The sequence below is a fragment of the Croceicoccus gelatinilyticus genome (assembly GCF_018398395.1).
GTDB lineage: Bacteria > Pseudomonadota > Alphaproteobacteria > Sphingomonadales > Sphingomonadaceae > Croceicoccus > Croceicoccus gelatinilyticus.
Map to the genome: position 1 here is coordinate 222558 of NZ_JAHCBF010000006.1, position 57242 is coordinate 279799.

Consider the following 57242-nt stretch of genomic DNA (forward strand, 5'->3'; position numbering starts at 1 on the left):
TCTTGCGACGCTGGCCGAACGCGGCCTCTGTCACTGCTTCCAGCACCGGGCTTGATACGCCGGGTGGAGCGGGGACGGGTGTGACGTGGACGATCGCGCTCATCACCTTGGGCGGCGGGGTGAAGGCGCTGCGATGCACTTTCATCGCGATCTTGGCGGAAGAGCGCCACTGCGACAGCACGGCAAGCCGGCCATAGGCACCGGTGTTCGGTTCCGACACGATCCGCTGCGCGACTTCCAATTGGAACATCAGCGTCAGCGACGACCACTGCGGCGGCCACTCGGTCCCGCTCATCCAGCCGGTGTAGAGCGCGGTGCCGACATTATACGGCAGGTTCGCGACGACGGCGTAAGGACCGTCGAACAGGTCCGCCGGATCGTGACGCATGGCATCGCCCTGGATCACGGTCAGCTGGCCGGGGAAGTGTTCGTCAAGCTCAGCCAGCGCGGGCAGGCAGCGCTCGTCCATCTCGATCGCGGTGACATTGGCACCTGCGCGAAGCAGCGCCCGCGTGAGGCCGCCCGGACCGGGGCCGACTTCGAGCACGTTGCGGCCCTTGAGGTCGCCCGGAATGGCGGCGATGCGGTCCAGAAGCTGCTCGTCCAGCAGGAAGTTCTGTCCCAGCGCCTTCGATGCGGAAAGCCCATACTGGCGGATCGTCTCACGGATCGGGGGAAGGCTCATGCGGACTGCTCCGATCGGCGGTCGGCGCATTCGGCGGCCATGCGCAGCGCCGCGATCGTCGGTCCGGCATCGGCGCGACCCGTTCCGGCGAGCGAGAAGGCCGTGCCATGGTCGGGTGACGTGCGGATAATCGGCAGGCCCAGCGTCACGTTCACGCCGCGGTCGAAATCCAGCGCCTTGATCGGGATCAGCGCCTGGTCGTGGTACATGCAGACAGCGAGGTCGTAGTTCGCCCGCGCCGCGGCGTGGAACATCGTGTCGCCTGCCAGCGGCCCCACGACATCGAGCCCCTCGGCGCGTAGCGCCTCTACGGCAGGTGCGATTACTTCGATCTCCTCGCGACCCATTCGGCCTTGTTCTCCGGCATGGGGGTTAAGGCCCGCGACCGCGATGCGCGCCTTTGTGAATCCGAAGTCGCGCGCCAGCGCCTTTGCCGCGATGCGGATGCGGCTGGCGATCAGGTCCTGCGTCAGAAGCGCAGGGACGCTCGCCAGCGAGACGTGCACGGTCATCGGCACGACCTTGAGCGACGGCCCCGCAAGCATCATCACCGCGTCCTCGGCGGCGATGTCGCAAGCAGCGGCCACGAATTCGGTCTGTCCGGGATGCGCGAAGCCGACGTCCTGAAGTTCGGCTTTGGCGATCGGCCCGGTCACGAGCGCCGACGCCTCACCGGTAATGGCCAGTTCCGTCGCGCGGGTCAGAGAGGCGAGAGCGACCTCAGCGCCTTCGCGAGTGGGAGCGCCGGGCGTGTAGGCCAGTGGGCCGATATCCAGAACGGGTAGGGCATCGGCAAAGACCTCGCCCGCTTCGGCAAGGCTCTCGATCGCGCGCACCGAAGCCAGCGGCACGTTGTCCGCAATTTCCTGCATCAGCGAGAGGCTGCCCACGACCGCGAAAGGCGCGAGGCGTTCCTCCTCGCGCGCGGTCCAGGATTTCAGAAATAGTTCGGGGCCGACGCCCGCCGGATCGCCAAGCGAGGCGACGAGGGGAGGGCGGACGCGCGTCATCGGGTCCGCCCCCAAGCCTCTTAGTTGTAGTCGATGACCGCGTCGCGGCGCAGGTCGCGCAGATAGATCTGGGCGCGCTTGTTGATACGCTCATCCTCGATCTGCGCCATAAGTTCATCGAACGTCGGGCCGCCGGCCATGGCCGGATCGGTGCGACCACAAACCATCAGGACGCGCACGCCTTCAGCAGCGGAGCCGAAAGGCTGCGTGATACCGCCCTGCGGCAGCGCGAGCAGCGTTTCCTGAAGCTGCGGCGGCAGGTCCTTCACGCGCAAGTTGTCGTTCGACACGACTTGCGCGCCGATGGCAGCGGCGCCGCTTTCAGCCGCGCCGCAACCGTCGATCTGCTGGACGGCCTGTGCAAATTCGTTCGCGCGCTGTGACGCGGCGTCCGCCGACATGCCTTCGGGGAAGCTGATCGAGATCTGCTTGAGGCTCAGCACTGTTTCGCCCTTGTCGGCCATCAGGACCTTGCGGGTGTCGATGAGGTAGAGCAGCGAATAACCGCCGCGCAGCTCGACCGGGCCGACAAGCTGGCCGGCCTGCATCTGCGAAGCCGCTTCGGCGAGTTCGGGCGGAAGCTGGGCCAGACGCACCCAGCCAAGGTCGCCGCCGACCGCTGCGGTCGAGGCCTGGCTGAACTGGCGGGCATAAGCAACGAAGCTGCCGCCTTCGCGCAGCTGCTCCATAATCTGCTGGGCCTGACGCTGAACTTCGGGCTTGGTCTCGCTCGTAGCCGAGAGGAAAATCTCGCCAAGGCGATATTCCTCGGTGCCGCGATCGGCCTTCAAACGCTCCAGACGTTCATTCACTTCCTCTTCGGAAACGTTGATGAATGGCGCGATGTTCCGGCGCAGGATGCGCTGCCACGACAGTTCGCCGCGGATCTGCTGCTTCATCGACATCGGCGAAGAATTCACCTTGTAGAGGTAGGCATCCAGATCGCTCGGCGTCATGCCGAAGTTCTGCTGGGCGACGCGGTTGTAGGTCGCCTCGACCTCGGAATTCGAGACTTCGAGTTCCGAAGCGCGCGCTTCCTGGATCTGCAGCGTTTCGTCGATCAGGTTGCGCAGGACCTGCGCGCGCAGGCGCTGCTGGTCTTCTGCCGAAAGCTCGTTCTGGTTGGCCGCAAGGACAAGCGCGAGGCGCTGGTCGATGTCGGTGCCGGTGATGATCGTGCCGTTGACGATCGCGGTCGCGCCGCGGAACTGCGAAACCGGTTCTGCCCCGATAATGTCGGGGTTGGCGGGCAGATCGAGATTGGCGTTGGCGCCCGGATCATCGGCATTGGCGGCGTTCGCGGCCGGGGTCTGTGCAGCCAGCGGGCCGGCCGTCATGGCGGCGGCGCCCAGCATCAGACCCGCGCGGCCAACCGCACGGAAGATCGTTTCGCTCATGGTCGAAGTCTTGCCCATGGTCATAAGTCTAGAACCTGACATCCCTTTTGCCGCGCGGCGGGCGCGAACATTTGCATTAATCTGCGCCAATGGCCTGCCCCGGCTTAACCATAGATGAGCCGCCAAATGCCCCTGTATTCGGCCAAGGCGTTTAGGGTCATGGCCTTCGAAGGGCAACACAAGACCTCTCCAAGGCGGGGAAAAGCCTTAAAGGCCGAGGCCCTTGAGGCTGAAGCGGAACAGGAAAGTATTACCCTTGCGCGCATCGCCCGTGGTGAAGCTGTCGCGCCGCCACGTCAGCGCGATGGACATGCATTCATCTTCATAGGCAACGCCAAGGCGCGTGCGCAGCGGGTCGAAACCGTCCGATGTGAACGAGGGATCTTCCTCGCGGTCGGTAAGGTTCACGACGGTCGATCCGAACAGCGACCAGTAATTGGCAAAGGCGACACGGCCCGCAACGCGAAGCTCTTCGCGGTCGCCCAGGTCTTCCAGCGTGTCGGGGATATTGCGGTCGAGGCGCAGGTAACCTGCCTCGATGTACGTCTTGCGGCTGCCAACCGCGACGTCGAATTCGTTGCGGCGGACGGCCAGGTTATCCTTGTCCAGCCGGAAGCGGTGGGTGAACGACACGAAATCGCGGAAACGCACCTCGCTTCGGCCCACGACGTCGGAGGTACGCGAAGTCAGGCCGGTGCCGTCGGGCAGGATGTCTGACTGGTCCGACAGGCGATAGGACTGGCCCAGCGTTGTCTTGATGCGCCAGCCCGGCGCGGTCCAGCGCCAGTCGAAGCCGTACGTGACGCGTGCACCGTCCTCGACCCGGTCGTATCCGGGGAAGCGGTTCAGCGCGAAGAGGTTGGAATCTTCAAGGTCGACCGCGCGGGCATCCTCGTTCGGAATGGCGAGATTGCGGATCGCGGGGCTGGCAACGAATTGCACGCGCGGGGTCAGGACTTGCGTCCCGCCGAATACGCCGCCGACCAGCGGCCATTTCACGTCAACCGCACCGATCGCCATGGCGCGGGTCTCCCACCCCTCTCTGCCGCGATAGAAATCGACACTGGTGAGAGCGGTTTCGTCCGTATGATAGACATCGACGCGTGCCAGCGCGGTAAACGTCACTTCCTGACCCATGCCGGTCAGCTTGCGCAGGCTCCATTCCGCGCTGGTGAAGGCACGCTGCGTGTCCTGACCGTCGCTGCGTTCCAGCATCAGGGAATTGGCCTGCAGCATCACTTTTCCGCCCAGCACCGGATCGGACAGGCGGCGGCGATAGTCGATCAGCGGCATGGCGAAAGGCACCAGCCCCTGTTCCTCGCCCGTGCGCAGCGTCTGCGTCGCCCAACCCGCGATGGAGAGGTAGCTGTCGTCGTCGATCCGCTCGACATTGATCATCGAACGCAAGCGATCATCGCGGCTGATGTCATAGCGGCGCAGGAACGTGCGGTCGCTGGCAAGGCGGACCGATCCGGTCACGGACCAGTTTTCGTCCAGTTGAAAGCGCCCGTTGGCGTCGAAATAACCGCGCACCGATTCTTCGGCGCCCGGCAGGATGTCGCTGGCATCGCCGCCGATGGGAATGCGCGAACTGTTCGTCGCATAGCCGGTGACCTGATAGGCCCCGTCTTCCGTCAGCGCCGCATAGCTGGCCGACAACATCGGGGCGACGTCGGAATAGACACTGGCACCCAGCGTGACTTCGCGGTTCGGGGCAAGGCGCCAATAGTATTCGCCGATAACCTCGACGCCATTCGATTCCGAAAAACGCAGGTTCGGTGTCTTGAGACCGGAAACCGGCTGTCCGTCGGTGCGGATGGTAATGCCCATCAGCGGCAGGATCGGCGCGCCGAACAGTTCCAGCTTCGCGCCCTTGAACTTCACCGTCTGGCTGTCGGGATCGAAATTCACCTGCTTGGCAACGATGCGCCAGCTGGGATCACGCGGGCAGCCATCGGGCGTCGTGACACGGCACGGGCTATAGGCGGCGTAATCGAGGCGGACGGTCCCGTCCTCGTTCCGCGTGCCTTCGCGCGCGGCCAGCCGGGCACCTTCGTCGAGGACGAGCAGCAGGTTCTCCATCGCCCCGGCACGCAGTTCGTCGGTCAGCTCAAGCCGGTCGGTGTAGATCGTGTTCGCGGCTTCGTCGCGCAGGCGAACGTTGCCGCTCGCCACGATCAGCCCGCTGGTACGGTCCCAGCGAATCTCGTTGGCTTCCAGTTGCTGGTTGCCGCGGCGTAGGACAACGTCGCCACTGGCGATGACCGTCTCGGTGCCGTTTTCATAGCCGAGTTCGTTAGCCTCGAATGCGATCGCGCCCGCTTCGTCCGCTTCCTCGATGCGGAAGGGCGGGGCAGGATCGGGTTCGGGGTTTTCACCGCCGGTCCAGAAATAGTCGGGCTCGCGAGCAGTGTCTTCGCCCACTTCCTGTGCATGAGCAGGCGCGGTGAGCATGGCCACTACGGTCAGCGCACTGGCCGCGAACAGGCCATGGCGGCGCGGGAAAATCGCGCTGCGCAGCGAGTTGGCGGATTCCGAATCGGCAGTCGGAACGGTCATCTGGGCACTCTGCGATCCGGGCGGCATGGCTTGCCTATTGCACCGCTCATGCCTAACTGCAACGCCGATAGAGCGGCATATCCCGCGCCGTGACCCCCGCTCGGCGCGTCCCTCCCATTCGCTGCTCTCGATAAAAAGACAAAGCAGGAGCCTCCATGAACATCCGTTTCGCCTCCGAACTGCCCGCAGAAGTCCGCGTCGTCGCCAGGATTGTCGATCAGGACGCGATGCCCGCAGGCCTGCCCGCAACCGTGACCGAAGGCGCATCCGCCTCGCGCTTTTCGGGCAAGCCCGGCCAGCAGTTCGACGGTTTTGCAGAAGTCGACGGCAAGGTCCGCCGCATCGCGCTTTCGGGCGCTGGCCAGCCGACTTCGGCCGAACGTCTCGCCAATCTGGAAAAGGCAGGCGCAGGCCTCACCGCAAAGTTCATCACTTCGGGTGAAGGCGCGATTGCCATCGATTTCGCCGATAGCGGTCTCGACGCCGAAGGTGCCGCCGCCGTCCTTATGGGCGCACGCCTGCGTGCATGGCGCATCGATACTTATCGCACCCGCCTCAAGGACGAGCAAAAGCCGACCCTGAAGGAAGTGATTGCCGTCAACGCGCCCGAAGGCAGCGAAGCGGCATGGGACGATGCCGCTGCCCTCGCGCTCGGCGTCGAATTCACCCGCGAGCTCGTCTCGGAACCGGGCAACATCATCTACCCCGAGAGCTTCGTCGCCCGCTGCAAGGCGCGTCTTGAAGGCACCGGCGTCGAGATCACCGTGCTCGACGTTGCCGAGATGGAAAAGCTGGGCATGGGCGCTCTGCTGGGCGTCGGCCAGGGCTCTGCCCGCCCCAGTCGCATCCTTGCCATGCACTGGAACGGCGGCGGCAGCGACAAGCCGACCGCGTTCGTGGGCAAGGGCGTGACGTTCGACACCGGCGGTATCTCGATCAAGCCGGCCGGCGGCATGGAAGACATGAAGTGGGACATGGGCGGCGCTGGCGCCGTGGCCGGCGCCATGCTGGCGCTTGCCAGCCGCAAGGCCAAGGCGAACGTCGTGGGCATCTGCGGCCTTGCCGAAAACATGCCCGACGGCAACGCGCAGCGCCCCGGTGACGTCGTGACCTCGATGTCGGGTCAGACGATCGAGGTCATCAACACCGACGCCGAGGGGCGCCTTGTCCTGTGTGACGCGCTGACCTGGGTGCAGCAGACGTTCAAGCCGGAACGCATCGTCGATCTCGCCACGCTGACGGGCGCGATGGTCGTTGCTCTCGGCCATGAAAACGCCGGCATGTTCTCGAACGACGACGATCTGGCAAACGCGCTGTACAAGGCGGGCCAGACCAGCGGTGACAAGCTGTGGCGTTTCCCGCTGTCGCCGGCTTACGACAAGCTGATCGACAGCCAGATCGCCGACATGAAGAACGTCGGCCCGCGCTGGGGCGGTTCGATCACTGCGGCGCAGTTCCTGCAGCGCTTCATCGAGGATGGCACCCCCTGGGCGCACCTCGACATCGCGGGCATGGCATGGGCCGACAAGGCCGGTGCCACCTGGGACAAGGGCGCGACGGGTTTCGGCGTGCGCGTGCTCGACCGCTTCATCCGGGACACTTCCGAAGCCTGAAGCAGCTAGCCGGTGCGCGTCGACTTCTATCACCTGACCCGCGATCCCGCGCCGCAAGCGCTGGTGCTGATCGCGGGGAAGGCCTTGCAGGGCGGGCAGCGCATGCTCGTCGTCTGCGAGGACGAAGCGGCCCGCACCGCGCTTTCCGACGCCATGTGGGCGACGCCCGGTTTCCTCGCCAATGGCGAGACCGGGCAGCCCGGCGCGGACATGCAGCCCGTGCTGCTCTCCCCTGAAATGACGGTCCCGCTGAACGGTGCGCGGCTTGTCGCGCTCGCCGACGGAATCTGGCGCGACGATGCGCTGGAATTCGACCGGGCGTTCCTGTTCTTCGACGCAAGCACCATCGACGGCGCACGCGGGGCATGGCGTGCTTTGGGAGAGCGCGATAACGTCGAGCGGCGTTACTGGAAGCAGGCCGATGGCCGCTGGGTCGAAGGGCCCTGAACCTTCCCATTCTGGAGAACCCGATGCGTCTTGCCACCGTTCTGCTTGCCCCTGCTGCCGTCCTTGCCCTTTCCGCCTGCGGGTCGGAGCGTGAAGGAACGATGCAGACCGAGGATGGCGAGGTTGCTTACGAGATTTCCGAGAACGGCGACCAGACGAACGTGCGCCTCAATGGCGAGGACGGCGAAGTCACCGTCGACACCGGCGCGAACCTGAAGCCCGACCTGCCCGATGGCCTTGCGGTCTATCCGGGCGCCAAGGTCACCAGCGCCTCGAACGTCGGGATGGGCGATGCGGCAGGTGCGCTCGTGTCGATGGAAAGCAGCGATGCGCCTGAAAAGATCGTCGGCTGGTACAAGGACAAGGCCAAGGCCGCGGGCTACGAGATCGAGACCGAGGTTTCGACCGGCGCGCTGAAGATCGTGTCGGGAAAGACCGCAGACGGGCGCGAATTCAACGTCGTGGCCAATGGGGGCGCCAGCCCGACGACCGTGCAACTGACCGCCGGGCGCGGTCTCTAGACCCCACCTGACCCCCGCGAAGGGTTGTGCCGCGCGCCCAGCGGCGCTAGGGGCGCGCGCAACGCGCCTTCGCGCACGATTTTCCTGTTTCAATTTTATCCATACCGAGGATCAAGACCATGGCGGTTACCCGCACCTTTTCGATCATCAAGCCCGACGCCACCCGTCGCAACCTGACCGGCGCCGTCACCAAGATGCTGGAAGAAGCCGGCCTTCGCGTCGTCGCTTCCAAGCGCATCCACATGACCCGCGAGCAGGCTGAAGGCTTCTACGCCGTTCACTCCGAACGTCCCTTCTTCGGCGAACTGTGCGACTTCATGATGAGCGAACCCGTCGTCGTGCAGGTCCTCGAGGGCGAAGACGCCGTGAAGCGCAACCGTGACGTGATGGGCGCCACCAACCCGGCCGACGCCGACGAAGGCACGATCCGCAAGGCCTATGCCCTGTCGATCGGCGAGAACACCGTCCACGGTTCGGACAGCGAAGAAAATGCCAAGATCGAGATCGAATTCTTCTTCAAGCCGGAAGAAATCGTCGGCTGATCGCCACGGCAAACAGGTTTTCCTGACAAAAAGGGCCGTCCCCATCGCGGGGGCGGCCTTTTTTCTTGCATGATTCGCACAAATCGCGACCATTCGTGCCCGAGGGGGATCTGACATGATTGCGCGACTTGCCGTGCTCTATTTGCTCGTCGGACTGCTGGCCTGCGCCGCGCCGTGGTTCGATCAGGCATTTGCCTTTGGCCTGTCGGGCCTCTTGCGCTCCACTTTCGCGATGCTGCTCTCCCTGCCGTGGAGCCTGCTGGTGCCATATGTGCCGGACGGGCAGGTCATACTGGTGACGCTGCTGTGCGTGATGGGGATCCTCATCAATTACGGTGCGCTGCGCTGGCTCGCCGCCAGGGCCGCATAATCGCCGGGTAGGAGGACACGATGAATTTTCTGAGGTTCACCCCGATTGCCGCACTGGCGCTGGCTGCTTGTGGCGCTGAGACACAGGACGCAGCCGACACCGGCGATGACGCCCCTGTCGCCGCGGCGCCGGTAGATACGCCGACTTCGCCCAGTTTCGACTGCACCATGTCCGATGTCGAGGTTACCGACCTTATTTGCGAAACGCCGATGCTGGCGCGCATGGATAACGAGCTGCAGCGCGTGTACTCGCTGGCCGAGACCGGCACTTACGCCTCGGAAGAACGGCTGCAGGAGTTGACCGCGATGCAGCGCGACTGGATCGGAGGGCGCGACGATTGCTGGAAGGCGACCGACAAGCTGCAATGCGTGACGACCAGCTATGCCCAGCGTATCCACGAAATCAGGCAGGGTTTTTACGACAGCCGGCAAGAGGACGATAAGGGCATCTCCAACGGTCCGCTATCGCTTGCTTGCGACGGCGTCGACTTCGGCATCTCGGCCACCTTCATCCAGGCCGATCCGGGCGTCGTCTTCCTTCAGTGGCTCGACCGTTCACTGGCGCTGGTGCAAGTCCCCAGCGGATCGGGTGCGAAATACGAAGGCGCTTGGGACGGTGAAACCGCGACGCTGTTCACCAAGGGCGACGACGCGATGTTCACGCCGCCTGGCGAAGCGGAAATGACCTGCAAGATCGAGGAAATCGGCTGAGGCGATTTTTCGCCAATCACTTTTTTTCGCAGCCTGTTTGATCCCGCGCAAGGAGCGCAGGCGGCCATCGGCGCATCATCCTGACATCAACACTTGATGGATGGAGGACCGATGTCGAACACCCCGCATGAGCTCGCCGCAGAGTTTCCCGATGATCATGACATCCTGCACAAGCTGAAGCTGCACAATGCGCACTTCGCGAACCTTTCGGTGCGCTATCACACGGTCAATCGCGACATCCACCGCATCGAGGCGGAGGTCGAGGCAGCGTCGGACGAACGCGCCGAAGATCTGAAGAAAGAACGTTTGCGGCTTCTAGATGAAGTCGCGGCGCTGATCGCGCGGGAAAAGACTGCGGCCTGAGCGATCAGTGTTTGGCGCGGCCGATCAGAACTGCTCGGCCGCGTCGATCAGGCTGGTCAGGCGCTTGGGCGCAACGCTGCGCCAGCTGCGTTCAAGCCACGAACGCACGTGATCCCAGTCCACGCCCGGGCGGTTGAGGATGAGGCCCGCCCATCCGCTTGCCCCGTAATAGGCGGGACGGAACCAGACATCGGGATCACGCTCGACCAGGGCTGCCAGTTCGTCGGGCCCGTCGGTCTTCACAAGAACCGCGACATGCGGCTCGCCGTGATGCTGGTCGTTGAAATGGGCGAAAAACTTTCCGCTCTTGCCGCCGGTGTGCCAGCCGGGCGCGCCGTGGCTTTCGCGCGGCTCGGCCTCGGGCAAGGACAGCGCGAGTTCGGACACTTTCTCCAGCAGCCAGTCGGCGCGATAAGGGCGCGAGACCAGTTCCTCCAGCATTCGCGAATAGAGCTGGTGTTCGGCATAGAGCACGCGGCCTGCCAGCGTATCGGGCGTGTCGCCGGGCATGATCGCGACCGGCGTCTGGCCCAGGACCGGCCCGTCGTCGAGTTCCGCCGTCACGAGATGGACCGAGCAGCCCGCGTGGCTGTCGCCTGCCTCGATCGCGCGGGCATGAGTGTCGAGCCCCTTGTACTTCGGCAGCAGCGAGGGATGGATATTGAGCATCCGCCCCTCCCACCGCGAGACGAATTCGGGGCTGAGGATCCGCATGTAACCGGCCAGCGCGATATATTCCGCGCCCGATGCCAGCACCTGTTCTTCCATTGCCGCGTCGTGTTCGGCGCGCTTCATGCCCTTGTGCGGCAGGGCGAAAGTGGCAACGCCTTCGGCCTCGGCCAGCCGCAGGCCCTTTGCCTCGGGATCGTTCGATGCGACAAGCACGATTTCATAGGGGCAATCGTCGCGGCGGCTGGCATAAAGCAGCGCGGCCATGTTCGATCCGGTGCCCGAAATCAGGACGGCAACCTTCGCGCGGGGATGGCTGGCAGTTTGAGGCATCATCGCAGGCTGGCCCTTGCCGGTGTGGAACAGGGTGGCGGTATCAGGGGTTGAGACGAAGATGATCGCATTCCCCAACCGACGAAGCCGCAGTCCCTACGCGCCGGTGCGCTGGCAGGCAATGGCCTGATGAGCGCGCCTTTCCGCCCCCGTCCGGAAGACGCGCCCTACTTGCGTCGACTTGCTTACACGATCGCCATCGCGGCGGTCCTGATCGTCGCGTGGCGCGCGGCAGACCTGCTGCTGCTGGTGTTCGGCGCGATCCTTGCCGCCGTCGTGTTCCAGAGCGCAGGGGACCTGCTGCAAAAAGCGGGCCTGCGCAACAAGGACGTGGCGCTGGGCATCGGCATCGTCCTGTGCCTCGCGATAGTCGGGCTCATGGGCTACTTGCTGACCGTCCAGTTCGGAGTGCAGGTGGCGGGGCTGATCGACAACCTGCCTGAAACGGTCGCCGCCATCGAAAGGGCGGTGGGCGGCAATCCGGTGGGTGCCGCGGTCGTGAAGGCCGTGCGCGCAGCCGTTGGCGGCAGTGCCATTGCGGACCGGCTGGGCCTGCTCATCACCGGTACCGGCGAAGTCCTGCTGAATTTCCTGATCGTCCTGGTCGGCGGCATGTTCATCGCCGCCAATCCCGGGCCCTATCGCCGCGCAATCATCATGCTGACGCCGCATGGCGGGCGGGGCACTATGGGCCGCGCGCTCGATGAAATGGCGCTGGCCCTAAGGTTATGGCTCAAGGCGAAACTGATCTCGATGACCGTAATGGGCATACTGATCGGCGGCTCCCTGTATCTTGCCGGGGTCGAGCAATGGGCCGCACTGGGATTGTTGGGCGGGATTAGCGAATTCGTGCCCTATGTCGGGCCAGTCGTCGCCATGATGCCCGCCATCGCGATCGCGGCGGCGCAGGGCGGGGACGTGCTGACTTATACGCTGGTCGCCTTCGTCGCGATCCGCGTGATCGAGGCGTGGATGATCACTCCGCTCGTCAACCGACAAGTCGTGAACATCCCGCCAGCGCTAACGTTGTTCGTGATTCTTGGCGCAGGGGCCGTGTTCGGCATCTACGGCGTATTCTTTGCAGGCGCGCTACTGATCGTCACTTACGTTGGCGTGCGAGAATTATACCTGCGCGACACGCTGGGCGAGGACATCGACGGCGTCCCGGCCGAAGCGAAAGAGGACTGAGCCGGGGCCCAGTCCTTCGCGTTAGCCCCGGCCCCCTCCTGATTATCCGAGGTGCGTCGCGCTCCAGTTCTCACGCGCGGCCCATTCGCCTTCGCGGCCCGCCACGGTGCAGCCCTTGTCGCCGGCGCGGATCGCACCGATGACGTGGACTTCCTCACCCTCGGCCTCGAGATCGGCCTTCAGGCTCTCGACCTCGTCCGCCGCGACCGCCAGCACCATGCCGATGCCGCAGTTGAAGGTGCGGGCCATCTCTTCCGGCTCGATGTTCCCCTGCGCCTGCAGGAACGCCATCAGGCGCGGCTGGACCCAGCCGCCGACGTCTATATGCGCGTGGAGCCCTTCGGGAAGAACGCGCGGAACGTTTTCGAGAAGGCCGCCGCCGGTGATGTGGGCCAGCGCATGGATGCGCCCTTCGCGGATTGGCTTCAGCAACGGCTTCACGTAGATGCGGGTCGGCGCGATCAGAGCGTCGATCAGCAAGGTCTCGTTGTCGAAGAGGGCAGGGCGGTCGAGCTTCCAGCCCTTGTCCGCCGCCAGCCTGCGGACCAGCGAAAAGCCGTTGGAGTGCACGCCCGAAGACGACAGGCCGAGCAACACGTCGCCTTCGGCCACCTTGTCGCCGGTCAGCTGTTCGCCCCGCTCAACCGCGCCGACGCAGAAGCCGGCAAGGTCATAGTCGCCATCGGCGTACATGCCGGGCATTTCTGCCGTCTCGCCGCCGATCAGCGCGCAGCCCGCGATCTTGCAGCCTTCGGCGATGCCGGCAACGACTCGCTCTGCAATGCCAGTCTCAAGCTTTCCGGTCGCGAAATAGTCGAGGAAGAACAGCGGTTCCGCGCCCTGCACGATCAGGTCGTTCACGCACATGGCGACAAGGTCGATGCCGATATTGTCGTGCCGGTCGTGATCGATCGCCAGCTTGACCTTGGTGCCCACACCGTCATTCGCGGCGACAAGCAGCGGGTCCTTGTACCCTGCGGCCTTCGGATCGAAGAACCCGCCAAAGCCGCCAAGCTCACTCGTCGCGCCGGGGCGGGCGGTGCTCTTGGCCAGCGGACCGATGGCCTTCACCAGCGCGTTGCCCGCAGCGATGGAGACGCCGGCCTTGGCGTAAGTGTACGATTCGTCGTTCTGTTCGGGGGTGTCGGTCATGCAATCTCTCGTGGCTTGGGGGGCGATTATCGCTTTCCCGCTTGGATTTCCACGGCCATTTCGGCAAAGAGGCTCGTGATGGTTTTTCCCGCTTTCGAACTTCGCGGCTGACGCTCCTTCGTCCATGGCCTTTTCCCTTCCCGCAAACGCTGCCCTTTCGGGCGTTCGCGCATCGCGCTGGCGCGTGGCGATTGTCGCCATCGCACTGATTCTGGCGGTTTTCGCCGGTTGGCGGCTGGTCGCGCAGGTCGAAGGGGAACGCGGCATCGCACCGCTCGCCAACACTGGCGATTTCGAGGTTGGCGGGATCGAGGTGAACGTCACCGGCAAGACCGCGGCAGAAGCCCGTGAGAAGGGCTGGCGCGAGGCGCAGCGCAAGGCTTGGGAAGTTCTCTATGCCCGCACGCACGATGGTGAGGAAGCGCCCGAGCTTTCCGATTCGCGCCTGCAATCGATGGTTTCGGCGGTCGTGGTCGAACGCGAACAGATCGGCCCGCGCCGCTATGTTGCCACGCTGGGCGTGATCTTCGACCGCGCCCGCACCGGCGAAACGTTCGGCACTGCCAGCAGCCGGGCACGGTCCGCGCCGCAGCTCGTGATCCCGATCGTCTACCAGGGCGGCGTCGGACAGCTTTATGAAATGCGCACGCCGTGGCAGCGCGCTTGGGCGGAACACCGCGATTCCGAAAGCCCGATCGATTACGTGCGCCCCAATGGCGGCGGCGGCGAATCGCTTTTGCTGACCGCAGGCCAGATGGGTCGGCGCAGCCGCGCATGGTGGCGCACGATCCTTGACGAATTCGGAGCGGCCAACGTGATCTTCCCGGTTGCTCGCCTTGAACGCCAGTATCCCGGCGGTCCTGTCGAAGGGACTTTTACGGCTCGTTACGGCGCGGATAATCGCTTCCTTGGCACGTTCACCATGACGGCAGAGGGCGACGAGGACTTGCCGCGCATGCTGGCAGAGGCCGTGAAGCGGATGGACTCGATCTACACTGGCGCCTTTAACGAAGGAAAGTTGGGTGCGGACAAAACGCTCGACGTCGAGCAGGATACGATCGATCCCGAGCTGCTGGCCGCGCTAACTGGCGCTCTGGACGGTGACGACGCGGGCGACACGCCTGCTGCCCAGACTCCTGCCGACGACACGCCTGCCCCGCTGCAGACTGCACAGCCGCAAGGCATCAGCATCGCGGTGCAGATCGCGACGCCCGATCCGGCCTCGTTCGATGCGGCCCTGCGCGCGCTGAACGCGACGCCGGGCGTGACGGGTTCGACGACGTCCAGCCTCGCGATCGGCGGTACTTCGGTGCTGCAGGTGGCCTATTCGGGCGACATCTCGGCGCTGGCCGGGGCGCTTCGTGCGCGTGGCTGGCAAGTCACGCAGGGCGCGGACGCGCTTCGCATCAGCCGTTAAGGTCAGGGCATGGCCCGCCCCGTCCAGATCGTCCTGCCGCTGACCGGCGTCCTGCGCGAGCAGACGATCGTTGTCGGCAACGCCAACGAAAGCGTGCTGCGCGCCTGCGAGGATGCGTCGCACTGGCCGTTTCGCACCGCAATCCTGTCCGGCCCGCCGCGTTCGGGCAAATCGCTGCTTGCGCGCTGGTTCGGCGGGATCGGCACGGCCATCGACGATGCAGAGGACATGGCGGAGGACGAACTGTTCCACGCCTGGAACCGCGCACAGGAAAGCGGGCGGCCGCTGCTGCTGATCGGAAGGCCGGTCCCTTCGGAATGGAAGATCACGCTGCCCGACCTCGGATCGCGGCTTGGCGCGGCGCTTCACCTGTCGATCGATGCGCCTGACGACGACATGCTTGCCCGCCTGATCGAAGCACATGCCGCACAGCGCGGTCTTGCATTGGAGGAAGGGGCCACCACCTACCTCGTACCGCGGGTAGAGCGTAGCTTCGCCGCGGTAGAGGCGCTGGTGGCCGAAATCGACCGCCTGAGCCTTGAGCGAAAGGTCCCGGCACGGCAGGCGATCTGGCGCGAAGCGCTGGAAAGACTGGCCGGGCGGGGCGACGGTCCGGAACAGACTGACCTGTTCTGAAAAGGGCGAAAACTTGCCATTCGTCCGGCGAGATGGGATTATCCGCATTATGTTCGAGCAACTGACCGCATATCTGGACAGCGTTCGCGAACGCGATCCGGCACCGCGTTCGCGCTGGGAAATCCTGCTCTACCCGGGCGTGCTCGCGCTTGGCCTGCACCGTATTGCGCATTGGTTCTTTGAGGCGGAGATGTTCTTTGCCGCGCGTTTCGTGAACCACTTCTCGCGCTTCCTGACCGCGATCGACATTCACCCGGGCGCGAAGATCGGGCAGAACCTGTTCATCGACCACGGCTTTACCGTCATCGGCGAAACGGCGGAAATCGGTGACAATGTGACGATTTACCAGTGCGTCACGCTGGGCGGCACCAACCCCACCAACGGCATTGCCGGCAAACGTCACCCGACGCTTGAGGACGGTTCGATCATCGGATCGGGCGCACAGATCCTTGGCCCTGTTACCATTGGCAAGCGGGCCCGTATCGGCGCGGCAGCGGTCGTGACCGAGGACGTGCCCGACGGTGCGACGATGGTCGGCGTAAAGGCGCGTTCGACGCTGGTGTCGGCAGAGACCTATCAGCGCGAATTCATGCCCTACGGTACGCCGTGCAAGGACCCGTGTGAGCCTTCGCCGCGTCTGGACGACCTGGAGGCGCAGATCGCGATGCTGAAGAACGAGCTTGAGCGCCTTCGCGAGGATAGTCCCGAGCCTGCGCGCATCGCCGCACGTCAGGACAGCGACGGGACGACCGGCGCATGATGGCTGCCGCAAGCTGGGGCCATTTTGAATGAACAACGTCGTATCGCTTCCGCTTCAACCGATGCGCGGACAGCCGCAGCAGGTTGGCTTCGACCGTGATGAATTGACCCGTATTCTCGATCTTTATGGCCGAATGGTCGCCGCCGGACAGTGGCGCGACTACGCGATGGATTTCGAAAAGGACGCAGCGCACTTCGCCGCCTTCCGCCGCACGGCGGAGCGGCCCGAAGTGCGTATCGAAAAGCGCCCCTCGCTCCGCCAGAAGCAGGGCATGTACACGCTTTACGGCGAGGCCGGGCAGGTCCTGAAGCGCGGGCACGAACTGGCCGGGGTCCTCGCCCCGATCGAACGTCGTCTCCTCAAGCTGGTAGAGGACTAGGCGCGGTTTCCACCGGCGGAAGCTTGGCCGCGAGGCTGGCGGGAAGCAGTGACACGACAGCTGCGCGAATCTGCGACCATGCAGCCGACAGCAGCAGCAGGGCCGAACCGATGACCAGCATCGTGACGGCAAATCCTGCTTCGACCGCGCCGAAACTCTCGATTAGTTCACCCACAGCCGCCAGCACATAAGCGAGCGCCGAAACCAGCAGAGCGCGCCTGTCGATGGCCAGCGCGACGCAGCCCAGCGCCACGTAGATGACAAGGATCGCGATCGCACCGGCCGGACCAAGCGCGGCGCCGTCGAAAACCCCGAACCACGTGAACAAGGGATGCGCGATCAGCGGTGCGGCGAGCAGGTGCAGCCAGAAGGCGACATCGCTGCGCCGCGTCGTGCGCTGCGGGTCCTGCATGTCCCACCACATGGCAAATCCAAAAACGACGAGGCCGCCGATCGTGATCACCGGCAGCATGACGGCCTCTTCGGGGCGGCCGTTGTAACCCGTGGTAATCGCCATCACGGCAATTACGACGAGCAGCACCGCCGAAGCCGCACCGGCAGCAATCGCGATGGGCACCTTGAAGCGTCTCCAGTGAAGCCAGGCTGCCCCCGTTGCCAACAACCCACCCACGATGACGCCCCAAGCTTCGGCAGGGCCATGGGGAAGCGCAAGGTCGGCAAGGAATGCCGGAAGCGCCACGACCGCACCGATGAAGGCTATGGTCAAGACTACCGAGGGCAAAGCCATCCGGCGACGCAGGGCGAAGTATTCGCCAAGCCCCCATGCTGCCGCGCCAACGAACAGCGCGCCGAGCGGTTCAAAGATGAGCGTGCCAAGAGTCCCCACCGCGATCAGCAGGATCACGGCGGCGACGGTTACGAAGATGTCGTTGAAACTGGTGAGAAGCCGGAAGCTTTCCTCGTCACCGTGGGCGATCTGGCGAAGGTCGGCGACATGCGCGCGAAGCGCCTTTGCGGCATCGGCAGAGATGGCCCCTGCCGCTACTGCCGAATTGAGATCCTCGTCGCTATACATCCCTTGCCCCCGTTTTTCCCGTCGAAACAGGAGCCTATGCCTCGACGGCGGTGCGGGTCAAGAAAGGGGATCAGGCCGTCCGGGGGTCTTCATAGGCGGCCTGCTGGAAGATCGCGGTGCGGCGCTCGCTGCGATGGATAAGACCTTCCGCCACGCGTCCAGCGGCTGTGGTATAATGAAGCTCGCGGGCAATCGCCTCGTAATCTCGGTTGGCGATGGCCTGGTTCAGACGGGGGCTGCGGTCTTGGGATACGTTGCCTTCACCGACATTGAAGACAAGATCCACCAGCGCATCGAACTCATGCTGATGCAGCGGAGTCGCGCCAGCAAGGCGGATGACCGCTTTCTCTGCCTTGCGCAGATCCTTTTCATAAAGCTTCATCACGCGCTCACGTGAAATGGTCTGCCCCACGCGGAGCCGGTCGGATGGCGTGACGAGGTGGCCGATCCCTACTGTAGGATAGCCGGCAACGTCGCGGTAAACTGTGTAGCGGATGCCCTCTTCCTGTTTCATCGCATCGCGCAATTCGTCGCTGACGCGAAAAGTCGCAGCGTGTCGGCGGCCCTCGGACGTCTGTTCGAACAGGGATGCTGCAGCCTCGTCCTGCGGCAGTTCGGGCGGGACGACCATGCCGCCGGCACCAAAGCCCAGCGTGCTGACCGAAATGGCCAGCGCGGCCTTGCGCTTTTTCATGCGGATACGGCTGCGCGCCACGCGGCGTTCGTGCAGGTTACGCAGCTTCTGGCGGATACTCAGGCGGCGGCGCAGGCTCGGCAGGCTGTCGGCAAGCGGCTTGTACGGTGCGGCTGCGGGCAGCTCGCTTCGTCGTACGGCACTCGATTCTATGGTCTTTATCTGGTTCTGGGGCAAAATGGTTCCTTCGGGGTCTCTGCTTCATTGCGAATGACCCCGACGGTTACCGGCGCTGACCGCATGCAAGCGGCAACGCGTTTCCGTCCTACCCTCGGTAATAGAACGGATGGATGCGCCCGGCCGTTCCTCGGCCCAGCGCAAGCATGGTGCGATTCAGAGAGTGGCGAGCGCGCCGATCAGGTCGTCATAGTGATCGATGATCCGGTCAGCGCCCAATTCCTCGACCGGACCCTGCCTGTAACCGAAGCTCACCGCGACACACGGGTGTCCGGCGGCCTGTGCCGCGCGGGTATCGTAGATGGAATCGCCGACAAATGCAGTCGGTCCGCCGCCGCACTGGCGTTCCAGTTCAAACAACATGTCCGGTTCCGGCTTGGCGCGGTCGGTGCCCAGAGTATCTCCACCGATCACACAGGCAAACCGGTCCGCCAAGCCAAGCTGGGCCAGCAGTTCACGAGCAAGCGATTCCAGCTTGTTGGTCGCGACACCCACCGCGATCCCTGCATCAGCCAACTGGTCCAGCGCGGTGAGCAGACCGTTATAGGGGCGCGTCTCGACCGCGATGTTGCGGCGATAGTGGTCGAGCAGTTCGGTATATAGCGGGTCGAGCACGTCATCGGGCACTCGGCCGCCTTCGGGGCCTGCCAATGCGCGTGCCAGCAGGCGCTTGGCTCCGCCGCCGATCATCGGGCGCACTTCGTCATAGGAAAGCGCTGGCCGTCCTGCGATTTTCAGCGCGTGATTGAGCGCGGCCGCAATGTCCGGCGCCGTTTCCAGCAACGTTCCGTCAAGATCGAAGCCCACGGTGCGGAACCGGAGCGCCTTGGCGGGGTTGGCAGAATGGGACGCGGAAAGGGAACGGGGTTGGTCATCCATCGGCTGTGGACCTAGGCCCGATCCACTGGAAAGCGCAACCGAAAGCTGGCAAGGCTTGACCGGACCACCGGCGGCCTCGCCCGGACGGAAATGTAACCTTCGGGGAGTCGATGAAAGAAGTCGCCACCGTTATTCTTGCCGCCGGCAAGGGAACCCGCCTCAACAGCGCGCTGCACAAGGTGCTGCATCCGGTCGCCGGACGCGCGATGATCCACCACCTTCTCGACAGCGCGGCCAAGCTGGAGCCGGCCAAGACCGTCGTCGTCGTCGGCGAGTATCGCGAGCAGGTGCAGGACGCGCTTGGCGCGAATGTCGAATACGCGGTGCAGGAACCGCAGCTTGGCACCGGCCACGCGGTCCAGCAGGCCGAGCCGATGCTGAAGGATTTCACGGGTGACGTGCTGATCCTTTATGGCGACGTGCCTTTCGTGAAGCCGGAAACGATGGTCTCGATGCTCGACCGGTTGCACGCAGAGGATGCGCCCGCCGTCGTCGTGCTCGGCTTTCGCCCGCCAGACACACTGCGGTATGGCCGCGTGATTTCCGACAGGTTCGGCCGGATTGAGAAGATGGTCGAGCACAAGGACGCGAACGAGGCGGAGCGTGCCTGTACCCTGTGCAATTCGGGCGTGATGGCGGTGAAAGGAAGCGAGCTTTTTGAGTTGCTCTCCCGCGTCGGCAATACGAACGCCCAGCACGAATACTACCTCACCGATATCGTGAACCTTGCCAACGAGGACGGACGCAATTGCGCCGTTGTCGAGTGTGAGGACCACCGCGAAGTCACCGGCGTCAACAGCCGCGCCGAACTGGCCGAGGCCGAGGCGCAGTGGCAGGAATTCAAGCGCGCAGAGGCGATGGACGGCGGCGCGACGCTGAAGGCGCCGAAGACCGTGTTCTTCAGCTGGGACACCCAGATCGGCAAGGACGTGACGATCGAACAGAACGTCGTCTTCGGTCCGGGCGTGACCATTGGCGACAACGTGACGATCCGCTCGTTCAGTCACCTTGAGGGTGCAGAGGTCGAGGAAGGCTGCGAGATCGGCCCCTTCGCGCGCCTTCGCCCCGGTTCGGTGATGAAGGAAGGCTCCAAGGTCGGCAACTTCGTCGAAATGAAGAAGACGACACTTGGCGAAGGTGCCAAGGCCAATCACCTCACCTACCTTGGCGATACCACCGTGGGTGGCGGCGCAAATATCGGTGCGGGCACGATTACCTGCAATTATGACGGGTACTTCAAGCACCAGACCGTGATCGGCGAGCGTGCCTTCATCGGCTCGAACAGCGCGCTGATCGCCCCCTTAAAGATCGGGGCCGATGCCATCGTCGCCGCGGGCAGCGCGGTCAGCCGCGATGTTGGTGACGGCGAACTTCGCATGGTGCGGGCCGAACAACTGGTGAAGCCCGGTTGGGCCGACCGTTTCCACGACGCGATGAAGAAGAAAAAGGCCGCCGCGAAGAAGGACTGACCTTCCTCGCCCTTGCGCCAATCCTGACGGGACAGACACCTTATGTGCGGAATTATCGGTATCGTCGGCTCGGAACCGGTTGCGGACCGGCTGGTCGATGGCCTCAAGCGGATGGAGTACCGCGGCTATGACAGCGCGGGGATCTGCACGATCGACGATGGCAAGCTGGTGCGCCGCCGCGCAGAGGGCAAGCTGTCGAACCTCGTCAACGAACTGAAGGGTAATCCGGCCGAAGGCGTAGTAGGCATTGCGCACACCCGTTGGGCCACGCACGGCGCTCCGACCGAGGCGAATGCCCACCCGCATGCCACGGCCGAAGTCGCGCTGGTCCACAACGGGATCATCGAGAACTTCAAGCAGCTTCGCGATGAACTGCTCGCCGACGGCCGCAAGTTCGAGAGCGAGACCGATACCGAAGTCGTCGTCCACCTGATCTCGCGCCGCATCGAGCAGGGGATGAGCCCCGAAGAGGCGATGCAGACAGTTCTGCCCCGCCTGCGCGGTGCATTCGCGCTTGCCGTCACGTTCCGTAGCCATCCCGACATGCTGATCGGCGCACGGCTGGGTTCGCCGCTCGTCGTTGGTTACGGGGAAGGGGAGACCTATCTCGGCTCCGACGCGCTGGCGCTTGCCCCGCTGACGCAGCGTATCAGCTATCTGGAGGAAGGCGACTGGGTCGTCATCACCCGCGATGGCGCAGCGATCTACGACAAGGACAACAACCGTGTCGATCGCCCGGTCGTCCACTCCGGCGCGACCGCCGCCGCGACCGAGAAGGGCAACTACCACCACTTCATGCAGAAGGAGATCTTCGAGCAGCCGACCGTGGTGGCGCAGACCCTGCGCAGCTATGTCCGCCAGCTCGAAAGGCAGGTCGCCCTGCCGCAGATAGATTTCGACATCACCGCGATCGACCGCATCACCATCGTCGCCTGCGGCACCAGCTATTACGCCGGCATGGTCGCGAAATACTGGTTTGAAAAGTTCGCCCGTGTGCCGGTCGACATCGATGTGGCGTCTGAATTCCGCTACCGCGATCCGGTCCTCCCTTATGGTGGTCTGTCGCTGTTCATCTCGCAGAGCGGCGAGACTGCCGACACGCTGGCGGCCCTGCGCCATTGCCGTGAGGCGGGGCAGACCATCGCGGTGGTCGTCAACGTGCCGACCAGTTCGATGGCGCGCGAGGCGGACCTGCTGCTGCCCACCCACGCCGGTCCTGAGATCGGCGTCGCCTCGACCAAGGCGTTCACCTGCCAGCTCGCGGTCCTTGCCGCGCTCGCCGCGCACATGGCGGTGAAGAAGGGCATGATGGACGCGGCCGAGGAACGGCAGGTCGTCGATCACCTGCTCGAAGCTCCGGCCTGCCTCAACGCCGCGCTCGACCATGACGAGGATATCAAGGCCATGGCGCACCTCATCGCGCCGGCCCGCGACGTGCTCTACCTTGGCCGCGGCCCCGACTTCCCGCTGGCTTTGGAAGGGGCGCTGAAGCTGAAGGAAATCAGCTACATCCATGCCGAAGGCTATGCCAGCGGCGAGATGAAGCACGGGCCCATTGCGCTGATCGACGACAAGGTGCCGGTTATCGTGCTGGCTCCGTCAGGCCCGCTGTTCGAAAAGACCGTCTCCAACATGCAGGAAGTCCGCGCCCGCGGCGGCAAGATCGTCCTTATTTCCGATGCCGAAGGCATCGAGGAAGCGGGAGAGGGCTGCATGGCGACGATCGAGATGCCCAAGGTCCACCCGCTCATTGCGCCGCTCGTCTACGCGGTGCCGGTGCAGTTGCTGGCCTACCACGTGGCCTGCGTCAAAGGCACCGACGTCGACCAGCCCAGGAACCTGGCGAAATCCGTTACGGTAGAATAAATCCAAATTAATCAGCCCTTTTTGTTGTGAGACAATAAAGTTTTTCCAGATACAATAAAGTTTTTCCACTTTGCCGTTTCTGACAAAAAAGATTTTCCATTCAAATTCTTGATTTTTGGCGGAGTTCTGCCGTTTTCTGAGGTCGCCGGATTTTTTCGCGTTTTTCGGCCCATGCGCAAAACGGCTTTTTTTAGGTTCCGGTAGAATGCTGAACCGGGAAGATGCATCGCGATGTCAGCCATATGCCCCGCCCCTGGTCATCTTCCTTGAGGGGGGGGCCAAGAGCGGACGTTGCCTTCGAGTGGACGCCTTTAGGGCTTTGCCGCCGTTCCATAACGTTATGCCGGACGGCAGGTCTCGCCAGAAGCCGACATTCTGCGGACTAAAAGACTATCTCCGAGTAAGGCAAAGATTGGGCCGGGAAGAGACAGTCCGGTTCCGGTGGTCAGACGGCACAAAGCCGCCATTCGGCTTTCTATACTATTCTAGGCTCGGAGCCGTCGAACGGCTTGGGCGCGCCCCTCATGGTCTTTTATCGGATAGCCACGGTAAGCTCGATGGCAACGAGACGCCAACTGAGCCCATCCCGCTCGAAGCGATAGCTGTTGCCGCTTGCTTCGTTGCGACCCGACGGCGTGGCGACGATTGTATTCAGTCCAGACCAATCGAACGACCAGCTATCGGTAGTTTCCATCATGCGGGGCATGGGGCCCGCGGATTCTCCATCAGGAAAATCTGCGGGCAGTCCGGCGGCGGCGGCGAACTGCCATTCGCCGTAAGGTTCGTTAACGAACATCCGCACTGCTCGCGGGTCTGACATCGCATCCAGAACGGCGTCCTTCGTGTAGGGCGGTTGGTAAGTATCGACCTGTGGCAACATTTGCCGCTCGAATGCGGCCCGCACATCTTGCCGGTTGTAGAGGGAGAGTAGTTCTTCGGGGTCAGCGTCCCAATTGCTAAGTGCTGCAATCGCCAGTCGCGGCGAGAAAGCATACCAGCTACCTGCAGCCACAATCACGAGTGCGACAAAGGCCGTGGCTAGCCAGAAGAAGCGAGAGTACCTCATTCCCAAACGCATAGCAGTGCAAGGCTTGTTACGCTCTATGGTTTATCGTGAGTGCTGATTTCTGTTTTGAGACGGGTCGTCATTTGCTCGTCAGCTATTGAATGCCCGGCACGATCAACATGAGATTATAACAAAAAAAAGCGCTTCGTTTCAGTGCCGTTCAGCGAGAATTCTCCATGATACACCATCACATTTGGGAGGTGGTGTATTGATTCGGCTTGCTGTTGCCCTGTGCGCCAGTCTGACGGCTTGCTCTACTCAAGGCTCAAGCGATGATCGCGGATCCGCGTCTTCAGGCGACTATACCACCATTCTGGAAGCGCCGCCCTATCCACCGATAGAGCGGCTCGGCCCCGAACCCTATACGCCGACGTTGCAGGACCGACGCTCCATCTTCGCCGACCGGATCGAACAACAAAACTTGCCCATGCTGCGTCGCCTCAAGAAAGACGAAATGGGCAATTTTGGCGGGGTTGAGTGGCGCTGGAGCGATGGACCTGCGAACGATGGCTTCGGCTCCCTTACCGGAATTGCCTACTTCCTGCGCGCACCCGAACGAAGCCTCAGTCGGTACACATCCGACCCTTTGTTCTCTGCAGCGCAAGGCGATTTCTCACGCGTGGAGCAAGACGCGGTAGCACGTGGATGGGCAGACAAGATCGGTCGGGATATCGCCTCGGAAGGCTTTGGCAATATGAGTACGCCGTGGCTCAGCATCGCAATCCCGCGCGACCGGTTCGAGACGCTGCGCCAGGAGGAGGATTGGGACATTCCGGTCAACCTCACCTTGCGTTTCAGCATCTACCTCGAGACCGACCTGCCTCCGATCGCGGATGATGTGAAAGCGGACATCCGCCACTTTCCCGCAGCTGACCGGATGGCCAGGCCGACACCTGACCTTGCTACCTATGATACTATCGTACTTCGCGACGGCTGCTTCTTCATCGATGAGGAGGGTGACGCCGATCCGCTTGTGATGTTCCCTTTCGGCACCGGGGTCTATCGCGATGCCGAAGGCCACATGGCATTCCGATCACGTAATTCCCACTATCAGCCCCGGCTCTCGCGGGTCGGCACCCGGATGCAGCTGGGTTACCGCGCAGAGGTGACCGATCCGCCTGCTGAACTCATCGAGGCCTGCGGCAAGCACCCGGTCGTGCTCGTCAAATCGCTCGATCAGGCGGCAGGATATGGCAATGACTGGTTTGCCGTGCGCGAATATCGGGACCGCCAAGGTATCAGCAGCGCCGAGGCCATGCGCCGAGCAAACGAATGCCTGCAGGCGCAGGAGCAGACGATGGCCGATAACCGACTGCGTGGTGGGCGCGAACATCCCACGCAATGCGCCCGAATGCTTGGCATCGGTGGCAATCCGGTCGTCCCGCCTCCTCCGCCGGCCCTGCTGCCCGGTATGCAGACGCAATCCGCCACCGAACCGCTTTTCCCGCCATCGCCGCCCAAGAAGCTGGTGCCGACGCGCAATGGCGTGTGCCGGTTCGAGGAACGCGACCCTGCCGAGCGGCCCAGCGAGCTCATCGCGACCAATCGCGATTCCAACATGATCTTCTGGGCCGATGAAGGCGCGGCGCTGTGGGATCGTCCTAACGGCTTCATCGACGAAGGCATGGTCATCCCCGGTAAGCGCATCGTCGCGGCGCGCGAAGGATGAAGGATCGAGACGGCCCTATCTACCTCCATTCCGGCCCGGAGATTTTCGCATGCAGCCAGCCCGAAGATTGGTGAGGATTGCGGCGCTCGCCTTGGTCATACCGCTGACCGCTTGCCAAGGCGCGCCATCATCGCCGCACCTGATTACCATCGCGAAGCCTGCACGTGCGGGAGAGGCGCTGATCCGGGACGAAGTGGCGGTGGTGCGCGGCTGTGTCGTGGCGAAGGGCCACCGCGGCAATGCGACCGTCCTGTTCGATCCGGGTGTCACCTTGCTGCCATCTGGCGACGGGCTCCACGATCGACTTTCCGGCAACAACATTTCCTTCGGCCAGCGCATCAGCGGAGGAGGCGGCAATTTTCGCGAGAACGGCAAGGGATGGCCGATTTCCGATATCGAGCGTTTCTATGGGGTTACGATCCCAACGGTCTGTCCGAAAGATAACGTGATGCGGCTGCGGAATATGGAGGTTCTGGACGGATGACCGAGCGAAGGTTCATCAATACCGCAGTGGCCGGATTGCTGGCCGCCAGTCTTGCCGGTTGCGCTTCGCAAGATGCAGCATCGCCGCGCTTGTCCGATGGCTTGTCGTTTCGCGCGAAGATCAGCGAAAGCGGCTTTGCGACGATCCTGTCCGCCCCGCCTGCCTCGTTCGATCCGGTCGAACCGCCGCCGCCCGTACCGCGCACGGCAGAGCAGGATGCCGCTGACGCGGAATTCATGAGGGTCGCCGATTACCAGAACAGCGTGCGCGACGAAGTGCAGGCTCTGGCCGAGCAGCTGCGCCGGGAAGAGCAAGGAAACTTCCAGACTCTGCATTATGACAATAAAGGCGAGTTGGGGGTCGTCTTCGAATTTCTGCGCAATGGCCGGGCCACGCTTCGCAAATACAGCAAGAACCCCACCTTTCGCGGCGAAACCGTGCGCTGGTCACAGGAGGAGCTGAGGGCCGCAGCAGATTTCATGTGGGAGACGTTCCGTGAAGATCGCGTGCTGCAGTCGACGGGCATTGCAACGCAGGTCGTCACCGCCCAGATCAGCGTTTCGAAAGAAGAATTCCGGGCGCTGGTGAAACGCAAGGGCGTGACCATTCCCGAACCGGTTGAGCTGGTCTTCCACGCAGCGCCGGTGGTGCCTCTAGTCAATCCGCCGCGCCCACCCGCACAGGATCGGGCGGTGCCGGAGAACGTTGCGCCCTTTCTGCGTATATTCCCGAGGCACGACCGCCCAGCAGGCGCGCTCAATGCAGTCAACAGCCGTGTGACCGTGGTTCTTAAAGATGGCTGTTTCCGCGCCGCTGATAGGGACGATGCGCTGGTGCTGTTCCCCTTCGGGGCAAACCTGTTTGTCGACAGCAACAATTACCTTGCTTTCGGCAGCGGCGAGCGGCCCGGATACGCGCGCGTAGGCGAAGCGGTGGAGTTTATGGGATCGGTTCAGGAAGTGACCACCCCAGAGCTTGTCGATCCGATCCACGCCGCCTGCGGGCCGGGCAAGGTCATCAAGATCGAAGGAATGGAAAGCGCGGCTGCGGGCGATACGCAGAGGGCGGTGACCGACCGCGCCAATGCCATGCGCCGCTTCCAGGCCGAATACGGCCTCGATGCGCGGCAGGCCGAGCGTGCGCTCGACTGGCTCGACGCGCGCGGGGAGGCCAATCGACAGACCACGCAGGACGGTATCCTGGAGCCGCCGATAACAGGCGCGATGATGGTTGAAATGCCGCCCCGCCCAGTGATGGACGCCTCCGAATGCCCTCCCGGCAGCAGCCTCAGCGCCGGACTGTGTCGAACATCGGAAGGCCATTTGCGTCCACTGCCGGATTGGCTGGTCGAATTTCTGGAGCAGAATCGATGAAACGCCTCATTCTTTCGCTTGCCCCGATGGCAGCTGCTCTGCTGGCCGGGTGCGATCAGGAACCGCAGGCAATCGATGCTCCGTCGCTGTCTTTCGACACAAGACCTGCCTCACCGAACGAGGTACCCTATGCGGAAGGCGTCGGCGGCACGCTCGGTTACATGGACGGCTGCCTGTTCGTTACGTCGCCGGGGGGCGGGGAAACGGGTCTGGTGATGCCCCACAGTTTCGAACTGAACGCAGATACCCTGTCGAACGGGCATGTTTCCTACAAGCTGGGCGAGCACGTGAGCTTCAGCGCCGGGTTCCTGTCGCGCGAGCAGGCTGCCGCTTTGAACTGCAAGACACCCACCGTCGCGATGGTGGTCAACAGCTTCCCGACCGAACCACCTCCCGATCCCTATTCAGAAGAGGAACAGGATCGATGAAAAGAATTCTCCTCACACTGGCGCCGCTGGCGCTTTCAGCCGGCTGTACGACCGTGCCAGCGCAGACCGGGCCGACTGCATCTTCCAAGGCTATCCCGCATGACATCACGGCAGGACAGGCTCGGCTCGCCGCGCGGCTCTATCCGAAGCTGGCCGAGGCAGCAGAGCCGAACGACAACCTATTTATCTCACCGCTGTCGCTCAGCGAGGGGCTAGGCCTCGCGCTGCCTGGTGCGTGCGGGCAGACCGAAGCGGAGATGCGCGAACTGCTGGGCTGGGATGCGGCAAGCCGGCCCGAACTGCTGGTGAAGGATTATGACCGCTTCCTGACGCGCATCGGCGATGACAAGGTTTCGCTGTCGGTCGCCAATGCGCTTTGGTTGTCGGACGAACTCACCTTCGCCCCGGACTATCTGCGCGCGGCGAAGAACGGCTTCAGTGCCACAGCCCGGCAGGTCGATTTCGGCGGCGATCCGGCTGCCTCTGCCGACACGATCAATGGCTGGGTCAGCGAACAGACCCGCGAGCGGATCACGAAAATCGTCGAGGCCAGCGGGTTCAACGATCTGACCGCTGCCGTGCTGACCAATGCGGTGTGGTTCAAGGCCGACTGGTCGGTGCCGTTCGAGGATGGCTCTACCGGCGAATTCACACGCGGCGATGGGACGAAAATGCCGATCTACATGATGGAGCGGATTGCGCCGATCGCCTATCGCGAAACGCGCGAGGGGCAGGCCGTGCAATTGCCCTATGGCAAGGACGGGCGCTTCACGATGGAAGTGTTCCTGCCGCGCGACATGGCTACCCTGCGCCGGTGGGAGCGGGATCTGAATGCTGGATCGTTTGGTCTTTCGATGCAGGGCAGCGATGCGAAGTTCGATCTCGGCGCGATTGAAGAACGCAATATCCTGCTACGCCTGCCGCGGTTCGAGGCGCGCTTCGACAGCAGCGTGAAATCCGCGCTGATTGCGGCGGGTATGCCCTGCGCCTTTGAAGGAAGCTGCGCCAATTTTAGCGCGATGGCCAATGCTCCGCTCGCGATCGATGATGTAGCCCACGCCACTTTCCTGCGGGTGGACGAAAAAGGCACCGAAGCAGCCGCTGTTACCGCGGTGAAAATCGTCGTTACCGGCTCCCGCCGCCTGCCGGATGATCTGCCGCGCATGATTGTCGACAGGCCCTTCCTCCTGACCATCCGCGACCGTGCGAGCGGCGCTCTCATCTTCTTCGGCCGCATTGCCGACCCAACCCCCGTGGAGCAAGCGCAATGATTCGTCGTCTCTTTGGCGCGAGCGCTATGGCGCTTGCCCTGTCATCAGCTGCTTTCGCGCAGGAGCAAAAACCTCTCTCCGAAACCTGCCCGAACCTGACGGCGGAAGAGATCGAGGCGATCGAAAACTACAAAGGCCAGTATGCGGAAAACGCCTGGTATGCGCGCGCCTATTGCGTCAGCGTGGAAGAGGCGGAGCGGCGGATGGAAATCCAGAACCGCGGTGCCATCGGCCCGCGCACCGAGCCGGGACCGCGCCCCGATACCGCACCCGATGCCGATCCGGGATCCTTGCAGGTCTTGCTGCATGAAAAAGAGCCTGCGACATTCGCCGGGCTGTGGATCCAGCATCAGCCGACCTATGGCGTGGCGGTGGCGTTCACCCGCGATGCGGCGGCTACGCTGGCGAAATACACCAGCGATCCGATTTACATTCCCGTGGAGCGACCTGGCCCGACGCTGATCGAGCTGCGCACGACCCAGGATCGCATGGTCGAGCTTCTTCAGCAGATGGGAATCAACTGGTACGGTGCCGGGTCCGACATCACCAAGGGGACTGTCGAGATCGAGCTTGGCCAGAGCGCCGATCCGATCCGCGAGGCTGCGGCGCGCGGCGAGTTCGACCTGCCCGATTACGTCGTGTTCAAGGAACCTGCGCCCTTTCCGCTTCCCGCGCCGCCCATTCCGGCAGGTGACACACGGGTGAAGAGCTTCCCGCAATTCGCCAATCGCACCGATGGGGGCATTAGCACCCTTGTCGGCGTGCCCGATGTGCCGGCGCGCCTTGCGCTGCGTGATAGGTGCTTGTGGCTCTATCCCGAAGGCGAAGAACCGAAAATCGCTGTCTGGGAACAGCATGAGGCACTCGACCTGACCGACCCCGACCGGGTGGCCGTGATGAACCGCTTTTCCGGCGCAAAGGTCTATGCGGACAGCGATGTGGTGCTGATGGGCCTGCAACCAAGCGAGGTAGAGCCGCCGAAGAACATTGTCGGCAACGAGGGCTGCCCCGGCCCCTATCGCGTGGTGCGGGGGATCGTCCCGCGCCAGGTGTGGGACCAGCAGCAGCGCGAGGAAGGCATTGCTCGCAGGCAGGCCGAGCTGGGCAGTAAATCCGCGGCGCAAGCAGATTACGAGGCCGATATGGCGCGGCTTGCCGATCTGCAGGCGTGGCGATCCGGTTTGCTGGCCAAGCGCGGCGATGTGGTCGCGGCGATCTGGATCGATGAGAGTCAGGGCACGGCACATCTCTTCCACACCGAGGCCGTGACGAAAGAGGCACTGGTTCCTGCGAAGCTGCGCAATTTCGTGACCACGCAGGTCGTGCCGCAGGGGGCCAATGCGCTGGAAGAAGCGCGGGCCGATATCGCCGCGCAGCTTGAGAATGCCGGGATCGAAGCGCAAGTCGTTGTCGAGCCGCTTGGCGGAACGATCGAGGTGCGCCCGGCGGATATCGCTGCACTGTCGCAGGCGGCAGTTGAGAACAAGCTGCGCTTCCCCGCGCTGGTCCGCATCGTAATGGAGAATCAGAGCGCGATTTACCAGCAGGATATTCCGATCCGCAGCGATCCAGAGGCGATCTGGTATCCGCTGGAAGCGCATCCCGATTTCGCCGCTATCCGCGCGCTGGTGGAGGATACGCCGGTCCCCTATTTCGAACCGCCAGCGCCCGGGAAGACTGTATCTCGGCAGGAAATGCGCAAGCCGTCGAAGGCCGGATCGCTCCAGCAGACGCATTTCCTGATCGCTTACGGACTGACACTGGATGAGATCGTGGCGCTGCGCGCTGCAGGCTTCGACCCGATCGAGGCGCTCGAAGCGATGAACGGTCGCCAGACCATCGAGAAGCGCGCCATGACAGCAACCGATATCGTGGTTGCCGAGCCGGCGGGGATCGACATCGCCGACGAGGGACCGGACGGCTTTTCTTCCAGCGTCCGCTGGCGCGTGGTCGAGGTGTTGAAAGGTGGCGCGCAACCGGGCGACGAGCTGCGGCAGCGCCTTGCCTCCGGTATGCGCACCGATGAGGCAGGCGTGACCCGCTACGGGCAGGGGATGGACGATCCGATGCTGCTGCCCGGCCTGCCGAACTCGCTGGCGCCGAGTTCGCGCTGGGTCCTACATCTCAGCGACGCGCTCTATCGCCATTCCTCCTATTTGCAGGGCGGCGATGGCGCGGCGCGCACCGAAGGCAAGTGGTACGTCAACGTGCCGTGGATGGCGCCATCCCTAGTGGACGAGGACGGCATGGCTCGCCCCGTATCCAGTTACCCCGAGCCTGTTGCGCTCGAAGAACTGCGCGAGAGGATCGCCCCGATCCAGCGCGCATTGGGCTTCGTACAATCAGGAGAAAAACAATGATCCGTCGCATCCTCGCATCCGCGGCGCTTGCTGCGCTGACTCTGCCGCACGCAACACTGGCTTGTTCCTATGCGCAGCGACCGGAAGAGGTCGGCCACACCAGTGCCGAATATTTCGCGAAGGAGATGTTGGCCGCTGCAACCTATGCCGATCTGGTACTCGTCGAGGATGACGGAACCCGGGCAATGGATGCGCGGCCCATCGGCATCATTACCCTGCGCACCATCGCCCGCTTCAAGGGCAACAGCGCCGACCGCTTCACCGTGTTCGGAAGCCCACTGACCTTCTCGCCTGACAAACAGCGGATTTTCAACGCCCCCTTGCAGCATTTTACCAGCGAGACCGGGCAGGTCACGCCGTTCAGCTATATGGAGGAACGGCCTACCTTACTCTTCCCGAAGGCAACCGCTCCCGGTAGTCCCCCGCCACCACCGCCGGCTATGACTAGTTGCAGCCCGCCTGCGCTCATGGCCGAAACAGGGCGCTTCTACCTCGTCCTGCGCGATGCCGAGGGGCGGGTGCTCAACCGCCTAACGATGAGCAACGGCAAGACAGCGTCACCCAACTACCCTGTCTTTGGTTTCGTGCCAGTGACAATGTCGGATGAGGATTTCTGGCTCTATTCGGTCCGACTTGCGGCTTATGGAGAAGTGCCGGACTCTGCACCTCAGTTGCTGCGTATCACGCCCAGTACCGACCCGGCCCGCGTGGAACGCGACTTGCGCGCCGTCGGGGCGACGATCCGTGCGGCCTATTATGCACGCGGCGATTTCATCGAGGAGGTCCGCCCCTCGCCCCACGAGCAGACCATGCCGTGGATGGCCAAGGCAGCTGATTATCTCGCGCAGAGCCAGCGTGGGCGGATCGGCGATCCGCATCACGGCGCGGCGGAATTTCTGCGCGAGAAGCTCTCGCCGATGGGGCGCTACGGCACTGGCCTCGGCTATGAAGTCGCGCAGGCTTTCACACGTTCGGTGCGCGATGTGCAGCAGGCGACGGGCACTCCGCGCCTGATCGCGGTCGAAGTGACGGGTGATCCACACGCTCTGGCCGGCCAGTCCTTCGTGTCGCGCGTCGCCCCGCTCGACCAGCCACTCGACCGCCTGCCGCAATTGAGCGGCGCGGATGAAGCAGAGACGTTCGCCACGATGCAGCGGATCGAGCGCGATATCTGGCTGCTCAATGGTGGTGCAGGTAACAGGCAAGGAACGCTGCCGTGAGACGAACAACGGCAGTCTCGATCGTGTTGTGTGCCGTCCTGACCGCATGCGGCGAGCCGAGCGACATTATCGTTCCAGAGCCGGAAGTCAGGCCGTCCCGCGGAATTTCACTTGGCGCAATGAGCTTCTTTTTCCCGCTCGGTCTGGAGTTCGAGGGTGACACGGAAACCTGCCCCAACCGTGCCAGTGAATGCCCATTGGGTGACGATAGCGTGCATGCGGTATGGCGATCAGGCACCCTGCGCTTCGATTACGTCCTCGACCATTTTGGCAAGGCAATGTGGGACGACGAGTGGGGCGAACCCATTACCATCAACGGCAGGCCCGCCTTTCGCAAGATGCTGGACGATGGCGGCAGGCGCTATCTCATCACCAACCATTATGGTGGAACGGAAAGTGCGGCAGTGGCGATCTGGCGGGAAGAGGAAGAGCCGATCTTCTGGGGCACCTGCTATGCCGACGAGGATTGCGATGCGGTGTTGCAGACCCTCGCCAGTGTGACGATGCGCCAGGCAAGCCAAGAATGCGCGCTGATGTTTCCGCCGCCGCCGCCGGAATTTGTGCCGCCGCCCGGCTATCGCCCCGATAGCTCGATCATTCCGCCACCGCCCGCTCCGCTGCCTGGTCCGGAACAGTTGCGACCGGCGGCGCCACCCCCTCCACCGGCTCCCAGACCACCCGGGGCGGAGGAGCTCTGCAAGGAATATGCCGATGAGGTATAAAATTGCTTTGCTTGTTTTTTCAGCGCCACTGTTACTGATCGGTTGCGCGACTTCCGCTCCTTCGCGCGAACCGGCAAATATGCCTTTACCTCCTGCGCCACCTCCTCCCGGACCGGGGGCGCTTGCACCCATGACCGATGCGGTGAAAGCGCTATATGGCGAGTGGCGGCCGGTGTCGGGCCCAGGTTTCTCGCCGAAAGACCGGCTCACCATCTGGAGCCCGATGTTTTCCTTTGGCAGCGGCTGCGAGCTGACACAGGGCCAGCTGCGCGATCTGGGCGATGGGCGATACGCGCTGGACGATTACACCCGACTTGCCTCGAATTGCCAAACACACGCGCGGCTCGCCCCTTTCGATACGGGCGAAGTGCGCATCGTGGCGGTTGATGACGACACCATCCGGATCGAACGCGGCGGTGAGGCATGGATGTTCGAGAAGGTCGATGTGGCTGCGACTATCCCGCGCGACGATTTCGTTCGCGGCGATTGGCTGCTCGCGGACAGGCGTGGCAGGCCTTATCGCGGTGAGGAGCTGACCCGCGTCACCTTTGGGCCAGAATACAAAGTCGATGCGGAAAACTGCGATTTTGCGTCTAACAGCTGGTTCACCGACCGCGACGGGGAAGTGCGCACGGGTGGCTCATACTACCGGATGAGTGAGCCCTGCCGTGTCCAGACGCTGGGCGACGAGCTGGCGAAGCTCGGTGCCGAAGTCAATTACCGCGCTAATCCGGTGGAGACCCGCATGACGGTGAGGATCGGGAGAGAGTGGGCGACGCTCGTGCCTGCCGCGCGTTACCCGGAACTTGCCGAGGATGCCGAGGCCTTCATGCCGCATCCCTGGGCGGCTGAGCTTGCCGAAAAGGCAGCAGCGATGCCTGCCGAACAGCGCGTCGGACTGGCGTTGAGGGCCATCGGGTTCGGCGGCGAGGGAATGCCCGGCACGGAAAACCCCGCCGATCCGCGCGCTCTCGCTTTTGTCGGAATGACCACGTGGCATTACGCACAGGCGCAGCAGGCAGGGCTGGTGCCCGAGCCCGGCACAGAGGCGCGCAGTCTTGCCGAACACTTCGCCATTGCTCCCATCGTCGTGCGCGCGGTGCTCGAAGGCATCCGCCCCGTCGATCGCGGCGATGGCCTGTCACTCGATTACCTTTATCGCGTGCGCGAGGGCTGGCGAGGCGGGAACCAGACCGGCGACCTGCTGATCGTGCGGATGCCGCCGCTCGAGGGCAAGAGCCGCTCGCCCGTTATCACGCCCGAACCTGGCGAGGAGGTGCTGCTGCTGGCGAGCCGTACCGGTTATCTGGCGGGACGCCTGACCGAAGGCGATCCGCCCTCTTTCGATACGCGCTTGGTACAGATGACACTGCCACTGATGCGGATCGTCGACGGCAAACTCGCCGAAGCGGTCGAAGGCGCGAATGTGCTGGGCGCGGCAAGCTATGTCGGGACGAAAGTAGAGGACGCACGCGCTTTGGCGGTGCAGGTCGATCAGCGCATTGCGCAGATCGCGCCGCCCCGGCCGACCGACAATTTCGGGAATCCGATAGTGCGGCGCTATTTCATATCCCGCGTTGGCGACCGCGTGCTGGCCGACCCCACCCGCCTCTGGATCGACTACGACGGCAGGACGAAATTCGGCAATCCCAATGGTTACGGCGGTGTGACGGCGTTCTACGATGGCTGTGCCCCGGTCGGTCTGATCAGGGAAGGCGGCAGGACCATGGCTTTCGCAAACGCGATTGCCTGCCCCGGCAACTTGCCCGACGGAAATCCGATCACGGAGCGCGCGGTGGACAGAGCAGCGCAGTGGATCAACGCCAACCACTTCCCCGATGTAATTTGTGTGAGCACCTGCCCGACTGACCCGGAGTATACCGTTCCGCTTCCGGAAGGAGACGTGATACTGAAAGCGATGCTGCGATGAGACTTCCTGTCGTTCTGCTGTGTATGGCGCTCGCCGCCTGCAACCCGCAGGCCGGCGAGCAGACCGGCAATGCCGCTGCAGAAGCTGACAGGGAGACAGTACCTGCGCCGGAGGATATCACCGGCAGGTGGCGCATCACCAGCATCGATGGCGAAACCCTGCCGGTTTCGGGCAACGAACCCTACCTTGCCTTCTCCACAGACGCGGCCGGTGGATCGGTGGGCTGCAATCACTTTGGCGGCACCACGCTCTACGCACAAGGACGCATCGCAGCGCACAGTTGGGGCGGCGATGCGATGGCTTGTATGGAGCCGCTGGGTAAATGGGAAAACGCGATTGCCGAACTGTTCCGGGCCCATCCGCAGGTCAAGCTCACCGGTGACAGATTGCGCCTAAAAGCCGGAGATCATGAGATCGAACTGACGCGCGAGGACGGCGCGCAGCCGCTGGATCGCTCACCCGATCCGATGCGTATCCCGGTCGCTGATCCGGTTGCCCAAGACCTTGCCAATACGGAATGGACCATCCGCGCACTCGATGGCGACACGGCGAGTTCCAGCCCTATAGACCGGCATTTGAGAGTCTATGAGGAAACCTGGCAGGGGCTGGCATCCTGCGCGACCCTCTTTGGCACGTACCGAAGGCAGGGCAACCGATTGATCGTCGAAGGCGACATTGCCGGTACGGAGCAGAATTGCCCGCCCGAATATGCCACCCAAGATGACGCCTTCGCCGCACTCATGCGCGCCGATCCGCACTATCTCGTTGGCCCCAACGGCGAACTGATTATTGCAGGCGACGAGCATGTCCTGACGGGAGACAGGGTGCGATGATGCGGTGTTGCCTACTACTCTCCCTCGTCGCGCTCGCCGCTGCTTGTTCGCAATCCGGGCCCGAGCAGCCGCTTTGCACCTTTGACGATCAGGGCCGTATCGTCATGCAATCCGGCGATGCCGAGGCTGCCTGCGTAGAGCCTGCGCCGATCCCGACAGGTGCAAAACAGGAAAAGAGCGGCCGCCTCACGATTCTCGAAGCGCCCCTGCCGCCGCCATTTTCGGATCTCGACGGGAAATGGCCGCCCGATCCGGTCAACGATAAACCCGTCCTTACCCGACCGGCTGTTCCACCCGAACTGTCCTATTACATCCGCGCCTTCCCGCAAGCTACAGAGCCCGCAGGTGATGTGCTCAGCATGGGTAGCGAGCACACGATCGTGCTGCGCGATGGGTGCTTCTTCTTAGACCGCGAAGGAGAGGATGATCCGCTGGTCTTTTTTCCTTTCGGCGTAGCTCTCGTGATCGACGACGAAGGCTATCTCGCGTTCGGATCGCGCTACGAACCCAATACGATGGGCAGCGTGCGCGTGGGGCTGACCGCCCAAACAGGGTGGTACAGCGAACCTTCCGATCCCGATCCGGCGTTGGTTGACGCCTGCGGGAACCACAAAGTCGTGAGTGTGGCCCATGTCACCAATCCCTTTGCTACTCCGGAGAGATTCAATCCTGCCCTGCGTCGTTACGGCGAACGTAGCGGTGCGACCGAAAAGCAGATCGTGGACCGCGCCAACACATGCGCGGTCGAGCAAGCGCAGCGAGAAGCGGATCGTCGGTTACGCAATCCGTCGCTTGACCCGTTGGATTGCAATCGCTTCTGGGCATTTTAACGGAGAGGTTCTGACAGAATGAGTTCGCAACCCACCTTGGTAAATCACACGGCGAGACACCCCCGTCAAAGACGCAGTGCTCTAGTAACATGTATGCTGCTTGCAGTGGCATCCCCCGCATGCGCTCCGGTGGATGAATCCGACACCGGCGAACAGCCTGGCGCGGTGGAGTCTCCGCTCCCGGTGATCCTGAAGGATCGCAGTACCATTCGCATGGAGGCGCTTGTTTCCGGTCGGATCACACGCGCCGGATCATGCCTTTATCTGGAACATTCGCCTGGGCACCTTGCGCTGATCCTTTGGGCCGATGAGGATGTGCAGGTCGCGCGCCTCGAGGAGAGCGACTGGCTGGTGAACAACTACACCTCGGGGCTGCGAATCCGCGAAGGCGAGATGGTTCGCGGCGGAGGCGGGTTCTATCCACGCAATGCCGACCTGGAGGTTTTGACAGGCAAGGAGGTGTCTGCCGATTGCACGGGGCCTGCTGTGCAGCTCTATGAAGTAACGAAATATGATCCGGAGAAACCCGGAGGCATTCCCGATCCGCCACCACCTCCACCGCCTGGCCCATCTACTGATGATATGCTGCTCTCACAGGCATTCGACGAGCATTGGGACGGGCAGCGCTTGCCCAAACGAATGATCAGGGGAATTGTCGATCCGCGGGAAGCGATGTTCGCCTATGTCCTGCAGAACTACAAGGGTCGCGAGGGCGATATGCATGCACATTTCTGTTTGCGCGGCGCAGACGAAAACCTGCTTGCCAGCCTGTCCCGGAAATTCGGGCGGCTTTTTCCAGGCGATGCTTGTTCATGGAATGGTCCCGGCGTAGTCGTCACCGCGACAGGTGAGAAAGCCATGTTCATCGATGCTCGGATCGATTGTTCGGGCGATCGTGGATTTTGCGCCGGCTCGGGTGGTGCAACCTACGGCAATCTTGGCGCAGAGCATGGCTCCTATCGCCTGCGCCGCAAGGGCGATGGATGGCAAATCGAAAAGCTGGGATTGAGCGTGGTATCATAACAACAATGTCATGTGAGCGCCTGCAAGCGGGGCGGTTCCCACTAGTCACACAGACTTGTTTGATGTCCGCTTTCGGGACATCGACGATTGACAGCGAATGGCCGAAATTAGGGCGCTTAGCTGCCTGTCCGGTATTAGGGTCTGAACCGCGCAAAGCGGACATTCAGCTAGCGACCCTAATTCCCGACGCGAAATTGTGATGCACTTGCATTTGCATCCAGCCCCTCCGTCAACAACCTATTGACGGAAATCCGTCAAGGCCATATTGACGAGTCGTCAGGAAATCATTGACGGAGAGTCACAGTGAATCTCGCAGAGCAGCAAGCCATCAGAAAAAGCACGGCAGCAGTAATGGTTGAGTGGGCAACCAACCGCCAACCGCCTTTCACAGGCGAGAGCACCGACGAGTTCAGAGACGCTATCACGGCAGCTCATCTGGTCGCCGATGAGGGACGGCTTGACTTACAGCGCTGGGTCGATGCCGCCCGACGATCAGGGCTGAGCTGGACAGACATCGGAGACGCGCTTGGTATATCGAAACAGGCGGCACAGCAGCGTTTCAAGCTCGACATTGACGATAATGACGCCACTCAAGCTGAAGGCGAAAAGGTGGTTAGGCTTGGAGCGCACGCCTTCAACGAGATGCGCATTCTCGGGCAAGAAGGCGAAAACGGTCATGAGTTGATTGATGCGGGCTTGCTCAAACTCATCTTTCGCAAAACTGACAAGCAGTGGGAATACAAGCGGCGGATCGGAGGAGTTTGGATGGCCGACGAGATGCGAGCAGAAATGAAGAAAGCTGGTTGGACCTATGTGTCGAGCTGGCCGCCATTCCATTACTTCAAGCGACCCTTAGCGGCGCAATGAGGCCAAAGAGATCTGCTCCGACGCTAGCCTCGTGAAAGCAGACAGTCGCAAAACCACCCCATTCCGGTCATAAGCGGGCGCGATAGCTTTGTCCGAAAGCGGACTGGCAGCTTTGCGACATTTCTGGCCATAAGCGGAATGTCGGCAAACGACCCGATTGCGGACACAAAATTTCTAGCTGTCACGCCGTAGATCAAACTCTAGAAGGTTCGCATGAACGCCGAGCAGATTGATCCGCCAACAGTCCTAAGCAGGAGTTCACGCCTGAAATCGCTAATCCTGCTCATTCTCTGCATCATAATCACACTGGGCTGCCTGTGGTTGGTTACCGCAGCCGCACCTACACGCTATCCTACGTTGGTCACCGATCTCGTTGGCTGGGTTGGCTCGCTGTTTTTTGGCGTCGGATCATTAATTCCATTGGCCGACCTTTTGGTTCCAGCGCACCTTCGGATCAATCGCGATGGCTTCAGCTACAACTCTCTATGGCGGCACTGGCATGTTCGCTGGGATGACATCGAGCTAATTGACGTCCGAACCCAATTCGGAACTCGCAATGTAATCTGGAGAAGAAAGACACGGGGGCAAACCACGAGAATCTTCGATCACGATGGGGTTCTTCCCGGAGGCTGGACACACACCGCTGACGAACTTTGCGACGAGCTGATCAATGCGAAAGTGCGATACGACAAGCATCAGTTGGCCTGACCGCTTTCCACCCCATTGCTGACGTAGGGCTATCAATCCACGTAGCCTTAAGCCGACTGTCTGTTTCGGGATTTCAACATGCCAAAACAGAAACGTGTGAAAGGCAAGATACGAGGAATTCTGCGGGTCGCGATGGTCGAAACTGGAATATCTTTTTTGTCACAAACGCGACCGTTCAGGCATTGCTTTGGCGAAATGATCCTACTCTGTTCTAGTTTTTGGAAAAACTATTTTGTCAAAGCTGGTGCCGAAACCCGCAGTTTTACGTGTGCAAATGGAAGAACTCTATTGTCTCGCAACATTTTGTTGTGAGACAATAAAGTTTTTCCAGATACAATAAAGTTTTTCCACTTTGTCGTTTTTGACAAAAAAGATTTTCCATTCAAATTTGTGATTTTTGTCGGAGTTCTGCCGTTTTCTGAGGTCCCCGGTTTTTTTCGCGTTTTTCGGCCCATGCGCAAACCGGCTTTTTTGGCTCCGGTAGAATGCTGAACTGGGCAGATGCATCGCGACGTCAGCCATATGCCCCGCCCCTGGTCATCTTCCGTGCCGAGGCGCCAAGAGCGGACGTTGCCATCGAGTGGTGGCCTTGGGGCTTTGCCACCATTACATAACGTTATGCCGGACGGCAGGTCTCGCCAGAAGCCGACATTCTGCGCACTAAAAGACTATCTCCGAGTAAGGCAAAGAATGGGCCGATTGTAGACAGTCCGCTCCGAGCAAGAATGCATAGGAAAGGAGACGCCGCGGTAATTCTATGTTCAATTCGCACTGATGACGATCTGTTTGACTAGATCACTGAGAGATTTTGCCGAGAAGGCAGGCTCGTCGGCCAGGGGATACCAAGCGGGACCCGGCCTCTGCACAAACCCGGTCGTCATCCCAGCGCATCGCGCCCCGATCAGGTCCGGAGGATGACATGCTATCATTAGAGATCGATCGGGAGCGATGCCCATCTTTTCCAGGCCGTAGCGACAGCTGCGTGCTTCGGGCTTGAATGCGCCACTCGGCCTTACGATCAGCATCGCTTCGAAATTCTTCGCTAGGCTTGAGTCTTCCATTCGCGCCGCAAGACCGCTTTCGTCGGAATTCGTAAGCGCAACCGTCTTTAGGCCCGATTTCTGCAGTCGCTTTCTGCATTCCGTGCTTCAAGGGTATGAATCTTGCGGTATCTTGAACCGGTCAATTGTTTGATCTGTAGTGCCGCGGCGAAATTTGTTAGTTTTAACAGATGGTTATAAGGTTTGGGTGGGGCTAAGGATCCTGCCCGCCCCAACCATTCGGACTTTCCGGTCAGTACCAGAGACGCAGGCCTGCGACGAAGGCGGTCGATGATGTCGCTTCGCCGTCCGCACGGGCGTAGTCGGCGCTCTTGCCCAGTTTCCAGTGCTGTTCCACGCCGATGTAGGGCGCGAATTCGCGGGTGAAGTGGTAGCGCAGGCGCAGGCCCGCCTCGATCGCATCGATGCCCGCCCCCACGCTCAGTTCGGGGATGTCCTGAGCGGATAGCGACACCTCCGCCCGAGGCTGGAGGATCACGCGCTGCGTTACGCGCTGGTCGAGTTCGGCCTCGACCTTCGCGGTGAGGTCGCCCTTGTTCGACAGGAAGGCGGCGGCGTCGACTTCGAACATGAAGGGGGCAACGCCCTGCACGCCGATCACGGCATGGGTGCGCGACGGACCGGTAAGGTCCTGCCTCACGCCTGCCTGAAGGTCGAACCAGGGCCCGATGGCGCGGCTGTAGAGCGCCTGGATTTCGGCATCTTCCACGCCTTCACCGAATGCGCCTTCGCCTTCGGACTTGATCCAGAACTTGTCGAGATCGCCGCCGTAGTAGCCCTGCACGTCCCACAGGTAACCGTCGGGGCCGTCCTTTGCCTGATACTCGAGCCTGTCGGCCTGCAGCCACAGGACCGGCATTCCGCTGGTTTCGTGCACGAGCGCGGTGCGGCTGGCGGCCATGGCATCGGTGCCCCAGATGGCGTCGGCGGCATTGGCCGGGCCGGTGGCGGTCGACGGAGCAACGGTGCCACCCATCGGCATTGCGCCGTGGTCCATGGTCGAGTGATCCATCTCGCCGTGGTTCATCGTGGAGTGGTCCATCTCGCCATGGTCCATGGTGGAGTGATCCATCTCGCCGTGGTTCATGGTCGAGTGGTCCATCGAACCGTGATCCATGGTCGAGTGGTCCATCTCGCCGTGATTCATGGTCGAGTGATCCATCTCGCCATGGTCCATTGTCGAGTGATCCATCGCGCCGTGGTCCATGGTCGAGTGATCCATCGACCCGTGATCCATGGTTGGGTGGTCCATCTCGCCGTGATCCATCGAGCCATGATCCATCACCGGCTCTTCGCCATCGGCCTCCTGCGCCGATGCCGCTGCGGGAAGGGCGAGGACTGCGAGGACGAGCGGCAGCATGCTCACGGCGCGGTTCATTCGCCGTTCTCCGGGAAATCGACCGAGACGATCTGAAACATCCCCGAATGCATGTGGTAGAGCAGGTGGCAGTGGAAGGCCCAGTCGCCCGGCTCGTTCGCGGTGAGGTCGAAGCGGGCGCTACCGCCGGGTTGTACGATCACGGTATGCTTCAACGGCTGGTACATCGCATTCGCGCCGTTGACCAGTTCGAAGAAGTGGCCGTGCAGGTGGATCGGGTGCGCCATCATCGTGTCGTTGACGAGCTTCACGCGCACCCGTTCGTTGAAGCCGAAGCGGATCGGTTCGTCGCTGACGGCGCTGAACTTCTTGCCGTCGAACGACCACATGTAGCGTTCCATGTTGCCGGTCAGATGGATCTCCATCTCGCGCGAGGGGGCGCGATGGTCGGGGTTCATCTTGAGCGCAACGAGATCGCGGTAATTCAGCACGCGGTGGCCAACGTCCGACAGGCCGATGCCCGGATCGCCCATCCGGTCGACAGGGTTCATAGCGACCATGTCGATGCCGGGGCCGACCTTGACGTCATCGGGCAGAAGCGAGGTGTCGCGCATCGAGTGACCCGACATATCCATCGCGCCGCCAGCCGTGGCGCCCATATCCATTGAGCCGTGATCCATCGATCCGTGGTTCATCGATCCGTGGTTCATCGAACCATGGTCCATCTCGCCGTGATCCATCCCCGACATGTCGCCGCCCGATCCGTGGTCCATACCCCCGTGATCCATGCCGCCCATGCCCATGTCGGCCATCGTCAGCAGCGGCGGGTCGCGTAGCGCGGGGACTTCTGCCCGCGCACCTGGGCGGCTGGCCAGCGTTGCCACGGCCATGCCCGAACGGTCCATCGCTTCGGCCACGATCGTGTGCGCCTCGCCCGTCGGTTCGACCACGATGTCATAAGTCTCTGCCGTGCCGATCTGGAATTCGTCGACCTCGACCGGGCGCACGTTCTGGCCGTCTGCGGCCACGACCCACATCTTCACGCCCGGAATACGGATGTTGAAGAAGCTCATCGCGCTGCCGTTGATGACGCGAAGGCGCACCCGCTCACCCTTGTTGAACGCGTATTCCAGCCCTTCTTCCGGCCCGTGGCCGTTGGCGAGATAGGTATAAGTCGAACCCGTCACGTCGAGGATGTCGGTCGCCATCATCCGCATACGCGCCCACATCCGGCGGTCTGCACCGTCCAGCGGATAGTCGTCGGTCCAGCTGGTCTGCTGATAATTGAAGTAGCCTTCGCCCTTCTTCAGCTTGTCCATGATCGTATGCGGGTGAAGCGGTGTGAACTCGCTCAACAGCAGGACATAGTCGCGGTCCGCCTGAACCGGATCGGGACCCGCCGGTTCCACGACGATCGGGCCGTAATGACCGGCCTGTTCCTGCAGGTTGGAGTGGCTGTGCCACCAGTAGGTGCCCGACTGGCGCACGGTGAAATCGGCGACGAACGTCTGGCCGGGCGCAATGCCGGGAAAGCTGACGCCGGGGACGCCGTCGTACTGGAACGGCACCAAGAGCCCGTGCCAGTGGATCGAGGTATCCTCTGCCAGCGTGTTGGTGACGGCCAGCTGGACGTGCTGCCCTTCCTTCAATCGCACCAGCGGGCCCGGAACGCTGCCGTTGACGGCAAAGGCATGGCCCTGCCGCCCCTGCACCATCTGAATGCCTTCACCCACGGTCAGGTCGATGCGGTGGCCCGACACCTCGTCGAAGCCCTTGCGGATGTGCGCGCCGTGCATGTCCGCCCCGCGCGCCCATGCTGGCAGGGCCAAGGCGCCTGCACCAAGTGCACCAACTTCTAATAGTTGGCGACGTGAAACCAGCAAATCGGACATCTTTTCTGCAACTCCGTGGGTATCTTTAACTTTGGTGCGGTCGAGCGTCAGAGCGAAGGCAGGTCGAGCCCTTTCTCACGCGCGCAGTCGATTGCGATCTCATAGCCTGCGTCTGCGTGGCGCATCACGCCGGTCGCCGGGTCGTTCCAGAGTACGCGCTCAAGCCGCTTGGCAGCGGCTTCGGTGCCGTCGGCGACGATGACCATGCCCGAGTGCTGCGAATAGCCCATGCCGACGCCGCCGCCGTGGTGTAGCGACACCCACGTTGCGCCGCTGGCGGTGTTCAGCAGGGCATTGAGCAGCGGCCAGTCGCTGACCGCGTCGGATCCGTCCATCATCGCCTCGGTCTCTCGGTTGGGGCTGGCGACCGATCCGCTGTCGAGGTGATCGCGCCCGATCACGACAGGGGCTTTCAGTTCGCCATTTGCCACCATTTCGTTGAACGCCATGCCCAGCCGGTGACGGTCGCCGAGGCCGACCCAGCAGATGCGGGCGGGCAGGCCCTGGAAGTGGATTTTCTCTCGCGCCATGTCGAGCCAGCGGTGAAGATGCTCGTCATCGGGCATCATCTCCTTCACCTTCTGGTCGGTGCGGTAGATGTCCTCAGGGTCGCCAGACAGCGCGGCCCAGCGGAACGGGCCGATCCCGCGGCAGAACAGCGGGCGGATATAGGCGGGGACGAAGCCGGGGAAGTCGAAGGCATTGTCAACGCCCTCGTCCTTGGCGACCTGCCGGATGTTGTTGCCGTAATCGACCGTGTGGACACCCGCGGACTGGAAATCGAGCATCGCGCGCACGTGGACTGCCATTGACGCTTTCGCCGCCTTGGCGACGGCTTCGGGTTCACGCTCGCGCCGTTCGATCCATTCGGCGACGGTCCAGCCTGCGGGTAGGTAGCCGTTGACGGGATCGTGCGCGCTGGTCTGGTCGGTGAGCAGGTCCGGGCGGATGTCGCGGCGGTACATTTCGGGCAGGAGTTCGGCGGCGTTGCCGAGCAGGCCTACAGACACAGGGGTCTTTGCCGCATTCGCCTCCTCGATGATTGCCATGGCCTCCTCGATCGTCGTCGCGCTGCGGTCGAGATAGCCGGTGCGAAGGCGCATTTCGATGCGGCTCGGCTGACACTCGATCGCAAGGCACGACGCGCCCGCCATGACTGCCGCCAAGGGCTGCGCGCCGCCCATGCCGCCAAGGCCCGCCGTCAGCAGCCAGCGCCCCGCCAGATCGCCGCCGTAATGCTGGCGGCCCATCTCGGCGAAGGTCTCGTACGTGCCCTGAACGATGCCCTGCGTGCCGATGTAGATCCACGAACCGGCAGTCATCTGCCCGTACATGGCGAGGCCCTTCTTATCGAGCTCGCCGAAATGGTCCCAGTCCGCCCATTTGGGCACGAGGTTGGAATTGGCGATCAGGACGCGCGGCGCATCGGGATGCGTGCGGAAGACGCCGACGGGCTTGCCGGACTGCACCAGCAGCGTCTCGTCATCGTTCAGGCGCTGCAGCGTTTCGACGATGCGGTCATAGCTTTCCCAGTCGCGGGCGGCGCGGCCTATGCCGCCATAAACGACCAGTTCCTCGGGCCGTTCTGCCACGTCGGGATGCAGGTTGTTCATCAGCATCCGCATCGGGGCCTCGGTCAGCCAGCTCCTGGCCGTGATCTCGCTGCCCGTCGCGGGGCGGATCGTGCGGGTGTTGTCGATGCGGGTCATTGGTCAATCTTCCCGGTATTGTTCTGGGCGAAGGCGATGCAGGCCTTCAGGATGTCGGACAGGCTGGCGGCAAGCGGCGCCGCATAGTCGGGCTCGAACGGAGGGGGCCAGTTCGAGGGGGAGGGCACGTCAGGCTCGGGCGAATAGCCGCGAATGGCCAGTTCCATCTGGATGGCGTGAATGCCGTCTGCGGGCCGGCCATAGAGCCGCGTGGTCCACCCCCCGCGGAACCGGCCGTCGAGGACGTGGCTGCGCCCGCTTGCCGCGCAGATCGTGGTTACCGCGTCGGACAGCGCCTTGTCGCAAGTCTCGCCGCCGTTGGTGCCGATGTTGAACTGGGGGAGCTCGCCATCGAACAGGCGGGGGACATGGCTGCGGATCGAGTGCGCATCGTAGAGCACGACCGCGGGGTGACCTGCGCGCAGGCGGGCAAGCTCGCTTTCGATCGCGGCGTGGTAAGGCGCAAACCAGTTGTCGCGGCGGCGGGCGATCTCGGCCTTGTCGGGTTCGCTGCCCGAATAGAGTGGCTCGCCGTCGAACGTGGTGGTCGGGCACAGTTCGGTGGTGGCCTGTCCCGGATAGAGCGACGCGCCAGAGGGATCGCGGTTCACGTCGATCACGCTGCGCGAAATGGCGGTGCGGATCGTCGTTGCGCCCAGATCGCGGGCAAAGGCATAGAGCCGGTCCACCCACCAGTCGGCATCGCGGCGAGCGAGCCACGGCGACGCAAATTCGCCTTCGACATTGGCAAGGTCGGTACCCGTGTGCGGGAAGGCGACGACAAGCGGCGCAGTGCCCCGATGTATGTACAGCCAGTCGCTCATCAGCCGATCGCCGGAAGGTCAGTCCCCGCCGTGGCGGCAAGTTTGCCGGAAAGGACGAGCGATGCGGCCTTTTCCATGTCGGGATGGAAATAGCGGTCGTCCGACAGCGAGGGGACAAGCCCGCGGATCAAGGCGCGTGCCGCCTCCAGCGGCTTGCTGGACGAAAGCGGGGCGTGGAAATCGATCCCTTGCGCCGCCGCCAAAGCCTCGATCGCGATGACACCGGCGGCGTTGCGCGCCATGTCGGCAAGTCGCCGCGCGCCGTGTGCTGCCATCGAGACATGGTCTTCCTGGTTCGCCGATGTCGGAATGGAATCGACGCTGGCCGGAAAGGCGCGCTGCTTGTTTTCCGAAACAAGCGCGGCGGCAGTGACTTGCGGGATCATGAAGCCCGAATTGAGCCCTGGCTTGGGCGTAAGGAACGCGGGCAGGCCCGACAGAGCCGGATCGACCAGCATGGCGACGCGGCGCTCCGACAGCGATCCGATCTCGCAGATCGCCATGGCAATCATGTCGGCAGCGAAGGCCACCGGCTCTGCATGGAAGTTGCCGCCCGACAGCGCCTCGTCGGTATCGGCGAAGATCAGCGGATTGTCCGAAACGCCGTTCGCTTCGACCGAAAGCGTTGTTGCCGCCTGCCGCATCATATCCAGAGCCGCGCCCATCACCTGTGGCTGACAGCGCAGGCAGTAGGGGTCCTGCACGCGCTCGTCGCCCTTGAGGTGGCTGGCGCGGATGTCAGAGCCATCCATCAATTCGCGCAACGCGGCGGCGGTCTCGATCTGTCCGGCATGGCCGCGAAGGTCGTGGATGCGAGGGTCGAACGGCGTGTCGGAGCCCTTGGCCGCCTCTGTCGAAAGCGCGCCGGTGACGAGCGCGGTCTGGAGCAGGGTTTCGGCTTCTAACAGCCCGGCTAGCGCATTGGCGCAAGAGAACTGCGTGCCGTTCAACAGCGCGAGACCTTCCTTGGGGCCAAGCGTGAGCGGGGCAAGACCTGCCTTCTCCAACGCTTCGGCGGCAGGGAGGCGTCTGCCATCAAGGACAATCTCGCCTTCGCCGATCATTGTCGTCGCAAGGTGTGAAAGCGGGGCCAGATCGCCGCTGGCGCCGACCGAACCCTGGCACGGGATGACGGGCGTAAGGCCGCGTTCGATCATCGTGGCGAGCAGGTCCAGCGTCTCGGGCCGGATACCCGATGCGCCGCGCGCGAGGCTGACCATCTTGAGCGCCATCATCAGGCGGACAACCGGTTCGGGGGAGGGATCGCCCACGCCTGCGGCATGGCTCAGCACGATATTGCGCTGAAGCGTGGCAAGGTCGGCGTCGTCGATCCGCACGCTCGCCAGCTTTCCGAAGCCGGTGTTGATGCCATAGACCGGTTCGCCGCGCGCAAGAATGCGCTCGACCGAGGCCGCGCTTTCGCGGACCGCGTCCATGCAGGCGGGGTCGAGCGTGGGCCGCCCGCCGCGATAGATCGCCCGCCACTGGGACAGGGTGACGGCCCCGGGCTGCAGGGTCAGGTCGGTCATCGTCCTCTCCAGATGCGGGCGTGTAGCGGGTTGGCGCCCATTGCGTGGACCAGTTCGGCCGGATCGCCTACGTTCCAGATCGCCATGTCGCACTGCTTGCCGGCAGTGAGCGTGCCGGTCCCGTCGCTCATGCCAAGCGCGCGGGCCGCGTTGCAGGTCACTCCGGCAAGGCATTCCTCGACGGTTAGGCCGAACAGGACCGAGCCCATGTTCATGGCGAGCAGGAGCGAAGTAAGCGGCGAGGTGCCGGGGTTACAGTCTGTTGCCAGCGCGATCGGCACGTCTGCCTTGCGCAGCAGGGCGACGGGCGGCTTGCGGGTCTCGCGCATGAAATAGAACGCACCGGGAAGCAGGGTCGCGACAGTCCCGGCCTTCGCCATCGCGGCCACGCCCGTGTCGTCGAGGTGTTCAAGATGGTCCGCCGAAAGCGCACCATGCGCGGCGGCAAGGCTTGCGCCCTTCTGGTCGGACAGCTGCTCTGCGTGAAGCTTGACCGGCAGGTCGTGAGCCGCGGCAGCTTCGAAGACCTTTTCGGTCTGCGCAGGGGTAAAGCCTATGTTCTCGCAAAACACATCGACCGCGTCGGCAAGACCTTCGCTGGCCACGGCAGGGATCATCTCCTGCGTGACGAGATCGATGTAATCGTCGGCGCGACCGGCGAATTCAGCGGGCAGGGCATGCGCGCCAAGGAACGTGGTGCGGATTGTCACGCGCCGCTCGTCAGCCAGCCTGCGAGCGGCGCGCAGCATGCGCATCTCGGTTTCGAGATCGAGGCCGTAGCCCGACTTCACCTCGACCGTGGTCGCCCCTTCGGCAATCAGCGCGTTGAGGCGGGGCAGGGCGGAAGAGACCAGCTCGTCCTCGCTCGCGGCCCGCGTAGCCGTGACGGTCGACCGGATGCCGCCGCCAGCGCGGGAGATTTCCTCGTAACTGGCGCCGGTGCGGCGCATTTCGTGCTCGGCAGCGCGGTTTCCGGCAAAGACGAGGTGGGTGTGGCAGTCGATGAGGCCGGGAGTGACGAGGCGCCCTTCGCAATCGACGGTGCGTTCGGCGACAATGTCCGGTGCTGCGCTGGCCGGACCTGCGTAGACAACGCGTCCGTCTTGCGCGGCGATCATGGCGTCGGGAATGACTGTCAGGCAGCCGTCCGTCATCGTCGCGAGCCGGGCCGCGGTCCATCTGGTTTCGCACTGCATCATGGCTGCCGCCTCCTCACCGACGATTTGTTGCATAGCGCCGGATTATTGTATAGACAATATACGCATTAAAAACGTTCAAATGATTGGACCCTGCTAGCGATGGGGCAAACGATGGGGCAAAATCGGGTTCTGCACTTTGCCAAGGCACTTTTGCCGGATGGATGGCACTCGCAAGTGAACATCACGCTTGCCGGTGGCCTGATCAAGGCAGTCAAAGCCGACTGCGCCCCGCCTGAAGGGTGCGAGCGCCATGGCGTGGCAATCCCCGGAATGCCCAACCTGCACAGCCACGCGTTTCAACGCGCGATGGCAGGTCTTGCCGAATACAGGAGCGCTGACGGGGACGACTTCTGGTCGTGGCGAGATCTCATGTATCGGCTCGCCAGCACAATCGCCCCTGACCAGCTTCGCAAGATCGCGGCAATGGCGCAAATCGAGATGCTGGAGAGCGGATTTACCCGCGTCGGTGAATTTCACTACCTTCATCATGATCTTTCAGGTCGGCGCTTTGGAAATCTTTCCGAGATGTCCAATGCGATTTTTGCCGCTGCTTCGGACACCGGCATCGCAATAACTCACCTGCCAGTATTCTACGCGCATGGCGGTTTTGATGGGGCTGCGCCGACCGAGGCTCAGGCCCGATTCGTTTGCAATCTCGATGAGTTCGCCCATTTGCTGGAGCTCTGTCGGGAAGGCGCAGCTGACCTGCCCGATGCAGTAGTGGGGCTCGCCCCTCATTCCTTGCGCGCAGTGGCACCTAAAGAGCTGGGCGCATTGGAAGAGTTGGCTGGCGACGGGCCAATCCACATCCACATTGCCGAGCAGTTGCGCGAGGTCGCGGATTGTCGTTCAGCACTCGGCACGACGCCAGTCCGCTGGTTGCTCGACAATACAAGTGTGGGCTCCAGATGGTGCCTCGTTCATGCCACGCACGTCGATGTTGGTGAGGTGTTGGACATGGCGCGATCGGGAGCGGTCGTCGGTCTATGTCCTATTACTGAAGCAAATCTTGGTGATGGGATTTTCCCCGCTCGGGCATTCATGGAGGCAGGTGGGCGGTTCGGAGTTGGCTCCGACTCGAACGTCCGGATCGATATGGCGGAGGAATTGCGGATCCTCGAATATGGCCAGCGACTTAGTTTGCAGAATCGCAACATAATGACTTCAAGGAAATTCTTGTCCAATGGCCGCTCGCTGTTGGAAAGCGCGCTTCACGGTGGCTGGCAGGCCTTGGGCGTAGAAGGCGGGATCCGGCCTGGGGCGTCAGCCGATCTCGTTGCACTGCGAGAAGACGTTTTGGTATGCGGGGCACGAGGGGATGACGCCCTTGTTGACCAGTTGGTATTCTCTGCCGGTTCGCGTGCGATCGACCGCGTGTGGCGGCGGGGTCGATTGGTGGTGAGCGGCGGGCGTCATGTCATGCGTGATCAGGTCGAGGGGGAATACAGGGCAGTGCTGAAAGCGCTCATCACATGACCGCTCTGCACGAGCGTATCCGAAGGGACATCGAGTCCCGCATACTTGGCGGTGAACTGGCCCCCGGCGATCGTTTGCCTATCGAGCATGACCTGATGGCCGAGTACGGCTGTTCGCGCATGACGGTGAACAAGGCGATCTCTGCGCTCGCCGCTGCCGGGTTGGTTAACCGCAAGCGCAAGGCTGGCACGTTCGTCGCCGCACCGAAAGCGCATGCAATGGTGCTGGACATTCCCGACCTCGCGCATGAGGTCCAGGAACGCGGGCAGGTCTATCGATATCGCCTTCTGCACCGGGAGATATGCAATGCGGGCAAGGTCGACAGTTCGCTCGAGATTGAGGGTGACGTCTTGTGGACTGTCGGAGTTCACATAGCGGACGGAAAGCCTTTCGCTCATGAGAGTCGCGCGGTGAGCCTGACGGCAGTTCCGGAGATCGACGATGCGGTATTCGATCCGGACAGCCCCGGCACCTGGCTACTAAAACATGTTCCCTGGACCGAAGCAGAAACCGCGATCTCTGCGACCGCCGTTTCGGATCGAGAGGCTCACGCACTCGGTGTCGCAGACAATACCGCCTGCCTTTCCCTTGTCCGCCGCACTTGGCGATCCGGTGAGCACATTACCGCAGTGCGGCAATTGTTCATCGGCGATTCGTATACGCTCGTTGCCCGGTTCGGCGCGTCCGCATAATAAAATTACCCAAATGAAATTTTTAATCACCGGATCGCGCTTTCGGTAGACGGATTATATGCGGAACTCGATTTGATAATAACAATCTGGCGGAAAATTCATGTATATACAAAATAAGTGTTGACCGCCGCTCCTGTGACTGTTTCCTTACGGCCCGGACATTAAGCCAAGGGAGGCATCCACATGGACTTCAGAACTTTCCTTCTCGCCGGTGGCGCCGTGGCGGCGCTGATTGCTGCACCTGCACATGCTCAGGAAGGGGGTTCTGAAACAGATGGTGCAGGCGAAACCCAGGCCGCGCCGATAGTCGTGACGGGTTCGCGCATCCGCCGCGCTGACATCGAAGGTGTTGGGCCGACGACCGTCGTCACTCAGGATGAAATCGCCAATACCGGCATCGTCAATGTCGAAACCCTGTTGCAGCGTCTGCCCGCCAACGCCGGCCAGGCTGGCAACCAAACGGCGGCATACTGGACCGGTAACGGTTGGGGGACGTCGCAGGTCAACCTTCGCGGTCTTGGCATCAAGCGTACGCTGGTCCTGCTGAACGGCCGCCGCATTGTTGCGGGCGGCACGGGCGCGAACTCGTCGCCGGATCTGAACATGATCCCGGTCAACATGTTGGCTCGTACCGAAGTGCTGAAGGACGGCGCTTCGGCCGTTTATGGCGCAGATGCCGTCGCCGGCGTCGTCAACCTCATCACCCGCAAGGATTTCGAAGGTCTCGAGGTCGGCGGACGCTATGGCATCACCGAAGAAGGCGACGGGCAGGACCGCACGCTCGACTTCATGGGCGGCATTCGCGGCGAACGCGGTGGCGTAATGGTGGCAGCGACTTACCAGAACACCGATCCCATCAATATGGGTGACCGTGTACCCTGCGCTTACAGCGGTGCGTCGGGTTCTCTGGTTTGCAGCAACAGTGCGTCGACAATCGGTGGCCGTGCGGCCTTGCCTGACGGCACCATGATCAATTTCAACCAGGAACTTGGTGGCGACGGCGACTTCTACGAGCCATATTCCTCGGCCATTCACAATTACAACTATGTCCGTGATCTCAACGCGGTGAACCCGATCGAGCGCTATAACATCGCGGCATTTGGCGATTATGCGCTGACCGATTCCGTCGAGCTGTTCGGCGAGTTCCTCTACACCAAGCGGAAGACGAACCAGATCGCGACGCCCGGTACGCTGCGGAATATCGCGATCGCAGCGGACAATCCGATCAACCCGACGGGCGAGGATATTCTACTGATCCAGCGGCGCCTGAAGGAAGCCGGACCGCGCGGGTTCTTCCAGGATACAGATACCTACCAGGCAAGCGGCGGACTGCGCGGCCAACTGTCGAGCGGGTGGAATTGGGAAGTCGCGGCGACTTGGGGCAAGAACACTGGTGACGATGGGCAAACGAACGTCGTCAATCTCGAGAAGCTCGGTTATGCGCTCGATCCGAACACTTGTGGTTCGAACGGCATCCCCTGCGCCGACCTGCTCGGGTATGGCGACCTGACGCCGGAAGCGCTTGACTACCTTCTGTTCACGTCGGTCGGCACTGGTGGCAATGAACTGTTCTCAGTGACGGGTGATGTAACTGGTGACCTGTTCAATCTTCCGGCAGGCACGGTCGGCTTTGCCGCTGGCGCAACCTACCGCAAGGAAAAGGGTTGGCGCACGCCGGACGAACTGACGATCGCGGGTATTGCAAATACAAACCAGCAAGACCCGATTTCCGGTTCGATCTCGGCCAAGGAAGCTTATGCCGAAGTTTCGGTCCCCGTGTTTGGCGACGCGCCTTTCGCGCAGTCCTTCGTCCTCGACGGCGCATTGCGCTTTTCCGATTACGACCTGTTCGGCACAGACTGGAACTACAAGCTTGGTGCAGACTGGGCGATCGTCGAGGGCGTGAGGTTGCGCGCGACTTATGGCACCGGTTTCCGCGTCCCCAACGTCCCCGAACTGTTCAGCGGTGTTTCCGAAGGCAACCTGACCACGACCGATCCGTGCAGTGGCTATAGCACCAGCGGTAACGCGACACTGATCGCCAATTGCCAGGCATCGGGCGTCCCTGCGGGTTACACTCAGCTTGGCGGAACGGTGCTGACCAGCCGTGGCGGCAATCCCGATCTTCAGCCAGAAGATTCGACCACTTGGACGCTGGGTGCAGTGATCGAGCCGACCAGCGGACTGACCTTCACCGCCGACTGGTTCGACATCGAGATCAAGGATGCGATCCGCACGATCCCGGGCTCGACGAAGCTGGCGGTCTGCTACGCAAGCGAGAATCTGAGCAGCGAATTCTGTGATGATTTTACGCGTAGTTCGCTGACCGGCGAAATCACTTACCTTCAGGCGCAGTCGATCAATACTGGTCTCGAGAAGATGAGCGGTCTCGACCTCGGCATGATCTACGACCGGATGATCGGCGACTTCGAAGTGACGCTTAACCTCAACGTCACCTGGCTCAACGAATATGTCGTCTATCCGTTCGAAGGCGGCGATCCGATCGAGTTTGACGGTCATATCGGCGGCGGCAATGGCGGCTATCCGGAATGGCGCGGTTATGGCGTACTTTCGGTCGCCAAGGGCGCTGTTACGGGTACGTGGTCGACCCAATGGATCGGCTCGGGCACTGACTTCAACGCAGCTCCGGGCGATCTTGGCTATTCCATGCCGGACGTCTTCTACCATAACGCGCAGATCGCGTTCGACGTGGCGGACAACTATCGCTTCTCCTTCGGTGTCGACAATGTATTCGACCGTGATGCGCCGTTCGTGCGCAGCTGGACCGATGCGAATACCGACACGATGACTTACGACCTCATGGGCCGCAGGTTCTATGTCGGCGTGCGCGCCGGCTTCTGATCGGCATCCGATGAAGATAAGATGGCCCCTGTTCGTCCGGCGCCTGCACAAGTGGTTGGCGCTGGTCATCGGCCTTCAGGTAGTGCTGTGGACGGCGACCGGTTTCTACATGGTCGTCATCCACATCGACCGGATCCATGGCGATCATCTCGTCAGGCCGGTCGAGCGTCTCGCAGTCGACATGGTGTCCCTCGTCGCGCCCGGTACGGTCCTTGCGGCCGTGCCGGACGCTTCGGAGGTTCGTTCATCGTCATTGCTGGACCGTCCTGTTTGGCTGGTGACATCGCCTGGAGGTGTCAGCCTGTTCGACGCAGGCACCGGCGAGCGGTTAGGCCTGATCGATGCAGATCAGGCAGAAACCATTGCGCGCAGCATCTATACCTCGGACGAAGAGGTAGCCTCGGTGAGCCTGCTGCAGGAAGCACCGATGGAGATGCAGGGACGCAAGCCGCCGTACTGGCAAGTGACTTTCGATCGCTGGGACAGCCCGACGTTCTACATCTCGCCCGAAAGCGGTGAGCTCATTTCGCGGCGCCATTCGCTTTGGCGGATCTTCGACTTCGCGTGGATGCTGCATATCATGGATTACGATGATCGCAGCGACGTGAACAACCTGCTGTTGCGGACAAGCACGTGGCTGTCGGTGGCCATGGCGCTGAGCGGGGCATGGTTGCTGGTCTGGGCCTTTCCGCGCCGCCGCAAGAAGAAGAAAACGGCATGAAACGCATCCGGTTCACTCCCCTGTTTTTCCGCCGGGTCCACAAGTGGGTAGGGCTGGTGCTGGGTATCCAGTTCATCCTCTGGTCCGTCAGCGGCGCGATGATGGCATTCATCGACATGACGGACGTGCGCGACCAACCGATGATCGCTGCCGATCCGTTAGCGGTTCCGGGGCTGCTCGCACCGGCGGACCTTGGCATCGGAGAAGTCGAAAGCCTGAAGCTTTCGATGGCTGACGGACGTCCGGTCTACGAAATTGGCGAGAGCGGGTCCCTGCGTATCGTCGACGGTCTGACCGGCAATCCGGTGACAGTGGACGAAGCCCTCGTGCGCCAGCGCGCGACTGCCATGGTCGACGCGCCGATCCGCGCAGTCTCTTTGATGGACAAGCCGAACCTGGAAGCGCGCGAGTTTGCCGGTCCGATGTGGCGTGTCGACTTCGGCGATGCCGAAGGGACCAGCGCCTATTTCGCCGCCGACACCGGTAGATTCCTCGTCGCACGCGGCGATGGTTGGCGCCTTTGGGACTTTTTCTGGATGCTCCACAACATGGACTACGCTGACAGGACGAGCTTCAACCACCCGCTAATCATCGTGGTCGGTTTCGGCGTCCTCTTCTTGTCGGGGACGGGCTTCTATCTCCTGTTCAAGTCGTTCACGCGGCGCGATTTCCGGTGGCTCTCCCGGCGTAGGGCACCCGGCGGAAGGACCACAAGGGCCCTTCGAAACTGAAGGCACTCGACGACGAAATTCACTTGCTTACGGACCACAAGATGGAGGGTTTTCCGATGAGACTTTCAACGCTTTGCCTTTTGGGCGCCAGCCTGTCGCTTGCCGCATGCAACGGCGCCGAACCGGAGCCGGAAGCGACCGAGGAAGTGGCCCACGCCCACGGTGAGGGCACGCACACTCACGATGTCGACACGGTTGCCGAGGGTGACATCAAGGACCCCGAGATGATCGCCGCGACTGACGTTTCGCCGGAATATCTCCAGCTTGCGACCAATGTCGAAATCGTCCCCGATATCGAGAAAGCGGTTAAGTCGTCGTCTGCCGTGTTGACGCATGAAGGCCTGTTCGGCCCGCTTCTGTTCGCAGAAGAAACGCGCGCGTTCTTCATCGAACTCCAGCCCGGCATGTTCCTTGCCGAACACCCCCATGACATCGGTTCGATCGTCTATACCGTGCGCGGCAAGTGGGTTCTGGCCAGCGAAGGCAAGCGCCAGGTCATGGAAGCGGGCTCGCTGTTCCGCTTCGGTGACGGCATGCCCACCGGCTGGGAAGCGCCGTTCAACGAACCGGCCCTGCTTCTGATCGTCAAGCCCAAGGGCGAATCCACCGACTACAAGGTGTTCAACGAAGGCATCAAGGAAATGGCGGCCAACGTCGATGCGGATCGCAAGAAGGGCGGCGCATATTATTACGACGTGCTCGAAGAGGATCACCCGGCGATCAAGTTCGCGCGCAGCGTGAACCCCGATTTCGACGCCGTCCTCGCCCAGATCGACTGATCCGGAAACGATGATGATCAAGGGAATAACCCTTCGTTCCGCCGCGATCGTGGCTCTCGCGCTTTGCAGCGCGGGAGCCTCATCGGCGGCCGAAACTGAAACCGGCACTGCTGCGGCACCGGTCGAATGGACCGCATCCGGCGATGTGGACGTCGCCGCGATCAATGCCGACATCGTTGCCGGTAAGCCGACCGTCGATGTCGGTATCTATATTCCGTCGAACTTCGACCCCGGCTTCGAGAAGGTGACCCTGCCTTCGATGATCGAGGCATTTCGCGCGGCCAAGGAAATCTATGCGCCGACCGGCGTGCAGCTTAACCTACTGTTCGTGAGGCGGGGCGAGATCGACGAGCGTTTTCTCGCGATCCAGTCGAACGAAATTCCCCGCGTTCCCGATACGGAATACGTCAATTCCTATGTCGCTTCGAAGCGCCATCCCTCGCAGATGAGCGACATGGCCAAGGCGGCTTTCGAAAGCGTGATCGAACCGGATGCTGCCAATTCGCGAACGGTTTACCTTGTTGCGCTGCAGGACGTGATTTTCCCGTTCCTCGAAGTTGCCGAGGGGCGGAACTGGACGGTGAAGATGGTGCGTACGGGAGGGCTGTCGTTTCCGACCTATTCCTACCACGACACGATTCCCGAAAGACTGCGCGGGGTCATTTCTATCACGAACCTGTCGACGCCGAACCGCCGTCGCCGCACGATTGCCCACGAAATCGGGCACAAGGTCATGAACGTCAGTCACGAGTACAAGACCACCGATCCGGCGCACGAAATCTACGCCGAGGGC

Annotated in this window: 54 protein-coding genes (2 of these 54 cut by a window edge); 35 read left to right on the top strand and 19 right to left on the bottom strand. The window is 62.5% G+C overall.

Features of this window, described 5'->3' with window-relative positions:
- The 4 genes from rsmA to KIH45_RS14250 all read right to left on the bottom strand — a co-directional run.
- A protein-coding gene (gene rsmA, locus KIH45_RS14235; protein WP_213176695.1) for a 16S rRNA (adenine(1518)-N(6)/adenine(1519)-N(6))-dimethyltransferase RsmA crosses the window boundary here: on the bottom strand, positions 1-685 show its 5' portion. It extends 137 nt beyond the left edge of the window; 685 of the gene's 822 nt are visible here — the first part of the coding sequence; the start codon lies at positions 683-685; its stop codon lies beyond the left edge, outside the window.
- Complete coding sequence (pdxA, locus tag KIH45_RS14240; RefSeq protein WP_213176696.1) at positions 682-1695, bottom strand: 4-hydroxythreonine-4-phosphate dehydrogenase PdxA; 1014 nt, start codon at positions 1693-1695, stop codon at positions 682-684. The genes rsmA and pdxA overlap by 4 nt, the downstream gene beginning before the upstream one ends.
- Before the next feature lie 20 nt (positions 1696-1715).
- Positions 1716-3092, bottom strand: coding sequence for a peptidylprolyl isomerase (locus KIH45_RS14245; RefSeq protein ID WP_225899929.1), 1377 nt, complete (start codon positions 3090-3092; stop codon positions 1716-1718).
- Between the two features lie 207 nt (positions 3093-3299).
- A complete protein-coding gene (locus KIH45_RS14250) occupies positions 3300-5678 on the bottom strand; it encodes an LPS-assembly protein LptD (protein WP_225899930.1) in 2379 nt (792 codons plus the stop codon).
- Positions 5679-5806: 128 nt separating this feature from the next.
- On the opposite strand from KIH45_RS14250, the gene KIH45_RS14255 reads away from it, so the two are divergent.
- The 7 genes from KIH45_RS14255 to KIH45_RS14285 all read left to right on the top strand — a co-directional run bounded on the left by KIH45_RS14255 (position 5807) and on the right by KIH45_RS14285 (position 10217).
- Positions 5807-7264: a leucyl aminopeptidase gene (locus tag KIH45_RS14255; RefSeq protein ID WP_213176697.1), complete on the top strand. Its 1458-nt coding sequence runs from the start codon at positions 5807-5809 to the stop codon at positions 7262-7264.
- A 12-nt stretch (positions 7265-7276) separates the two neighbouring features.
- The gene (locus tag KIH45_RS14260) at positions 7277-7711 is read left to right on the top strand and encodes a DNA polymerase III subunit chi (protein ID WP_213176698.1); all 435 of its coding nucleotides are present in this window, start codon (positions 7277-7279) and stop codon (positions 7709-7711) included.
- 23 nt (positions 7712-7734) lie between these two features.
- On the top strand, positions 7735-8232 hold the full coding sequence (locus KIH45_RS14265) for a hypothetical protein (protein ID WP_213176699.1): 498 nt from the start codon (positions 7735-7737) through the stop codon (positions 8230-8232).
- Positions 8233-8351: 119 nt separating this feature from the next.
- Positions 8352-8774 carry a nucleoside-diphosphate kinase gene (gene ndk / locus KIH45_RS14270; RefSeq protein WP_213176700.1) on the top strand — a complete coding sequence of 141 codons (423 nt, stop codon included), beginning with the start codon at positions 8352-8354 and terminating at the stop codon, positions 8772-8774.
- Positions 8775-8889: 115 nt separating this feature from the next.
- Entirely contained in the window at positions 8890-9144 is a 255-nt protein-coding gene (locus KIH45_RS14275) for a hypothetical protein (protein ID WP_213176701.1), read from the top strand.
- Between the two features lie 20 nt (positions 9145-9164).
- Complete coding sequence (locus KIH45_RS14280) at positions 9165-9854, top strand: MliC family protein (RefSeq protein ID WP_213176702.1); 690 nt, start codon at positions 9165-9167, stop codon at positions 9852-9854.
- A gap of 111 nt (positions 9855-9965) precedes the next feature.
- The gene (locus KIH45_RS14285; protein WP_213176703.1) at positions 9966-10217 is read left to right on the top strand and encodes an HP1242/YdcH family protein; all 252 of its coding nucleotides are present in this window, start codon (positions 9966-9968) and stop codon (positions 10215-10217) included.
- Between the two features lie 24 nt (positions 10218-10241).
- On the opposite strand, the gene purN is transcribed toward KIH45_RS14285, so the two are convergent.
- Positions 10242-11219, bottom strand: coding sequence for a phosphoribosylglycinamide formyltransferase (gene purN / locus KIH45_RS14290; protein ID WP_213176773.1), 978 nt, complete (start codon positions 11217-11219; stop codon positions 10242-10244).
- Positions 11220-11348: 129 nt separating this feature from the next.
- Between purN and KIH45_RS14295 the strand changes: the two genes are divergently transcribed.
- Positions 11349-12407, top strand: a complete 1059-nt coding sequence (locus KIH45_RS14295) for an AI-2E family transporter (protein WP_213176704.1) — start codon at positions 11349-11351, stop codon at positions 12405-12407.
- A gap of 42 nt (positions 12408-12449) precedes the next feature.
- Here KIH45_RS14295 and purM read toward each other — a convergent pair whose 3' ends face one another.
- Positions 12450-13559: a phosphoribosylformylglycinamidine cyclo-ligase gene (gene purM / locus KIH45_RS14300; RefSeq protein WP_213176705.1), complete on the bottom strand. Its 1110-nt coding sequence runs from the start codon at positions 13557-13559 to the stop codon at positions 12450-12452.
- Between the two features lie 124 nt (positions 13560-13683).
- On the opposite strand from purM, the gene KIH45_RS14305 reads away from it, so the two are divergent.
- The 4 genes from KIH45_RS14305 to KIH45_RS14320 are packed head-to-tail and all read left to right on the top strand — an operon-like array spanning position 13684 to position 16751.
- Complete coding sequence (locus KIH45_RS14305; RefSeq protein ID WP_225899931.1) at positions 13684-14976, top strand: heavy-metal-associated domain-containing protein; 1293 nt, start codon at positions 13684-13686, stop codon at positions 14974-14976.
- 9 nt (positions 14977-14985) lie between these two features.
- Positions 14986-15612 (top strand): HdaA/DnaA family protein, encoded by a 627-nt coding sequence (locus KIH45_RS14310; protein WP_213176706.1) that lies wholly within the window; start codon positions 14986-14988, stop codon positions 15610-15612.
- A gap of 49 nt (positions 15613-15661) precedes the next feature.
- A complete protein-coding gene (gene epsC, locus KIH45_RS14315; protein WP_213176707.1) occupies positions 15662-16372 on the top strand; it encodes a serine O-acetyltransferase EpsC in 711 nt (236 codons plus the stop codon).
- Between the two features lie 28 nt (positions 16373-16400).
- Positions 16401-16751: a DUF2794 domain-containing protein gene (locus KIH45_RS14320; RefSeq protein WP_213176708.1), complete on the top strand. Its 351-nt coding sequence runs from the start codon at positions 16401-16403 to the stop codon at positions 16749-16751.
- Here KIH45_RS14320 and KIH45_RS14325 read toward each other — a convergent pair.
- The 3 genes from KIH45_RS14325 to KIH45_RS14335 form a co-directional block, all read right to left on the bottom strand.
- Positions 16732-17787 carry a DUF2339 domain-containing protein gene (locus KIH45_RS14325; RefSeq protein WP_213176709.1) on the bottom strand — a complete coding sequence of 352 codons (1056 nt, stop codon included), beginning with the start codon at positions 17785-17787 and terminating at the stop codon, positions 16732-16734. The two genes, KIH45_RS14320 and KIH45_RS14325, sit on opposite strands and share 20 nt — an antisense overlap.
- Before the next feature lie 70 nt (positions 17788-17857).
- On the bottom strand, positions 17858-18658 hold the full coding sequence (locus KIH45_RS14330; RefSeq protein ID WP_225899932.1) for a lysozyme: 801 nt from the start codon (positions 18656-18658) through the stop codon (positions 17858-17860).
- A gap of 156 nt (positions 18659-18814) precedes the next feature.
- Positions 18815-19537: an HAD-IA family hydrolase gene (locus KIH45_RS14335; RefSeq protein WP_213176710.1), complete on the bottom strand. Its 723-nt coding sequence runs from the start codon at positions 19535-19537 to the stop codon at positions 18815-18817.
- Positions 19538-19647: 110 nt separating this feature from the next.
- On the opposite strand from KIH45_RS14335, the gene glmU reads away from it, so the two are divergent.
- Together glmU and glmS are read left to right on the top strand one after the other, a co-directional pair.
- Positions 19648-21006 carry a bifunctional UDP-N-acetylglucosamine diphosphorylase/glucosamine-1-phosphate N-acetyltransferase GlmU gene (glmU, locus tag KIH45_RS14340; protein WP_213176711.1) on the top strand — a complete coding sequence of 453 codons (1359 nt, stop codon included), beginning with the start codon at positions 19648-19650 and terminating at the stop codon, positions 21004-21006.
- A 42-nt stretch (positions 21007-21048) separates the two neighbouring features.
- Entirely contained in the window at positions 21049-22872 is a 1824-nt protein-coding gene (glmS, locus tag KIH45_RS14345; RefSeq protein WP_213176712.1) for a glutamine--fructose-6-phosphate transaminase (isomerizing), read from the top strand.
- Positions 22873-22883: 11 nt separating this feature from the next.
- Here glmS and KIH45_RS14350 read toward each other — a convergent pair whose 3' ends face one another.
- Both KIH45_RS14350 and KIH45_RS14355 read right to left on the bottom strand, forming a co-directional pair.
- Positions 22884-23114 (bottom strand): hypothetical protein, encoded by a 231-nt coding sequence (locus KIH45_RS14350; protein ID WP_213176713.1) that lies wholly within the window; start codon positions 23112-23114, stop codon positions 22884-22886.
- A 290-nt stretch (positions 23115-23404) separates the two neighbouring features.
- Entirely contained in the window at positions 23405-23938 is a 534-nt protein-coding gene (locus KIH45_RS14355; protein ID WP_213176714.1) for a hypothetical protein, read from the bottom strand.
- Positions 23939-24035: 97 nt separating this feature from the next.
- Between KIH45_RS14355 and KIH45_RS14360 the strand changes: the two genes are divergently transcribed.
- From KIH45_RS14360 to KIH45_RS14425, 14 genes are all read left to right on the top strand, one after another.
- Complete coding sequence (locus KIH45_RS14360; protein WP_213176715.1) at positions 24036-25607, top strand: hypothetical protein; 1572 nt, start codon at positions 24036-24038, stop codon at positions 25605-25607.
- Between the two features lie 49 nt (positions 25608-25656).
- The gene (locus tag KIH45_RS14365; RefSeq protein ID WP_213176716.1) at positions 25657-26091 is read left to right on the top strand and encodes a hypothetical protein; all 435 of its coding nucleotides are present in this window, start codon (positions 25657-25659) and stop codon (positions 26089-26091) included.
- 26 nt (positions 26092-26117) lie between these two features.
- Positions 26118-27464: a hypothetical protein gene (locus KIH45_RS14370; RefSeq protein ID WP_213176717.1), complete on the top strand. Its 1347-nt coding sequence runs from the start codon at positions 26118-26120 to the stop codon at positions 27462-27464.
- Positions 27461-27892 carry a hypothetical protein gene (locus tag KIH45_RS14375; protein ID WP_213176718.1) on the top strand — a complete coding sequence of 144 codons (432 nt, stop codon included), beginning with the start codon at positions 27461-27463 and terminating at the stop codon, positions 27890-27892. The genes KIH45_RS14370 and KIH45_RS14375 overlap by 4 nt, the downstream gene beginning before the upstream one ends.
- Complete coding sequence (locus tag KIH45_RS14380; RefSeq protein ID WP_225899933.1) at positions 27889-29163, top strand: serpin family protein; 1275 nt, start codon at positions 27889-27891, stop codon at positions 29161-29163. The genes KIH45_RS14375 and KIH45_RS14380 overlap by 4 nt, the downstream gene beginning before the upstream one ends.
- Positions 29160-31523, top strand: coding sequence for a hypothetical protein (locus KIH45_RS14385; RefSeq protein ID WP_213176719.1), 2364 nt, complete (start codon positions 29160-29162; stop codon positions 31521-31523). Before KIH45_RS14380 ends, KIH45_RS14385 begins: the two co-directional genes overlap by 4 nt.
- On the top strand, positions 31520-32743 hold the full coding sequence (locus KIH45_RS14390) for a hypothetical protein (protein ID WP_213176720.1): 1224 nt from the start codon (positions 31520-31522) through the stop codon (positions 32741-32743). The genes KIH45_RS14385 and KIH45_RS14390 overlap by 4 nt, the downstream gene beginning before the upstream one ends.
- Before the next feature lie 119 nt (positions 32744-32862).
- Positions 32863-33465: a hypothetical protein gene (locus KIH45_RS14395; RefSeq protein ID WP_213176721.1), complete on the top strand. Its 603-nt coding sequence runs from the start codon at positions 32863-32865 to the stop codon at positions 33463-33465.
- Between the two features lie 130 nt (positions 33466-33595).
- Complete coding sequence (locus KIH45_RS14400; protein ID WP_213176722.1) at positions 33596-35395, top strand: hypothetical protein; 1800 nt, start codon at positions 33596-33598, stop codon at positions 35393-35395.
- A 23-nt stretch (positions 35396-35418) separates the two neighbouring features.
- Entirely contained in the window at positions 35419-36228 is an 810-nt protein-coding gene (locus KIH45_RS14405; protein ID WP_213176723.1) for an META domain-containing protein, read from the top strand.
- A gap of 104 nt (positions 36229-36332) precedes the next feature.
- On the top strand, positions 36333-37058 hold the full coding sequence (locus KIH45_RS14410; protein ID WP_213176724.1) for a hypothetical protein: 726 nt from the start codon (positions 36333-36335) through the stop codon (positions 37056-37058).
- A gap of 129 nt (positions 37059-37187) precedes the next feature.
- Positions 37188-38081 (top strand): hypothetical protein, encoded by an 894-nt coding sequence (locus KIH45_RS14415; protein ID WP_213176725.1) that lies wholly within the window; start codon positions 37188-37190, stop codon positions 38079-38081.
- Between the two features lie 303 nt (positions 38082-38384).
- Complete coding sequence (locus tag KIH45_RS14420) at positions 38385-38948, top strand: hypothetical protein (RefSeq protein WP_213176726.1); 564 nt, start codon at positions 38385-38387, stop codon at positions 38946-38948.
- A 213-nt stretch (positions 38949-39161) separates the two neighbouring features.
- On the top strand, positions 39162-39656 hold the full coding sequence (locus tag KIH45_RS14425; protein ID WP_213176727.1) for an STM3941 family protein: 495 nt from the start codon (positions 39162-39164) through the stop codon (positions 39654-39656).
- Between the two features lie 285 nt (positions 39657-39941).
- On the opposite strand, the gene KIH45_RS14430 is transcribed toward KIH45_RS14425, so the two are convergent.
- The 8 genes from KIH45_RS14430 to hutI form a co-directional block, all read right to left on the bottom strand.
- Entirely contained in the window at positions 39942-40178 is a 237-nt protein-coding gene (locus KIH45_RS14430) for a hypothetical protein (RefSeq protein WP_213176728.1), read from the bottom strand.
- 239 nt (positions 40179-40417) lie between these two features.
- Entirely contained in the window at positions 40418-40783 is a 366-nt protein-coding gene (locus KIH45_RS19540) for an HAD family hydrolase (RefSeq protein WP_213176777.1), read from the bottom strand.
- 166 nt (positions 40784-40949) lie between these two features.
- Complete coding sequence (locus KIH45_RS14440) at positions 40950-42095, bottom strand: copper resistance protein B (protein WP_213176729.1); 1146 nt, start codon at positions 42093-42095, stop codon at positions 40950-40952.
- Positions 42092-43927 (bottom strand): copper resistance system multicopper oxidase, encoded by a 1836-nt coding sequence (locus tag KIH45_RS14445; RefSeq protein WP_213176730.1) that lies wholly within the window; start codon positions 43925-43927, stop codon positions 42092-42094. The genes KIH45_RS14440 and KIH45_RS14445 overlap by 4 nt, the downstream gene beginning before the upstream one ends.
- A gap of 47 nt (positions 43928-43974) precedes the next feature.
- The gene (gene hutU, locus KIH45_RS14450) at positions 43975-45636 is read right to left on the bottom strand and encodes a urocanate hydratase (protein ID WP_213176731.1); all 1662 of its coding nucleotides are present in this window, start codon (positions 45634-45636) and stop codon (positions 43975-43977) included.
- Positions 45633-46460: an N-formylglutamate deformylase gene (gene hutG / locus KIH45_RS14455; protein WP_213176732.1), complete on the bottom strand. Its 828-nt coding sequence runs from the start codon at positions 46458-46460 to the stop codon at positions 45633-45635. Before hutG ends, hutU begins: the two co-directional genes overlap by 4 nt.
- Positions 46460-47989 (bottom strand): histidine ammonia-lyase, encoded by a 1530-nt coding sequence (hutH, locus tag KIH45_RS14460; RefSeq protein WP_213176733.1) that lies wholly within the window; start codon positions 47987-47989, stop codon positions 46460-46462. The genes hutG and hutH overlap by 1 nt, the downstream gene beginning before the upstream one ends.
- Complete coding sequence (gene hutI / locus KIH45_RS14465; protein WP_213176778.1) at positions 47986-49185, bottom strand: imidazolonepropionase; 1200 nt, start codon at positions 49183-49185, stop codon at positions 47986-47988. Before hutI ends, hutH begins: the two co-directional genes overlap by 4 nt.
- A gap of 114 nt (positions 49186-49299) precedes the next feature.
- Here hutI and KIH45_RS14470 point away from each other — a divergent pair, with 114 nt between their 5' ends.
- The 7 genes from KIH45_RS14470 to KIH45_RS14500 all read left to right on the top strand — a co-directional run.
- A complete protein-coding gene (locus KIH45_RS14470) occupies positions 49300-50664 on the top strand; it encodes a formimidoylglutamate deiminase (RefSeq protein WP_420481941.1) in 1365 nt (454 codons plus the stop codon).
- Positions 50661-51356 carry a UTRA domain-containing protein gene (locus KIH45_RS14475; protein ID WP_213176735.1) on the top strand — a complete coding sequence of 232 codons (696 nt, stop codon included), beginning with the start codon at positions 50661-50663 and terminating at the stop codon, positions 51354-51356. Before KIH45_RS14470 ends, KIH45_RS14475 begins: the two co-directional genes overlap by 4 nt.
- 183 nt (positions 51357-51539) lie before the next feature.
- A complete protein-coding gene (locus KIH45_RS14480; protein ID WP_213176736.1) occupies positions 51540-54218 on the top strand; it encodes a TonB-dependent receptor domain-containing protein in 2679 nt (892 codons plus the stop codon).
- Positions 54219-54228: 10 nt separating this feature from the next.
- Positions 54229-54939 carry a PepSY domain-containing protein gene (locus KIH45_RS14485; protein WP_213176737.1) on the top strand — a complete coding sequence of 237 codons (711 nt, stop codon included), beginning with the start codon at positions 54229-54231 and terminating at the stop codon, positions 54937-54939.
- The gene (locus KIH45_RS14490; protein WP_213176738.1) at positions 54936-55670 is read left to right on the top strand and encodes a PepSY domain-containing protein; all 735 of its coding nucleotides are present in this window, start codon (positions 54936-54938) and stop codon (positions 55668-55670) included. Before KIH45_RS14485 ends, KIH45_RS14490 begins: the two co-directional genes overlap by 4 nt.
- A 56-nt stretch (positions 55671-55726) precedes the next feature.
- Complete coding sequence (locus KIH45_RS14495) at positions 55727-56449, top strand: cupin domain-containing protein (protein WP_213176739.1); 723 nt, start codon at positions 55727-55729, stop codon at positions 56447-56449.
- A gap of 13 nt (positions 56450-56462) precedes the next feature.
- Positions 56463-57242 carry the 5' portion of an ImmA/IrrE family metallo-endopeptidase gene (locus KIH45_RS14500; protein WP_213176740.1) on the top strand. 222 nt of this gene lie beyond the right edge of the window, so the window shows 780 of its 1002 coding nt (coding positions 1-780); its start codon is at positions 56463-56465; the stop codon falls past the right edge of the window.

Excerpts from the sequence above, each read along its gene's own strand:
- ndk (WP_213176700.1), top strand. The coding sequence starts at position 8,352 with ATGGCGGTTACCCGCACCTTTTCGATCATCAAGCCCGACGCCACCCGT.
- KIH45_RS14375 (WP_213176718.1), top strand. The coding sequence starts at position 27,461 with ATGAAACGCCTCATTCTTTCGCTTGCCCCGATGGCAGCTGCTCTGCTG.
- purN (WP_213176773.1), bottom strand. The coding sequence starts at position 11,219 with ATGCCTCAAACTGCCAGCCATCCCCGCGCGAAGGTTGCCGTCCTGATT.
- KIH45_RS14400 (WP_213176722.1), top strand. The coding sequence starts at position 33,596 with ATGACCGATGCGGTGAAAGCGCTATATGGCGAGTGGCGGCCGGTGTCG.
- KIH45_RS14265 (WP_213176699.1), top strand. The coding sequence starts at position 7,735 with ATGCGTCTTGCCACCGTTCTGCTTGCCCCTGCTGCCGTCCTTGCCCTT.
- hutU (WP_213176731.1), bottom strand. The coding sequence starts at position 45,636 with ATGACCCGCATCGACAACACCCGCACGATCCGCCCCGCGACGGGCAGC.
- pdxA (WP_213176696.1), bottom strand. The coding sequence starts at position 1,695 with ATGACGCGCGTCCGCCCTCCCCTCGTCGCCTCGCTTGGCGATCCGGCG.
- KIH45_RS14390 (WP_213176720.1), top strand. The coding sequence starts at position 31,520 with ATGATCCGTCGCATCCTCGCATCCGCGGCGCTTGCTGCGCTGACTCTG.
- KIH45_RS14310 (WP_213176706.1), top strand. The coding sequence starts at position 14,986 with ATGGCCCGCCCCGTCCAGATCGTCCTGCCGCTGACCGGCGTCCTGCGC.
- KIH45_RS14280 (WP_213176702.1), top strand. The coding sequence starts at position 9,165 with ATGAATTTTCTGAGGTTCACCCCGATTGCCGCACTGGCGCTGGCTGCT.
- purM (WP_213176705.1), bottom strand. The coding sequence starts at position 13,559 with ATGACCGACACCCCCGAACAGAACGACGAATCGTACACTTACGCCAAG.
- KIH45_RS14490 (WP_213176738.1), top strand. The coding sequence starts at position 54,936 with ATGAAACGCATCCGGTTCACTCCCCTGTTTTTCCGCCGGGTCCACAAG.
- KIH45_RS14395 (WP_213176721.1), top strand. The coding sequence starts at position 32,863 with ATGAGCTTCTTTTTCCCGCTCGGTCTGGAGTTCGAGGGTGACACGGAA.
- KIH45_RS14410 (WP_213176724.1), top strand. The coding sequence starts at position 36,333 with ATGCAATCCGGCGATGCCGAGGCTGCCTGCGTAGAGCCTGCGCCGATC.
- epsC (WP_213176707.1), top strand. The coding sequence starts at position 15,662 with ATGTTCGAGCAACTGACCGCATATCTGGACAGCGTTCGCGAACGCGAT.
- KIH45_RS14295 (WP_213176704.1), top strand. The coding sequence starts at position 11,349 with ATGAGCGCGCCTTTCCGCCCCCGTCCGGAAGACGCGCCCTACTTGCGT.
- KIH45_RS14380 (WP_225899933.1), top strand. The coding sequence starts at position 27,889 with ATGAAAAGAATTCTCCTCACACTGGCGCCGCTGGCGCTTTCAGCCGGC.
- KIH45_RS14245 (WP_225899929.1), bottom strand. The coding sequence starts at position 3,092 with ATGAGCGAAACGATCTTCCGTGCGGTTGGCCGCGCGGGTCTGATGCTG.
- KIH45_RS14485 (WP_213176737.1), top strand. The coding sequence starts at position 54,229 with ATGAAGATAAGATGGCCCCTGTTCGTCCGGCGCCTGCACAAGTGGTTG.
- KIH45_RS14255 (WP_213176697.1), top strand. The coding sequence starts at position 5,807 with ATGAACATCCGTTTCGCCTCCGAACTGCCCGCAGAAGTCCGCGTCGTC.
- KIH45_RS14355 (WP_213176714.1), bottom strand. The coding sequence starts at position 23,938 with ATGAGGTACTCTCGCTTCTTCTGGCTAGCCACGGCCTTTGTCGCACTC.
- KIH45_RS14385 (WP_213176719.1), top strand. The coding sequence starts at position 29,160 with ATGATTCGTCGTCTCTTTGGCGCGAGCGCTATGGCGCTTGCCCTGTCA.
- KIH45_RS14470 (WP_420481941.1), top strand. The coding sequence starts at position 49,300 with ATGGGGCAAAATCGGGTTCTGCACTTTGCCAAGGCACTTTTGCCGGAT.
- KIH45_RS14250 (WP_225899930.1), bottom strand. The coding sequence starts at position 5,678 with ATGCCGCCCGGATCGCAGAGTGCCCAGATGACCGTTCCGACTGCCGAT.
- KIH45_RS14475 (WP_213176735.1), top strand. The coding sequence starts at position 50,661 with ATGACCGCTCTGCACGAGCGTATCCGAAGGGACATCGAGTCCCGCATA.
- KIH45_RS14480 (WP_213176736.1), top strand. The coding sequence starts at position 51,540 with ATGGACTTCAGAACTTTCCTTCTCGCCGGTGGCGCCGTGGCGGCGCTG.
- hutI (WP_213176778.1), bottom strand. The coding sequence starts at position 49,185 with ATGCAGTGCGAAACCAGATGGACCGCGGCCCGGCTCGCGACGATGACG.
- hutG (WP_213176732.1), bottom strand. The coding sequence starts at position 46,460 with ATGAGCGACTGGCTGTACATACATCGGGGCACTGCGCCGCTTGTCGTC.
- KIH45_RS14285 (WP_213176703.1), top strand. The coding sequence starts at position 9,966 with ATGTCGAACACCCCGCATGAGCTCGCCGCAGAGTTTCCCGATGATCAT.
- KIH45_RS14335 (WP_213176710.1), bottom strand. The coding sequence starts at position 19,537 with ATGGATGACCAACCCCGTTCCCTTTCCGCGTCCCATTCTGCCAACCCC.
- glmS (WP_213176712.1), top strand. The coding sequence starts at position 21,049 with ATGTGCGGAATTATCGGTATCGTCGGCTCGGAACCGGTTGCGGACCGG.
- KIH45_RS14325 (WP_213176709.1), bottom strand. The coding sequence starts at position 17,787 with ATGTATAGCGACGAGGATCTCAATTCGGCAGTAGCGGCAGGGGCCATC.
- hutH (WP_213176733.1), bottom strand. The coding sequence starts at position 47,989 with ATGACCGACCTGACCCTGCAGCCCGGGGCCGTCACCCTGTCCCAGTGG.
- KIH45_RS14275 (WP_213176701.1), top strand. The coding sequence starts at position 8,890 with ATGATTGCGCGACTTGCCGTGCTCTATTTGCTCGTCGGACTGCTGGCC.
- KIH45_RS14445 (WP_213176730.1), bottom strand. The coding sequence starts at position 43,927 with ATGTCCGATTTGCTGGTTTCACGTCGCCAACTATTAGAAGTTGGTGCA.
- KIH45_RS14305 (WP_225899931.1), top strand. The coding sequence starts at position 13,684 with ATGGCCTTTTCCCTTCCCGCAAACGCTGCCCTTTCGGGCGTTCGCGCA.
- glmU (WP_213176711.1), top strand. The coding sequence starts at position 19,648 with ATGAAAGAAGTCGCCACCGTTATTCTTGCCGCCGGCAAGGGAACCCGC.
- KIH45_RS14320 (WP_213176708.1), top strand. The coding sequence starts at position 16,401 with ATGAACAACGTCGTATCGCTTCCGCTTCAACCGATGCGCGGACAGCCG.
- KIH45_RS14440 (WP_213176729.1), bottom strand. The coding sequence starts at position 42,095 with ATGAACCGCGCCGTGAGCATGCTGCCGCTCGTCCTCGCAGTCCTCGCC.
- KIH45_RS14405 (WP_213176723.1), top strand. The coding sequence starts at position 35,419 with ATGGCGCTCGCCGCCTGCAACCCGCAGGCCGGCGAGCAGACCGGCAAT.
- KIH45_RS14495 (WP_213176739.1), top strand. The coding sequence starts at position 55,727 with ATGAGACTTTCAACGCTTTGCCTTTTGGGCGCCAGCCTGTCGCTTGCC.
- KIH45_RS14425 (WP_213176727.1), top strand. The coding sequence starts at position 39,162 with ATGAACGCCGAGCAGATTGATCCGCCAACAGTCCTAAGCAGGAGTTCA.
- KIH45_RS14430 (WP_213176728.1), bottom strand. The coding sequence starts at position 40,178 with ATGGCTGACGTCGCGATGCATCTGCCCAGTTCAGCATTCTACCGGAGC.
- KIH45_RS14365 (WP_213176716.1), top strand. The coding sequence starts at position 25,657 with ATGCAGCCAGCCCGAAGATTGGTGAGGATTGCGGCGCTCGCCTTGGTC.
- KIH45_RS14350 (WP_213176713.1), bottom strand. The coding sequence starts at position 23,114 with ATGGCTGACATCGCGATGCATCTTCCCGGTTCAGCATTCTACCGGAAC.